58 protein-coding genes and 1 pseudogene (1 of these 59 running past the window's edge) are annotated in these 57,671 nt (G+C 41.2%); 24 read left to right on the top strand and 35 right to left on the bottom strand.

Features of this window, described 5'->3' with window-relative positions:
* The 3 genes in view from G327_RS0113760 to G327_RS0113750 are tightly spaced (at most 56 nt apart) and all read left to right on the top strand, a layout consistent with a single transcriptional unit that may run on beyond the window.
* Window positions 1–35: the 3' end of a vWA domain-containing protein gene (locus G327_RS0113760; protein WP_019615372.1), read on the top strand. 1,852 nt of this gene lie to the left of the window's left edge; only the last 35 of its 1,887 coding nucleotides appear in the window; its start codon lies beyond the left edge, outside the window; it ends in the stop codon at window positions 33–35.
* 56 nt (window positions 36–91) lie between these two features.
* On the top strand, window positions 92–700 hold the full coding sequence (locus G327_RS0113755; protein WP_019615371.1) for a sigma-70 family RNA polymerase sigma factor: 609 nt from the start codon (window positions 92–94) through the stop codon (window positions 698–700).
* The gene (locus G327_RS0113750) at window positions 690–1,781 is read left to right on the top strand and encodes a hypothetical protein (protein ID WP_019615370.1); all 1,092 of its coding nucleotides are present in this window, start codon (window positions 690–692) and stop codon (window positions 1,779–1,781) included. The genes G327_RS0113755 and G327_RS0113750 overlap by 11 nt, the downstream gene beginning before the upstream one ends.
* Before the next feature lie 4 nt (window positions 1,782–1,785).
* Here the strand turns inward: G327_RS0113750 and G327_RS0113745 are convergent, their stop codons facing one another.
* From G327_RS0113745 to G327_RS24730, 8 genes are all read right to left on the bottom strand, one after another.
* Complete coding sequence (locus G327_RS0113745; RefSeq protein ID WP_033298311.1) at window positions 1,786–2,409, bottom strand: DsbA family protein; 624 nt, start codon at window positions 2,407–2,409, stop codon at window positions 1,786–1,788.
* 146 nt (window positions 2,410–2,555) lie between these two features.
* Entirely contained in the window at window positions 2,556–3,098 is a 543-nt protein-coding gene (locus G327_RS0113740; RefSeq protein WP_019615368.1) for a protein N-terminal glutamine amidohydrolase, read from the bottom strand.
* Window positions 3,099–3,306: 208 nt separating this feature from the next.
* Window positions 3,307–3,891 (bottom strand): class I SAM-dependent DNA methyltransferase, encoded by a 585-nt coding sequence (locus tag G327_RS0113735; protein ID WP_019615367.1) that lies wholly within the window; start codon window positions 3,889–3,891, stop codon window positions 3,307–3,309.
* 297 nt (window positions 3,892–4,188) lie between these two features.
* Window positions 4,189–4,989, bottom strand: a complete 801-nt coding sequence (locus G327_RS0113730; protein ID WP_019615366.1) for a PhzF family phenazine biosynthesis protein — start codon at window positions 4,987–4,989, stop codon at window positions 4,189–4,191.
* 76 nt (window positions 4,990–5,065) lie between these two features.
* The gene (locus G327_RS0113725; protein WP_019615365.1) at window positions 5,066–5,278 is read right to left on the bottom strand and encodes a hypothetical protein; all 213 of its coding nucleotides are present in this window, start codon (window positions 5,276–5,278) and stop codon (window positions 5,066–5,068) included.
* Window positions 5,279–5,381: 103 nt separating this feature from the next.
* Complete coding sequence (locus tag G327_RS0113720; RefSeq protein ID WP_019615364.1) at window positions 5,382–5,984, bottom strand: class I SAM-dependent DNA methyltransferase; 603 nt, start codon at window positions 5,982–5,984, stop codon at window positions 5,382–5,384.
* 54 nt (window positions 5,985–6,038) lie between these two features.
* Entirely contained in the window at window positions 6,039–6,569 is a 531-nt protein-coding gene (locus G327_RS0113715) for a GNAT family N-acetyltransferase (protein ID WP_019615363.1), read from the bottom strand.
* A 200-nt stretch (window positions 6,570–6,769) separates the two neighbouring features.
* Window positions 6,770–7,018, bottom strand: a complete 249-nt coding sequence (locus G327_RS24730; protein WP_019615362.1) for an EthD domain-containing protein — start codon at window positions 7,016–7,018, stop codon at window positions 6,770–6,772.
* Here G327_RS24730 and G327_RS0113705 point away from each other — a divergent pair.
* Window positions 7,002–7,199, top strand: coding sequence for a LysR substrate-binding domain-containing protein (locus tag G327_RS0113705; RefSeq protein WP_019615361.1), 198 nt, complete (start codon window positions 7,002–7,004; stop codon window positions 7,197–7,199). The two genes, G327_RS24730 and G327_RS0113705, sit on opposite strands and share 17 nt — an antisense overlap.
* Window positions 7,200–7,242: 43 nt before the next feature.
* Here G327_RS0113705 and G327_RS26560 read toward each other — a convergent pair whose 3' ends face one another.
* Together G327_RS26560 and G327_RS0113695 are read right to left on the bottom strand one after the other, a co-directional pair.
* Window positions 7,243–7,401 carry a YqaE/Pmp3 family membrane protein gene (locus tag G327_RS26560; protein ID WP_019615360.1) on the bottom strand — a complete coding sequence of 53 codons (159 nt, stop codon included), beginning with the start codon at window positions 7,399–7,401 and terminating at the stop codon, window positions 7,243–7,245.
* A gap of 111 nt (window positions 7,402–7,512) precedes the next feature.
* Window positions 7,513–7,881 carry a hypothetical protein gene (locus G327_RS0113695; RefSeq protein ID WP_019615359.1) on the bottom strand — a complete coding sequence of 123 codons (369 nt, stop codon included), beginning with the start codon at window positions 7,879–7,881 and terminating at the stop codon, window positions 7,513–7,515.
* A 736-nt stretch (window positions 7,882–8,617) separates the two neighbouring features.
* Between G327_RS0113695 and G327_RS0113685 the strand changes: the two genes are divergently transcribed.
* Window positions 8,618–8,956, top strand: a complete 339-nt coding sequence (locus G327_RS0113685; RefSeq protein WP_019615357.1) for a helix-turn-helix transcriptional regulator — start codon at window positions 8,618–8,620, stop codon at window positions 8,954–8,956.
* Window positions 8,950–10,266 (top strand): type II toxin-antitoxin system HipA family toxin, encoded by a 1,317-nt coding sequence (locus G327_RS0113680; RefSeq protein WP_019615356.1) that lies wholly within the window; start codon window positions 8,950–8,952, stop codon window positions 10,264–10,266. The genes G327_RS0113685 and G327_RS0113680 overlap by 7 nt, the downstream gene beginning before the upstream one ends.
* A 46-nt stretch (window positions 10,267–10,312) precedes the next feature.
* On the opposite strand, the gene G327_RS0113675 is transcribed toward G327_RS0113680, so the two are convergent.
* Window positions 10,313–12,058: a choline/carnitine O-acyltransferase gene (locus tag G327_RS0113675; protein WP_019615355.1), complete on the bottom strand. Its 1,746-nt coding sequence runs from the start codon at window positions 12,056–12,058 to the stop codon at window positions 10,313–10,315.
* A gap of 582 nt (window positions 12,059–12,640) precedes the next feature.
* On the opposite strand from G327_RS0113675, the gene betI reads away from it, so the two are divergent.
* The 5 genes from betI to G327_RS0113650 all read left to right on the top strand — a co-directional run bounded on the left by betI (window position 12,641) and on the right by G327_RS0113650 (window position 18,508).
* The gene (gene betI / locus G327_RS0113670; RefSeq protein WP_019615354.1) at window positions 12,641–13,249 is read left to right on the top strand and encodes a transcriptional regulator BetI; all 609 of its coding nucleotides are present in this window, start codon (window positions 12,641–12,643) and stop codon (window positions 13,247–13,249) included.
* Window positions 13,237–14,703: a betaine-aldehyde dehydrogenase gene (gene betB, locus G327_RS0113665; protein WP_019615353.1), complete on the top strand. Its 1,467-nt coding sequence runs from the start codon at window positions 13,237–13,239 to the stop codon at window positions 14,701–14,703. Before betI ends, betB begins: the two co-directional genes overlap by 13 nt.
* A gap of 9 nt (window positions 14,704–14,712) precedes the next feature.
* Window positions 14,713–16,398 carry a choline dehydrogenase gene (betA, locus tag G327_RS0113660; protein WP_019615352.1) on the top strand — a complete coding sequence of 562 codons (1,686 nt, stop codon included), beginning with the start codon at window positions 14,713–14,715 and terminating at the stop codon, window positions 16,396–16,398.
* 237 nt (window positions 16,399–16,635) lie between these two features.
* Window positions 16,636–17,853: a choline transporter gene (locus G327_RS0113655; RefSeq protein WP_019615351.1), complete on the top strand. Its 1,218-nt coding sequence runs from the start codon at window positions 16,636–16,638 to the stop codon at window positions 17,851–17,853.
* 172 nt (window positions 17,854–18,025) lie between these two features.
* A complete protein-coding gene (locus G327_RS0113650) occupies window positions 18,026–18,508 on the top strand; it encodes a MarR family winged helix-turn-helix transcriptional regulator (RefSeq protein ID WP_019615350.1) in 483 nt (160 codons plus the stop codon).
* A 93-nt stretch (window positions 18,509–18,601) separates the two neighbouring features.
* On the opposite strand, the gene G327_RS0113645 is transcribed toward G327_RS0113650, so the two are convergent.
* From G327_RS0113645 to G327_RS0113635, 3 genes are all read right to left on the bottom strand, one after another.
* Complete coding sequence (locus G327_RS0113645; protein ID WP_019615349.1) at window positions 18,602–19,306, bottom strand: class I SAM-dependent DNA methyltransferase; 705 nt, start codon at window positions 19,304–19,306, stop codon at window positions 18,602–18,604.
* Between the two features lie 106 nt (window positions 19,307–19,412).
* Window positions 19,413–25,151 (bottom strand): condensation domain-containing protein, encoded by a 5,739-nt coding sequence (locus G327_RS24725; RefSeq protein WP_019615348.1) that lies wholly within the window; start codon window positions 25,149–25,151, stop codon window positions 19,413–19,415.
* Window positions 25,152–25,160: 9 nt separating this feature from the next.
* Entirely contained in the window at window positions 25,161–25,982 is an 822-nt protein-coding gene (locus G327_RS0113635) for a Cof-type HAD-IIB family hydrolase (RefSeq protein WP_019615347.1), read from the bottom strand.
* 587 nt (window positions 25,983–26,569) lie between these two features.
* Between G327_RS0113635 and G327_RS26110 the strand changes: the two genes are divergently transcribed.
* The 5 genes from G327_RS26110 to G327_RS0113600 all read left to right on the top strand — a co-directional run bounded on the left by G327_RS26110 (window position 26,570) and on the right by G327_RS0113600 (window position 30,408).
* The gene (locus G327_RS26110) at window positions 26,570–26,968 is read left to right on the top strand and encodes a hypothetical protein (RefSeq protein ID WP_019615346.1); all 399 of its coding nucleotides are present in this window, start codon (window positions 26,570–26,572) and stop codon (window positions 26,966–26,968) included.
* A gap of 9 nt (window positions 26,969–26,977) precedes the next feature.
* A complete protein-coding gene (locus G327_RS26105) occupies window positions 26,978–27,409 on the top strand; it encodes a formyltransferase family protein (protein WP_083938520.1) in 432 nt (143 codons plus the stop codon).
* Between the two features lie 346 nt (window positions 27,410–27,755).
* Complete coding sequence (locus G327_RS0113615) at window positions 27,756–28,166, top strand: LexA family protein (RefSeq protein ID WP_019615343.1); 411 nt, start codon at window positions 27,756–27,758, stop codon at window positions 28,164–28,166.
* Window positions 28,167–28,308: 142 nt separating this feature from the next.
* Complete coding sequence (locus G327_RS0113605; protein ID WP_019615341.1) at window positions 28,309–29,565, top strand: Y-family DNA polymerase; 1,257 nt, start codon at window positions 28,309–28,311, stop codon at window positions 29,563–29,565.
* Window positions 29,566–29,673: 108 nt separating this feature from the next.
* Complete coding sequence (locus G327_RS0113600; protein ID WP_019615340.1) at window positions 29,674–30,408, top strand: substrate-binding periplasmic protein; 735 nt, start codon at window positions 29,674–29,676, stop codon at window positions 30,406–30,408.
* Between the two features lie 56 nt (window positions 30,409–30,464).
* On the opposite strand, the gene G327_RS0113595 is transcribed toward G327_RS0113600, so the two are convergent.
* The 8 genes from G327_RS0113595 to G327_RS0113555 all read right to left on the bottom strand — a co-directional run bounded on the left by G327_RS0113595 (window position 30,465) and on the right by G327_RS0113555 (window position 37,478).
* Window positions 30,465–30,788 carry a hypothetical protein gene (locus tag G327_RS0113595; protein ID WP_019615339.1) on the bottom strand — a complete coding sequence of 108 codons (324 nt, stop codon included), beginning with the start codon at window positions 30,786–30,788 and terminating at the stop codon, window positions 30,465–30,467.
* 27 nt (window positions 30,789–30,815) lie between these two features.
* Window positions 30,816–31,247 (bottom strand): DUF3859 domain-containing protein, encoded by a 432-nt coding sequence (locus tag G327_RS0113590; protein ID WP_019615338.1) that lies wholly within the window; start codon window positions 31,245–31,247, stop codon window positions 30,816–30,818.
* Window positions 31,248–31,328: 81 nt separating this feature from the next.
* Entirely contained in the window at window positions 31,329–32,213 is an 885-nt protein-coding gene (locus G327_RS0113585) for a DMT family transporter (protein WP_019615337.1), read from the bottom strand.
* Between the two features lie 194 nt (window positions 32,214–32,407).
* A complete protein-coding gene (locus G327_RS0113580; protein ID WP_019615336.1) occupies window positions 32,408–32,854 on the bottom strand; it encodes a GNAT family N-acetyltransferase in 447 nt (148 codons plus the stop codon).
* Window positions 32,855–32,887: 33 nt separating this feature from the next.
* Window positions 32,888–33,265, bottom strand: coding sequence for a hypothetical protein (locus tag G327_RS0113575; RefSeq protein ID WP_019615335.1), 378 nt, complete (start codon window positions 33,263–33,265; stop codon window positions 32,888–32,890).
* A 564-nt stretch (window positions 33,266–33,829) separates the two neighbouring features.
* Window positions 33,830–35,398, bottom strand: a complete 1,569-nt coding sequence (locus G327_RS0113570) for an Hsp70 family protein (RefSeq protein ID WP_019615334.1) — start codon at window positions 35,396–35,398, stop codon at window positions 33,830–33,832.
* 318 nt (window positions 35,399–35,716) lie between these two features.
* Entirely contained in the window at window positions 35,717–36,448 is a 732-nt protein-coding gene (locus G327_RS0113560; RefSeq protein ID WP_019615332.1) for a DNA replication terminus site-binding protein, read from the bottom strand.
* A gap of 220 nt (window positions 36,449–36,668) precedes the next feature.
* Complete coding sequence (locus G327_RS0113555) at window positions 36,669–37,478, bottom strand: substrate-binding periplasmic protein (protein WP_019615331.1); 810 nt, start codon at window positions 37,476–37,478, stop codon at window positions 36,669–36,671.
* 246 nt (window positions 37,479–37,724) lie between these two features.
* Between G327_RS0113555 and lpdA the strand changes: the two genes are divergently transcribed.
* From lpdA to G327_RS0113530, 5 genes are read left to right on the top strand one after another with little or no spacing between them, the layout of a single operon-like run.
* Window positions 37,725–39,854, top strand: a complete 2,130-nt coding sequence (gene lpdA / locus G327_RS0113550; RefSeq protein WP_019615330.1) for a dihydrolipoyl dehydrogenase — start codon at window positions 37,725–37,727, stop codon at window positions 39,852–39,854.
* A gap of 8 nt (window positions 39,855–39,862) precedes the next feature.
* A complete protein-coding gene (locus tag G327_RS0113545) occupies window positions 39,863–41,005 on the top strand; it encodes an ABC transporter substrate-binding protein (protein WP_019615329.1) in 1,143 nt (380 codons plus the stop codon).
* 8 nt (window positions 41,006–41,013) lie between these two features.
* Window positions 41,014–42,738 carry an ABC transporter permease gene (locus G327_RS0113540; RefSeq protein WP_033298318.1) on the top strand — a complete coding sequence of 575 codons (1,725 nt, stop codon included), beginning with the start codon at window positions 41,014–41,016 and terminating at the stop codon, window positions 42,736–42,738.
* Entirely contained in the window at window positions 42,704–43,372 is a 669-nt protein-coding gene (locus G327_RS0113535; protein ID WP_019615327.1) for an ATP-binding cassette domain-containing protein, read from the top strand. The genes G327_RS0113540 and G327_RS0113535 overlap by 35 nt, the downstream gene beginning before the upstream one ends.
* Window positions 43,365–43,979, top strand: coding sequence for a CDP-alcohol phosphatidyltransferase family protein (locus G327_RS0113530; protein WP_019615326.1), 615 nt, complete (start codon window positions 43,365–43,367; stop codon window positions 43,977–43,979). The genes G327_RS0113535 and G327_RS0113530 overlap by 8 nt, the downstream gene beginning before the upstream one ends.
* Before the next feature lie 237 nt (window positions 43,980–44,216).
* Here G327_RS0113530 and G327_RS0113525 read toward each other — a convergent pair whose 3' ends face one another.
* On the bottom strand, window positions 44,217–45,743 hold the full coding sequence (locus G327_RS0113525; RefSeq protein ID WP_157601126.1) for a hypothetical protein: 1,527 nt from the start codon (window positions 45,741–45,743) through the stop codon (window positions 44,217–44,219).
* 268 nt (window positions 45,744–46,011) lie between these two features.
* Here G327_RS0113525 and G327_RS0113520 point away from each other — a divergent pair, with 268 nt between their 5' ends.
* Both G327_RS0113520 and G327_RS0113515 read left to right on the top strand, forming a co-directional pair.
* Window positions 46,012–47,115 (top strand): phosphoribosylaminoimidazolesuccinocarboxamide synthase, encoded by a 1,104-nt coding sequence (locus G327_RS0113520; protein WP_019615324.1) that lies wholly within the window; start codon window positions 46,012–46,014, stop codon window positions 47,113–47,115.
* A 179-nt stretch (window positions 47,116–47,294) separates the two neighbouring features.
* Window positions 47,295–47,489: a DUF2897 family protein gene (locus G327_RS0113515; protein ID WP_019615323.1), complete on the top strand. Its 195-nt coding sequence runs from the start codon at window positions 47,295–47,297 to the stop codon at window positions 47,487–47,489.
* Window positions 47,490–47,662: 173 nt separating this feature from the next.
* Here the strand turns inward: G327_RS0113515 and G327_RS0113510 are convergent, their stop codons facing one another.
* Window positions 47,663–48,499, bottom strand: coding sequence for an SDR family NAD(P)-dependent oxidoreductase (locus tag G327_RS0113510; protein WP_019615322.1), 837 nt, complete (start codon window positions 48,497–48,499; stop codon window positions 47,663–47,665).
* Window positions 48,500–49,164: 665 nt separating this feature from the next.
* Between G327_RS0113510 and G327_RS0113505 the strand changes: the two genes are divergently transcribed.
* Window positions 49,165–49,725, top strand: coding sequence for a hypothetical protein (locus G327_RS0113505; RefSeq protein ID WP_245542694.1), 561 nt, complete (start codon window positions 49,165–49,167; stop codon window positions 49,723–49,725).
* 404 nt (window positions 49,726–50,129) lie between these two features.
* Here G327_RS0113505 and yfcE read toward each other — a convergent pair whose 3' ends face one another.
* From yfcE to G327_RS27195, 11 genes and pseudogenes are all read right to left on the bottom strand, one after another.
* On the bottom strand, window positions 50,130–50,675 hold the full coding sequence (yfcE, locus tag G327_RS0113495) for a phosphodiesterase (protein WP_019615319.1): 546 nt from the start codon (window positions 50,673–50,675) through the stop codon (window positions 50,130–50,132).
* A 40-nt stretch (window positions 50,676–50,715) separates the two neighbouring features.
* On the bottom strand, window positions 50,716–51,120 hold the full coding sequence (locus tag G327_RS0113490) for a CBS domain-containing protein (protein ID WP_019615318.1): 405 nt from the start codon (window positions 51,118–51,120) through the stop codon (window positions 50,716–50,718).
* Window positions 51,117–51,467, bottom strand: coding sequence for a P-II family nitrogen regulator (locus G327_RS0113485; RefSeq protein ID WP_019615317.1), 351 nt, complete (start codon window positions 51,465–51,467; stop codon window positions 51,117–51,119). Before G327_RS0113485 ends, G327_RS0113490 begins: the two co-directional genes overlap by 4 nt.
* Window positions 51,457–52,251, bottom strand: a complete 795-nt coding sequence (locus tag G327_RS0113480; protein ID WP_019615316.1) for a DUF1538 domain-containing protein — start codon at window positions 52,249–52,251, stop codon at window positions 51,457–51,459. The genes G327_RS0113485 and G327_RS0113480 overlap by 11 nt, the downstream gene beginning before the upstream one ends.
* The gene (locus G327_RS0113475; protein WP_019615315.1) at window positions 52,248–52,982 is read right to left on the bottom strand and encodes a DUF1538 domain-containing protein; all 735 of its coding nucleotides are present in this window, start codon (window positions 52,980–52,982) and stop codon (window positions 52,248–52,250) included. The genes G327_RS0113480 and G327_RS0113475 overlap by 4 nt, the downstream gene beginning before the upstream one ends.
* A 714-nt stretch (window positions 52,983–53,696) precedes the next feature.
* Window positions 53,697–54,257, bottom strand: coding sequence for an extracellular solute-binding protein (locus G327_RS24715; protein ID WP_019615314.1), 561 nt, complete (start codon window positions 54,255–54,257; stop codon window positions 53,697–53,699).
* A gap of 239 nt (window positions 54,258–54,496) precedes the next feature.
* Complete coding sequence (locus G327_RS0113465; RefSeq protein WP_026339356.1) at window positions 54,497–54,922, bottom strand: GNAT family N-acetyltransferase; 426 nt, start codon at window positions 54,920–54,922, stop codon at window positions 54,497–54,499.
* Between the two features lie 25 nt (window positions 54,923–54,947).
* Entirely contained in the window at window positions 54,948–55,454 is a 507-nt protein-coding gene (locus G327_RS0113460) for a GNAT family N-acetyltransferase (RefSeq protein WP_019615311.1), read from the bottom strand.
* 40 nt (window positions 55,455–55,494) lie between these two features.
* The gene (locus tag G327_RS0113455) at window positions 55,495–55,896 is read right to left on the bottom strand and encodes an ACT domain-containing protein (protein ID WP_019615310.1); all 402 of its coding nucleotides are present in this window, start codon (window positions 55,894–55,896) and stop codon (window positions 55,495–55,497) included.
* A gap of 766 nt (window positions 55,897–56,662) precedes the next feature.
* Entirely contained in the window at window positions 56,663–57,355 is a 693-nt protein-coding gene (locus G327_RS25680) for a DUF3626 domain-containing protein (protein WP_019615307.1), read from the bottom strand.
* A gap of 128 nt (window positions 57,356–57,483) precedes the next feature.
* Window positions 57,484–57,671, bottom strand: a pseudogene (locus tag G327_RS27195) (group II intron reverse transcriptase/maturase); the annotation flags it as partial.

The following is a 57,671-nucleotide window of genomic DNA, read 5'->3' as shown; positions in this document are numbered from 1 at the left end:
CGCAGCTTGCTGAAAAACCGAGTTTAAAACAGTAAGTTTAGTGATAGAGTGAGCAGTAACAGAGAGTAGTTATCAATATAAGGGTAAGGGATTGGACGCGAAGGCTCAGGGAAATAAAAGCCGCCAACAACTCGATCAAACACTGATGCTTGCCTATGCAGAGGGAGATGCGGCGGCGTTTGATCGGCTTTATAGCAGGCATAAAACGGCTGTTTACCGCTTTTTTATCCGGCAGAATTTGACCACTGCCGTGGCCGAAGATCTGTGCCACGATACCTGGCTTAAACTTATTAATAACCGGGCAGGTTATCAGGCTAATGCATTATTCACTACTTACCTATTTACCATTGCCCGGCGTATCGCGATTGATCACGCACAAAAGAAAAGTGTGTTACTTGAACAACAGCAGAACGAAGAAAACTTAGAAAATCAAGAGAGCAATATAACGCAGCAAGTAACGGAAAGTAATCATGACTCGCAGCTTGATGTGGCGGACAATCAAACATTAGCAGCCGCGTTAAAGCAGCAGATAGCGGCTTTACCTTATGAGCAGCGGGAAGTCTTTTTATTAAAACAAGAAGCGGGGTTCAGCATTGATGATATTGCCGAGATAACCTTTCAGAACAAAGAAAAAGTGAAAAGCTGCTGGCGCTATGCGTTACAGAAAATGCGTAAGGGGTTAAGTTTTTATGGCAACTAACAAGCAGGATGATAAAGCACTGGCAGAAGACCAGGCCTTTATACAGTCACTTTATGATGATTTGTCTGATCATAATGGAGATTATACAGCCGAGCAGCCTAGTGAACAGCTAGACCAGTCTATTCTCGCTGCGGCACATAAAGCGGTGAAGGCTAAACCGACACTGCATAGTGAAAAAACAGCAGACGGACAAACTGACGATAAAAAACAAGCGCTGAACCGCCCTGCTGAAAAACGTAAAAAAATGGCCTGGTACTACCCGGCGGCAACGGCGGCTTCTTTTCTGTTAGTCGGGCTAATTGTTAACCATCAGCTAAACGGCCCGATTAACCCTGAATATAAAGCCCCGTTAGTATCGATGGAGCATGTCACTAAAGCTAAGCAAAGTGAGTCGTTAGCTGCTCCAGCAGAAATGGGGGTACGCACTCTCAGTGATGAAACAGTTCGCCCTTTAGTTGCAAAACAAGCATTTAAAGAAGAAATGCTTGTTGAAGAGTTTGATGATGTTTTTGTAGAAAATGAACCGTCGCTGACTGCATCCGTAGAAGTGCCTGCTTCCCCCCATAAAAAAGGTATTAAAAGCAGTGCTGTTCAGCAGTCTAAAGATGAAATAGCCAGTGAACCTTCAGCAGGAGCTTCGCCACAGAGCGCAGAAGCCGAGTTTGTTATAGCAGCTGAAAAAGAAACAAAAGCAGACATGCTGGCCAGTAATGATTTAACAACAGCTGCGCAGGAACAAATGTTTGCTGAACAAGCTCAGCAAAAGCACCGTCTGGCGGCTAAGGCTAAACAAAAGGCTTCGGTTAAAGACAGACAACTAAGTAAACAAACGTTAAATACGCCTTTACCCCCGATTGTTTTGTCGCATGAAAAATATAAAGCACTGCAGGTGCAGTCTAAGCAAAATACTTTATATTGGCGGCTGCTGCAGGAAAACCACAGCAGTTATGTGATTGAACTGTTCAGCAACGAGCAAATACCGGTTTTATATCGTTTAAATAAAAACAGTTTCGAGCTCAACAAAAGCCGCCAAGATAAAAGACAGCCCTTTGCAGAGATAACTTATATTGCAGAAAAATGAAAAGTTAATCTGCGATCAATAAACGGCTGGTAATAGCCTCATAACTGCTTTGCCAATGCTTGTAATCTACCGGAATAGGAAAAAGCTGATTGTTAACGGCTAAAACCAATGATGGAAAACCTTGAATGGGCAACTTTCTGGCCTGTTCAATTTCAGTCAACAGCTGCTGATTTATTTCAACACTGTTAAGTTTCTGCTCAAACAGCTGACCATTGATCCCCACAGAAACGGCGAGCTCCACTAACAAATCGCTGTCTGAAGGATTCTTTGCGTGCAGATAATAGGCTTGCTGCACTGCACAATACATGGCTTGTTCTAATCCGGCCTCACGCGCAATCAAAACGGCGCGACATGCCGGATAGGTTGAACGTCTCGGCTGGCACTGCCGCCAGAAATCAAAGTTAAACTGTGTGCCTAACTCGGATGAAATTTTCTGCCATGTCTGCTGTAAGAAGGTCTGCATCTCAACCGGCATCAATTCGTCTGAATCGGGTGCCAACCCACCAACACGGTATCGTATTTCCAGTGTCGTTTTCAGTTGTTCTTGTAGTGCTAGCCAGGTTGGTCGATACCCCCAGCACCAGCTGCACATAGGATCATAAACGTAATATAAAATAGGTCTTGTCATATGAACTGTGGATCCCATGGTTTATGTAATAACTACAGCTTAATGTTTTTATTTAGTAAGTCTACATTCGTACTTTATGTACATTAGATTTGGCACTAACGCTAACTGTATCTACTCCTCTGCACGATAATAGAAGATAAGTACTGCTATGAAAAACGCTCTAACACATCATCATAAGTAAGCACTTCTCCTATTTCATTGTTGGTCATATCAATGAAATCAGATAAGTTAGTTTCATTTTCTCTAATGAGCGGCCAATCTGGTGGTGGTGCGTACCAGCCAGAGTCTGTTTTCATATGGCTGCGATCTGATGAAAATACTGTAATGAATTCACTGGCAGGGACAACTCTAAACAATGGCATTTCTTTAATGCTAAGTAACTTATTATCTAAAAAGGAACGACTAAAATAAGTGTCTACATCAATACTAAACGGCAGGCTTGTGTCAAAGTCTAGAACTGTATTCTTTTCAGATAAAACCAGTAAAATAACATGATAATCCCAATAAACAGGCATTGACGGGTTGTCCATAGCGCGCTGATTCAGCATCGGAAAAGAGCCCCCTTTGCTGGCGATAAATATGATACAGCTATTTTTAAACTGCTTATGTTGACAAAGGTGCCAGATATTTTCCTCGCAATAACAAGGCTGATAAAGGAAGTCTTCTCGTTTTAATACCGCTAATGACATATCGTCCTGCTTCTGAAAATGGGGAATATCTCGTCCCTACGGCCCTACGGGAATGCCTATTGCCTTTTGGAGTAAGCTGTATCAACATACTGAAAGAAATACGCTTCCCGGCCTTCCGTTTTCTAAGCCACATGTCTCAACGTACATTCCGTTCGGCGTTTATTTAACTAATGAAAGCATGCAGCTAAAGACGCAATGTTCAGAATCTTTAGCTATTTTTTCCAATCGCCATCAATACCGTCATTGTGCCTTTTGAATTACTCATTTCGAATGCTTTATTCATTCGAATATCAATGAATCCATTTGCGTTGAGAGTATCTAACACCCTATCTTCAGATAACCCTGTTCCAGAGGACTCATCTTTTGACAGCCAGTCCCACTGCACAAATACACCGCCGGTTTTTAAAAGGCCCTTTAACAGGCCAAGTGTCATTTCATAATCAGGTAAAAAACCACAAACCGATGAAGCCACTATTAAATCAAACTGATTGCTCAGTTGCGGATCACTGTCAATCACACCTTGAGTCAAAAAGCCTGAGATAGTTGAAACATTACTCAGATTTTTTTTATCCAGACGTTTGATCATTTCAGATGAACCATCAAGGGCAACAATTTCTTTTACATTGGGGCTAAGGAGCTGAGTAAGGCTGCCGGTACCACAACCAAAGTCAAAGACAGATAGACCATCAAGAGCGATGACATCTGTTAGCTTTTCGAATGCCTTAACAGCATACTCTTGTACTGAGGCATCGATATCCCATCCTTCAGCAAATTCGTCCCATTCATTGTTCAATACTATTACTCCTGTAAGAAGCGTTAAGTTCTGACACTTGTGTTAAGTTCTGACACTGTTACATGCCCGCTATTTAATTTGAATTTTACACCAGCAATGAATTAGTCTCTAAATTCATCCATTTCAGAACTTGTAAGTGCAGTACATCATGTACTTTTGCTTATGCAGAAAACCAGCTTAGCTCGTGTCGATGACCACTAATCATTATAAGTCACCAACAGAAATATTATTAGCTGCTTCATTTTCCGTGCCGATGGAGCACGGAATCTATTTGCTGTAATAACCCGTCATTATAAATCAAACGTATAATGTTCCTCGCAGTGTGGTTACTGCAGTCCCGGTTATTTGCACTCGATTATCTGGTAACAACTCAACATCGACGAAACCACCTCGTTCCGATGCTTGGTAACCTTTAAGTTTAGATTTTTGAAGCTTTTCCTCCCAGTAAACGGCTAAAGCGCAATGCGCAGAACCAGTAACTGGATCTTCATTTACACCAACCCAGGGAGCAAAGTATCGAGAAATAAAGTCTAATTCACTTGCAGCCGATTTTACAGTAACAACGACCCCACGGCCGTTTAATTCCTTTAAAGCAGCAAAGTTAGGGGTTAAATCCAACAATGCTTGTTCAGAGTCAATTTCAATTAAATTCTTCGAATCAAACTCAGCAAAGGAAATCACTCGCTCTGAATCAATCCCTAGGAAATTTAATAGCTTCTTATTGGGAGGCGTACAAATATTGAGAATCGGTGATGGAAAATCCATTTCGATAGTCTGCTCTTGTATCGTGACCAATAAAGCCCCCGACACCGTATTGAAAACTAATGTATCACCGGCTGAAGTCATCCCCTTTTCCTTTAACACATGTGCCATCGCCAATGTGCCATGGCCACACAGACAGACTTCTACCTTGGGGGTAAACCATCTTAACCTCATATCACTTAATGATAAGAAGGCCGTTTCCGAAACCGCCATTTCTTCAGCGATAGAAAACATAATATCCTGATCAAGAGCTTGTTCTGTTATGCAAACCCCAGCAGGATTACCTTTAAAGGGCTCTGTGGTAAATGAATCGACCTGATATATCTCTAATTCCAAAAGACTCTCTTTTTTAATGCTGAAATAGTAAATGCAGTATTAATATCGACTTAATTAGCATGGGCTCTATTAGCTTTTATTTTATGGCTGCAGGCTGAGAGTAGAGTATGAATCCTTTATTCTCTAGCTTTCGATAAAGCTCCATTAGCTCCTCTTCTATTAAATTATCTTTTAACTGTTTAAGAGTTTCCATATCAGCACTTTTTTCGTTTTGTAAAATTAACTCTTCATTTATCAGATTTACTTGTTCATTAATAGACTCAATTTGCTTGTTTATATCATTATGCATCTTGCTACTTGCGACAAATGCATGCGAAAAGTTGACATCTTATATATTTTAAACTCATTGATATATAACCCCAAAAGACTGCTGTCTCGTTGTTACAGCGATATCACTTATTCCCGGTAAGTATGAATATGTTATATTCACCATTCGGCCTTACCGCAGATGCTGCAGATACTATATTAAGGTTCTTAAATCCGGCTTGCTTTGCTGCGTTTAAAAATGTTTCGCGATCAAACCCAAAATGGTAAACCCCTGTATTTTGTGTATGAAAGCTTCCATCCTCGATATCTAAATCGGCAATTGCTATAACACCATTATCACTCAACATAGAATAAAAGTTCTTAAACATTTTTTGTATGTCTTCAATATGATGCATTGTCATTGATGAGATGATTCTATCAAATTTCTTATCAAGGCTGCTTTTCGATAAATCAATTTCTAGTATTTCAAGCTCACAGCCTAAATTATCGCTTTTGTCCTCCAGTATTTTGTTCATGGAGCTCGATATATCTACGGCTGTGATTCTACCTACGAACGGGGCTATCTTTTCTAACAACAAGCCTGTACCAGATCCAAAATCCATTATCTGCATCGTTTTATCAAGTTTAAGGTATTTCAAAACCGCGTTGGCAATATGCCCTACTGTATTAACTTTATTCCTATCTTGCTCATAATTTTCTGCTTTATGCTGGAAGTGATCAATTGTCATATACTGTTCCTTTGTATTACGGCGTTAACAACCGTTGTTATGCTGTCACTGAGTTTATGTGCGATGAAGACCATAAACCGCATGATCAACAATACGTCCATTGAGGTTTTCTGAATTTGTGACAATACCCTCCAGCGTCATTCCTAAGCGTTCACAGACAGCTCGGCTAGCCAGGTTTCCGCTAGCCGCTGATATTTCAATCTTATGCATATTTAATTCACTGAACGCAATGTTTATGAGTTTTTTACATACCCGAGTCATGATACCTTTTCCTTGAGCTGACTCAGCCAGCCAATAACCAATATCGACTTTTTTCAAGTCATGATTAATTGTATTAAAACTTACATTCCCAACGAGTTTTTCATTGAACCATACTGCACAGACCATTGATTTGTTGTCTGCATAATCATGAAGCGATTTTTGAATAAACGAAACAAAGTCCTGCTCACTTTTACAGTGAGGCGGCCATGCCAGCCACCGTTCAAGGGCGGTGTAATTTTCTTTAGCCAGTTCGACATACAGCGGCGCAAAAGACTTTTCAATCAGTGCCAGTTTGATTTCGTTATCAACTGTTGAACTAAACAATGATTTCTCCTTGAAAAAAGTGAACCCAAATAGTAAAGTTCCTTTTACTCTTATAACCAGGTTTTGTAAAGTCACTGTGATACAGCCTTTATTAATAAGTTAGAAAACTAATTAGTACGTTTCAAGGTAATGCTTAAACAGTGACAATAATGGATTAGGTGTTGGATACCTCTGACTGGTGAGCATGATTTGTCACAGCTTTACAGAGCATACTCCTGAGCAATAAATGCCGTTGATTTAACATGATCGATGAAATTACCTTCATTTTTCAGCAATATTGCACTTATTTCCAGCCCTTCCGAAGAGCTCATTGCTTCCATGAGATTTTGTTCCGATTCAAACCAGGCTTCTACAACATCGTCGTATCCCTCCTGCATTCCCCTTGATTCACGAATTCCCTCATTAATCGGAGAAGCAGTTGTGTGAGACTGAATGTACTTAAAAACCATCGTTCATGAAGAGTTACGCACAGGTAAACTTATTCCCGTGCTGCAGGAGTATGAATTAGCGCCGAGAGGTGTCTATGCACTCTACCCTCATCGTGAGCATTTGCCGCCCAAGGTAAGAGTTTTCATGGACTTTTTAGAGAAACATTGTGCAAATGCCGGCTGGGCATTACCCTGGAATTAGGGGATCCCGTTTAAACGCTGAGCAACAATGTACTTTCACTGTCCTATTTTGTGGTAGCCCATAGGGCGTGTATAACGCCAGGCACAAAAAAGAAAATACTAAGAACGATATTAAGAAATAGGTCTTTACCGACACCATTTTTAAGAAATACGGCTAAAGGTGGTAACAAGATACAAATAATGATGTTCAATAGTTTTTTCATGATATTTATCCAAAAGTTAACTTTATGACCAAAGCGGACAAAAGTAGTTGGCTAAAATTGTGCGGCGGAGCAAAACCTAGCTTACTATTTCTGTTTCGTTTAAAGTGATTGTTAGGCGCTACGACTTCCGATCCACCTTTCTGCACTTTCTAATTTATTAAATACTTTACCAAATTTAGGGATGAATTTTTCAGCAAGCGTAGATTGAATAGCATTAGAATGAATAATAGCTAATGATGTACAGCCATTGTCACCTAAAAATGTCCAAACTTTAGTAACTTCTTTCATTGTATTTGGTGAGCCTAAACTCTCATGCGTTAATATTTCAACGACAGAATAGTTAACGCAACTTCGATTACTAATGACATCAATATATGCTTTGGCTGCTTCAATCGAACCTTCATCATTGAAAGGTCCAAAAGCCTTTACATACAAAATATCATTAAACCATTTAAAGTCTAAATATCCGTGACTATCCATAGATTACACCTTCGCTGTAACCAAGTACTTTCATTAATTCATCATAAAAAACTTTAGAACGAACTACGTCATTCGTACCAATCATCATATGGCTAAACATGCACTCGCCTTTTCGTTATTTAAAAGTATAATTTAAAGGCAAATAGTATTGTTGTCTAGGTATTAAGGTGCGCTGTAGTGTCTTGCTCAGATAAATTTTGCTCTACAAACATTATTGCAAAATGCTCAGCTTGTAGAGCAGTGTTATTTTTTTTAGCCGCTTCTTTGTTTCTAAGCCACAGATCACTAATTAGAAATTACATCTTATCAGGGAGCTCCCTGATAATACCAATCTGAATAAGTATCTAATCTTTTATGCTGGTTAAAATCAATCCTATCTTCGTTATTAATTTCGTAATTAGAATAACTAGTCACATCAATTAATGCCTTGCTAGTATCGATTTTTTCTGCGCCTAAAACTGACCATTTACATAATCAGTTTGGTATAACCTTTCAGTTGTAAGGTTTTTAATAGCAACTCAACAACCAAAAAACTGATCATTATAGCACCATAAGTAAGCAACACCCGCTTTAGTGGTGATTATGCTCACACACAACCAAATAAAGAATGGAGGTAACACCCATAAATCAGGTTATTATTGCCATAAAAGACCTCAACAACCACTTTCACGGTCATTGTAGTGCCCCGCTTGAGTTGTTGGGTAATTGTAGTACACTTCAATAAAAGGAGAAGTCTATGGAAATTAACGACAGTCCGAAAATGATAGCGGAAACATTGGGGCTGCGCCTAAAACAGGCGCGATTAAATGCCAACCTTTCTCAGGAAACCCTTGCATTAAAGGTAGGTCTATCCAAGAACACCATAGTTAATGTTGAGGCAGGAAGGACAAAGTTAGAAACTATGATTGCGGTAATGCAGGGACTCGACCTGTTGGATCAGCTTTCCCTTTTCTTAGCTGAACAGCCTATTTCTCCTATACAGCTGGCCAAGCTGAAAGGCGCACAGCGTAAGCGAGCATCTAAGAGCAAAGCTGTTCAAAACAATAATAATGATGAGAGTACACCCGAATGGTAGAAGCTGTTAGTGTAAAATATAAAGATCATGATGTTGGTGCAGTAAGCTTTAATGCGGATACCGGTATCGGTGCATTTGAGTACGAACCAAGCTTCATCAATAAAGGTATAGAGCTGTCACCCTTGAAAATGCCGGCATCAAAGAAAATTTTCACCTTTCCTGGAATCGATAAACAAACCTTTAAAGGACTGCCCGGCCTAATTGCAGACTCATTGCCGGATGATTTCGGTAATGCGGTGTTAAATGCCTGGGTTGCAGGTCAAGGTCGGTCTCCAGGGAGCATATCACCACTTGAGAGGCTGCAGTATATCGGTAAACGCGGTATGGGAGCGTTAAACTACGCACCAGCAACAAGAGTCAAACAGTTCAATTCTTCAAAGAATATTGAAGTTCAGTCATTAGTTTCTGTCGCTCAAGAGATATTAAATGAAAGAGACAGCTTTAATGTCGAGCTGAACGATAACGGACAGCAGGACAAACAGGCGATGTTAGCTCTGATGTCCGTAGGAATGAGTGCTGGTGGAGCGAGGCCTAAAGCGGTACTGGCATTCAACGAGGATTTCACTCAGGTAAAATCTGGACAAACAAACGTTCCTGCAGGGTATAAACACTACTTAATGAAATTTGACGGGGTAAGCGAGCACAGCAAAAGCCAGGAAACTTTCGGCGATCCCATGGGGTTCGGTGCCATGGAGTATACTTATCACCTAATGGCTCAAAGCTGCGGTGTGACCATGACTGACTGCCGCCTGCTTGAAGAAGGCTCAAGAAGACATTTCATTACTCAGCGGTTTGACAGAATAGGAAATCACAAGGTACATGTTCAGACGCTCAACGGTATCGCGCACATCAGCTACAAACAACCCGGATCATTTTCCTATGAAGAACTGATAAGTGTTGCACGGCAGTTAAAATTAAGCCCGGCGGAAGCAATGCAGATATTTAAACGCATGGTGTTTAACGTTATAGCCAGAAACCACGATGATCACTCCAAGAACTTTGCCTTCATGTTAAACAGTGAGGAAAAATGGCAGTTATCTCCAGCCTATGATCTCGCCTATAGCTATAAAGCCGGCAGCAAGTGGGTAAATAGTCATTGGATGACGCTGGCAGGAAAAAGAGACAGCTTTGTCCGTAAAGACTTCTACGGTTTCGAAAGACTAAGTCCCATTTTCAGCAGATCAAAAATAAACGAGATCATTGATCAAACCATCGAGATGGTTTCTAAATGGAAAGCACTGGCAATAGAAAATGAAGTGCCGAAATCGCTAATAGATGAAGTGCATAACAACTTAAGACTGGATATATAAATAAAACAGCACACCCTTGTTCTAGTAGAGTGTGCTGGTAGTTGCGTTATTTACGCAGGCGCATCAAATCTGCCATTTCCAGCAGCGACTGTTCGATATAACTGTGCATCTGCTCAAGTTTGTCCTGCATAATACTTCGGCTGGTCATATTAAAACAGATCGAGTCATTACGTACAAAGTAGCGGATCCCGTAGCCGTCATCAACAATCGGCCCGTAACCTGCCAGCTCTACGCCGTAGTCTGACGTGGTACTGGTACAAACAACACTGTGACTGAGAGCCTGGTATCCTTTATCTGTAAATATTTCAGGGAGCGTACTAATGCCTATCTTATCTCCCGCAACCTGATGACGATATTTCAGTGCAAGAAAATGCGCATAAATACCTGCTCCAGACCTGCACTCCCCGGCCCTTTCGACATGTTTTTGAGAGGCACTAATAAGTGAATCAATTTTAGCCTGAGTACTGCAGCTTGCGTCGCCTATATTCTCAATAAAACGGATCGACTCGGGGGAAACGGTATGTAATGCATCGATACGCCCGTCAACAAACGTTCGGGTCATCACTGCTTCATAGGCACTGTAGCACTTTCCATAAAGCTTATGCTCAGCCAGCTGCAGGGCTAACTGAACAAAGGCATCAGGGCTGACCCCAAACTGCTTGATCTGGTTTTTACCAAAGGCGGTGAAATTTAAAACCCTGGTCTGGGTATTTTCAGTATGCTGCTTAAACGAATCTTTTGCTGTATGAACTGTCTGCTTCAGCGTTTCATCTAAGTCAAATTCAATTTCTTCGAGACTTAGGGAAAGTCCCTGCTTTGTCTCAGTAGAAACGTTCCTTTCAGCAAAAGAAACTTGATCAATGGTGTCATATATATGACCAACCATGCGCAGCATAACTGAGCCGTCTACGCCGGTATGCTCAAAATTGATGCCGGTCTTGCCGTTTTTAAAAACGATAAACTGCAGCGACTTATCAAAAAATCGATCCTGACCCGACCCGTGAAGTAGCTGTTTTGAGACATCGGTAATTTCTACAGGGCTTTTTTCGTCGAGGCATAACACAAAAGATGCATCTTCCAGCGTGCGAATTGCCTGTATATTATTTGTCGAGATCTCAAGCAGATCAGCCCGACTCTTTGCCCATTGGTCTCGAGGCATAGTACTAAGCAGGCCTAAATTCTGTCCTTTTTCTGAGGGAGAAAGAATACAATTTAACTCAAATTCAATGGCAGAATAAGAGCGAATAGCGCCATTTTCATCAATAATAGTGAGTTTGTAGATACGTTGATTATGCATAACCACTATATGCTTTCTGTTTGATGAAACTTTGAAGTCATCTGTCCCTTGGCGCGGTATTCTTGTTGAGGAAAAAAGGCTCCGATACTGATTCATACATAGCGGTACGTCTTTCTGCATATCAGGCGTCAGTTCTTTTGTATCAATCAAAGCAATAAAATCATAAACACTACTGATAAGTGCAGCTGCGATACTTGCCTGTGAGCGGGTATTTTCATCAAGCTTGCTTTTTAGGTAATAAAATACGTTACTGTTAATCACCAGTGATTTGGGGCATGACAAATAGAAATCGCGCCAAACGGGCGCAAACCAGTTCAAAACTGCGGGAGGCTGAGCCCATTCAATCAGCTCGTTTTGTAATTTTTCTCCTTCACCACCAGGCTGCAAAAACAGCTCAATTACTTCTCTGGTCTTAATTGACTCTTCTTCCGTTAATAGTGGCTCTGCCCATTCAATAAGTTTACCGCATGTTATATTCAAGTCTGGTACCGGCATTATCGGTAACTCTTTTTGACAACTAAATGTGTTCCCTATCAATCCTAACTCCTTCGTACATAATAAATATTTTCTTGCGCTGTTTCACAGTTAAGCCTAATAAATTCACAGTAGTTTATGCTGCTGTGATAGTCGAATTACTGGAAGTGATTCATTGAATTTAAGGCACTGCCATTGGTTCAATGCGGTGTCGAATCTGTATGGCCTGCCTCCGAGGATAAGGTGAGTTTTTCTGCCTTTCTTCTCTCTTTTCCAAAGCGCCCTCAAGCAGTTTTCCTGAAACAAAGGCTATTGTTGATATCGTATGCTTACCTACCAGTGAGAAGATAGTTACAGCTAAAATAATTTTAGCTGTAACTGTTACGTTATTCCCACTTCTACAGAAACCACCCAAACCCTATGAATCAGTGCGTTTTCAGCAGTATATTACTCTTTATTTACTCCACTTCCAAGCAAGTTGATTACTACTCAATATTGAGAGCAATATAATTAACACTTGATAGTTAGAGCACTAATCATTAGGATTGTTATTAATTGAGCGTTCAATTAATAACGTTATTCAAGAATAAAAGGAAGTTATTTATGCCTAGACCGGCGATGAAACATGTCCGACAACAGCAGCTCATTGATGCCACGCTGATATCAGTCGAACGCCATGGATTACAGCACACCACAATTAATACGATTAGTGGTATGGCGGGTATGTCATCGGGGATCATCAGCCACTACTTTGGCGGCAAACAAGGCTTAATTGAAGCTACACTTAAATATCTTCTTGATGAATTAAAGCAGGCCTTATTAATAAGGACGTCAGGTAAAACACTGTCTCCTATTGCAAGGCTGTCTATGATTGTTGAAGCAAATTTTACCGAACTGCAGCGTTCAAATGCAGTCACTAAGACATGGTTAAGTTTCTGGTCCCAGGCGATGCATGATCCGGGACTGGCAAGACTTCAATATATCAATAGTCAACGCTTGTACAGCAACCTGCTTTTTTCTTTTAAACAGCTGCTGCCGGATACTGAAGCGGTTAATGCAGCTAAACAAACCGCCGCTGTGATTGACGGTTTCTGGCTTCGCAGTGCGCTTAGTTCAACACCAGAGCAGGATTTTAAACAGGCACAAATGTTGTCTAAAGCCTTTATTGAAACAGTTATTCTGCAGTATGGAGAAAATCAATGCCGACATTAGTCGTTTATCAAAATTATGTTCACGGTCAATATATGCCTAACGGCACGGGCGAAACATTTGAAGTCATTAACCCGGCAACAGGTCAAGTCAGCTACTTAGTTGAAAGAGCAGATGAAGCAGTTCAGCAGGCTGCGATCAACAGTGCAAAATCTGGTTTTGCCACATGGTCAAAAATGACTGCCATTGAACGCAGCCGCATTCTGCTCAAGGCTGCTTCATTACTGCGTGAGCACAATGATGAACTTGCCGCTGGCGAAGTGCTTGATACCGGTAAACCATGGCAGGAAGCATCAGTGGTTGATGTTGTAACGGGCGCCGATTCAATTGAGTTTTTTGCAGGACTTGCCCCGAGTATTGAAGGTAATCAGCAGCAGGTCGGTGATGATTTTTATTACACCCGCCGCGAACCATTAGGTATTTGTGCAGGCATTGGAGCATGGAATTATCCACTACAGATTGCCTGCTGGAAAGCGGCCCCGGCTCTTGCCTGCGGCAATGTGATGATTTTTAAGCCGTCAGAGGAAACGCCGAGCGGCGCAATGCGTTTAGCAGAAATTTTCACTCTGGCTGGTGTGCCAAACGGTGTGTTTAACGTGGTCCAAGGCGACGGCAGAGTCGGCGCCTGGTTAACCGGCCATGAAGATATTGCCAAAATCTCTTTTACCGGTGAAGTAACAACCGGCCAAAAAGTGATGGCGGCGGCTGCCGGTTCATTAAAAGAAGTCACCATGGAACTAGGCGGTAAGTCACCGTTGATTATTTTTAATGATGCCGATATAGAAAATGCGGTATCTGCGGCCATGTTAGGTAATTTCTATACCCAGGGCGAAGTCTGTACAAACGGTACTCGTGTGTTTGTTCAGAAGGATATTTATCCTCGTTTTATTAAACGTCTAGTTGAGCGTACCGAGCAGAATATTATCTGCGGCGATCCGATGAATACGGACACTAATTTTGGGGCTTTGATTTCAAAGTCTCATCAGCAGAAAGTGCTCGACTACATCGAGATTGGGAAAGCACAAGGCGCAACTCTACTCACAGGCGGTAAAGCACTGCAGCCTGAAAATTCACCACATGGTTTCTTTGTTGCGCCGACTATTTTCACCGGCTGCACTGACCAAATGACCATAGCTAAAGAAGAAATATTCGGCCCGGTTATGTCGGTACTGACTTTCAGCGATGAAGAGGAAGTTATCCGCCGCGCAAATGACAGCCGCTTAGGATTAGCAGCAGCTGTGTTTACTCAAGACATTACCCGTGCTCACCGGGTGATACATCAGCTTCAGGCCGGCATCTGCTGGATTAATGCCTTTGGCGCATCACCTGCTGAAATGCCGGTCGGCGGCTATAAAATGTCCGGTATCGGCCGCGAAAACGGCAGTGAAACATTAAAAGCCTATACCCAGATTAAAGCGGTATATGTCGGCATGATGCCGCTTGAAAGTCCCTTTTAAGGAATGAACATGACTAAAGCACAATATGACTACATCATTGTAGGCGCAGGAAGTGCGGGCTGTGTACTGGCAAACCGCTTGTCAGCTGATTCCGGCAATAAGGTACTGCTGCTGGAAACCGGCGGCAGCGATAAGAGTATTTTTATTCAAATGCCGACCGCATTATCAATACCGATGAATACAAAAAAATACGCCTGGCAGTTTGAAACTGAAGCTGAGCCGTTTTTAGATAACCGCCGTATGCATTGTCCGCGCGGTAAAGTGTTAGGCGGTTCATCATCTATTAACGGTATGGTCTATGTACGAGGCCATGCACGTGATTTTGATGAATGGCAGCAGGCCGGGGCACAAAACTGGGATTATGCACACTGTTTACCCTACTTCAAAAAAGCCGAAACCTGGTCATTTGGCGGTAATGACTACCGCGGAGAGTCTGGTCCTCTTGCTGTCAATAACGGCAACAATATGAAAAACCCGTTATATCAAGCCTTTGTTAATGCCGGTGTTGATGCCGGTTATTTAGCAACAGCAGATTACAATGCCGGGCAGCAGGAAGGTTTCGGCCCGATGCATATGACTGTCAAAAACGGTGTGCGCTGGTCTACTGCGAATGCCTACTTGAGACCGGCCATGAAACGCGACAATCTCACCGTAATCACTCACGCACTGGTTCACAAAGTGCTGCTGGAAGGTAAAACAGCTGTCGGTGTTTCTTACGAGTCTAAAGGTCAGTTAACGGAGCTGCGCTGTAATAAAGAAGTCCTGCTGTCTGCAGGCTCTATCGGCTCCCCGCATATTCTGCAGCTGTCGGGTATCGGCGCTGCAGACACATTAGCACAAGCCGGTATAGAGCAGGTCCATGAATTACCCGGTGTCGGTGAAAACCTGCAGGACCACCTTGAGTTTTACTTTCAGTTTAAATGTTTAAAACCGATATCGCTTAACGGCAAAATTGACCCGTTAAACAAATTATTTATTGGTACACGCTGGATATTAAATAAATCCGGTTTAGGTGCTACTAATCATTTTGAGTCATGCGGCTTTATTCGTTCTAAAGCGGGTTTAGAATGGCCGGATCTTCAGTATCACTTTCTACCTGCGGCCATGCGTTACGATGGTAAAGAAGCATTTGCAGGTCATGGTTTCCAAGTTCATATTGGTCATAACAAACCTAAAAGCCGCGGCAGGGTTAAAGTTGTATCAAGCAATGCCCGTACGGCACCGCAAATTCAATTTAACTATTTATCACACCAGGATGACATTGAAGGTTTTCGTGCCTGTGTGCGATTAACCCGGGAAATTATCAACCAGCCCGGCTTAGATGAATATCGCGGCGAAGAGATTCAGCCGGGACTCGCGGTACAAACTGATCAGGAAATCGACAGCTTTGTCAGAAGTTCCGTTGAAAGTGCCTATCACCCTTCATGCTCATGCAGAATGGGCGAAGACGCAATGTCGGTAGTGAACTCTGAAACTAAAGTTCATGGTATCGAAGGTCTTCGAGTTGTTGATTCATCAATATTCCCGACAATTCCTAACGGCAATCTGAATTCACCGACCATTATGACAGCAGAGCGTGCCGCCGATATTATTTTAGGTAAAACACCTCTTGCACCCAGCACGGCTGAAGTGACTGTGGCGGATGACTGGCAGACCAGTCAACGCTTACAAGCCCCTAAACGCCAAGCCGGCTAGTTTATACAGGGCATCAATTTACTGTTATTGACTGTAAATCTGTCAATAACAGCAAAGAGGTCAGGGCCAGCCTAAGCGGAATACGCAAATGGCCTATATTGCTGCGTTCATTTTTTCAGGGTTTAACTATCGTCAGCACGATACTTAAGCCTTTAAAAACTGCCCAGCAGCGTTTTATAAAACAACACAAGGAATTTTAATTATGTGTGTCAACAATATCCACCTGGAGGCCAAATAATGACTATTTGGCTGTCAATCGGCATTTTATTTACTTTTGCCGCAATTGCGTTTGTTATTTATCGTTGGGGTAACATGAAGTGTATTGGTGTCACGCCTGTACGTAACTTTACCTTTATCGCTATTCTCTTTACCTCAGGTTTAGATGTCGGTTTAATCATGTTCCCGCTAACCGAATTTGCCGGTTACGCTGATATTGCCAGCAGCCCTGAATATGGTTTTAGTAATCCTTTAGCCATTGAGTTTGGTTTCTGGGCTTTCTTTATCTGGGCATTTTACTTTTTAACCTGTTTCTACTTTTGTGTTATTGAACCAAGAGTTAAGTTTTTTGAAATTTCAATAATTAAGTTTATTAATAACTTAGTTATTATCGGTACCTGTGCCTTTACTGCCTACCTGCTGCTAACTAACCTGCCCTGGTATTTACCCGGCTTAGGTGACGGTGAAACCCTGGTCGGCAGTTTTTACTTAATTGTATTTCTGGTTATTGCCACCGCCGTGTATTCAAGTACCAATATCCGTTACGTCAAAATTTTAAGCCTGGGCAGCAGCTGGTTATTTTTAGCCTTAATAGCAATAATGTGGGCAGGTGCATTTTTAACTGATAACTCAAGTGTTGGAGAGTTCTTTACGACTTTCGCTTTATTAGGTGATTACTTCACCAATCTGCACCGCTTTGTATTACCGCTTAATGACTACCATGAGTTTTACCTGTTCTGGTGGTTTGCCTGGAGCATTATGATAGGTCAATTTACCGCACGTTTTGTAGGCGGCATGAGAACCTATCAAGTATTAGCGGCAATGATGGTATTCCCGTCTATTCCGATCGCAGTCTGGTTCAGCGTACTTTATTACTACAGCGCTAATGCCATCCCGACAGCAGGATTTTATAACCTGGCGATGGTGATCGTTGGTGTTACATTTGTTATCAATTCACTTGATTCACTGGTTCGCCTGTATACCGATAATTTAAATCTGACGGTGCAGCGTTTCGGCAAAGCACGTTATGTTATCGGTAATATTGTTCTGTTAAGCGGACTAACACTGCTGTTCAAATTAGACTTTTTACAAATTCAGTGGGTTGGCGCATTAGCGATAGGATTAATTTTAGGATGCTTTGCTTACATTCTACTGACTCATTATCGTAAAGTAGCTGATATTGAACGTTCACCAAAAGCGAACAAAATCGACTTCACTAAGATTGAATTAGCAAACTGATATTCAATTAACAAAGGAACAGTGAGCAGTACTTTCTGTCTCACAAACCTTTAATTTTGCACATAAACCAGAAAACAGAATATCGCCCGGCGTTATTCTGTTTTTTTTTTATTTTGCGCATGAGTCTTATGAATATTTCTGTTATGGTACGCAAAAAAATAATGAGGGAATTATGGAAAAGTACGAACAACTATTAATTTCACTGCGCCGTGTGATCCGAGCTATCAGTATACATTCTCGACAGCTAAATAAAGACTCGGGATTAACCGGGCCGCAGCTGATGGTAATGCGCAAAATAGCGCAGCTTGATGCACCGCTGGCAAAACAGATTGCGCAAGAAATTACTTTAAGCGCGGCAACCGTAACAACGATTCTCGATAGACTTGAAAGCCGTAATTTAGTCATTAGAACGCGCAGTAAAACTGACAAACGCAAAGTGCATTTATCATTAAGTGAAGCAGGCCAAACCTTATTAAGCGACTCGCCGAAACCACTTCAAGAGCATTTTATCAAGCGCTATCAAAATCTTGAAGAGTGGGAACAAAGCCAGCTGCTCTCCGCCGTAGAGCGAATTGCATCCATGATGGATGCCGACGAACTAGATGCTGCACCAGTATTACTGGTAGGACAAATTCAAGCCGATGAGTCTTTGTAATTAAGCCGTCTACTTATGCAGCGGGTAATACACCCGCTGATTTATCAAACCAGTACACTGCCCTAAATATAGCGGCTTTATGCACTCGATTTGTTAACAAAGTTTCTGACATTTTATAAAGATAAAATTCGGGTTCTTAGATAAATAATTGTAGCGTTCCATTGAGATTTCTTTCACTTTATCTGCAACTTTACCTTCAGACAATTGAGTTACCGCCAGCCCATTTTTTGTCACTGCATCCATGATTTCTGTTAAAGAACGGCGGTAAAATACGACTTCAACGGGCTCACCAACCGTATCCCATACATCAGTAATTAATTCACGTTCAAAGTAATTACCTGAACGCGAACATTCAAAATCGGCTAATGGATGATGAGTAGAAAAGACCATGTATCCTCCGGCTTTCAGAACGCGGTTTACTGCTTGGAACAAAACACACAGATCTTCAATGTAATGAATCACCAGCGGGCAAATAATAACGTCTTTACTATTTGGCTCCTCTTGTGGAAGACCAATAGATAAGTCTTGTGAGTAAGATGACACTCTGCTGCCAAATTTACTGTCCACTATCTGAATCATTTTCTCAGAGACATCGATACAGGTTATCTCAGCAGCCCCCTGTTCAATTAATAACTGTGTATAAACGCCGGATCCGCAGCCTAAATCTAATACATTCAATCCGGCAAGATCATTCAGCATAGCCTGTAATGAAGGCCTTTCTAGACAGGCATTATAAATATTATCTTGTACGGCAGAATCATATTTTTCCGCATGCTCTGAATACATAAGTGATTTCATATTTATTTACTTTTCCTAAGGGAGATTATCATAATAATACGAAGGCCAGTTATTGTCTTCTGCTCTAATGGCTGAAGACAAAAACTGGCCCTATTTTACTTACATATTAATTTACTGCAGAACTAAAAGCAGATTGACGTTTTTTTACTAGCGTCGTCTCCTGATCAAGTTCATTATCAGTACACAAAGTCATCAGTGACAATTGAAATTGATTCGCAGTTTCAACTGCTTTGTTCTGGCTAAGCTCAGTACAGTCATAGAAAAGGTTAAAACCCATTTTCTCTCCAGGAAACACACACACAACTATCTGATGGTTAGTACCACTCGTTGTTCCTATGTGATCTATATGTAAACTTCTGTTTTCACTATTTGTTTCCTGCTCTGGATAGTTTTCAAATACAAACAGCGTGCCGAATGGTGCGGTAGGCTGCCATTTATGATCATAATCATTGAGATCATAAAACGCATATTCCATTCTCTCTGAGCTTGAGTCGACAATCTGTGCTAATGCAGATTTTGTACTTCCTGTTACTTTAACCCGTAAAGGCGGTGTTGCCACAAAAAGTCCAACAAGGTCAGTAACTGAGTCGATTTCAGCTGGCCGTTTGGTTAATGTTGTCCCAAAGACCACATCTCTGCTACCTGTCATATTACTTAACGCATGGCCCCAGCAAAGTTGACAATATTGATTAACCGTTACCTCAAGCTCTTTTGCTCTTGCTGAAATTTTCTCAGTTTGTGCCCGGCTAAGGTGAACAGTCTCACCCTGAATACGTAATTTATTATGCTCAATTTTAGGAAAGTCCAGGGGAACACGTAAGTTTTTAGGGGCTCCATAAAGGTAATTCTGCCAGAATACCTCAGCTTGCGGTTCAAGTTGAGATTCTTTAAGGTATTGAGAAAAAGCACTAAAAGTAAATGACTTAACATCCAGCTTATCCTTTCGTATCAAGACCTCGTAATCCCGCATTATCTCCGACAGGAATATCTGCATTGACCAGCCGTCAAATAATATATGGTTGAATGTAAATATCATGTAGTACTGCTGCTCACCAAGTTCGGCTAAACATAACTTCATCAATGGTGGAGACAGCAGATCAAATCCTTTTTTACGCTCAGAGATTAAACGCTCCAATATTTTTTCTGGCCAGTTTGCAGAGCTTGTTTCACGCCAGTCTTCAAGCTGAATAAGCATGCTTACTTGACGAGGTACAACCACTAACGGTTTTCCAAGCCGTCCTTTATCCCAAAATGCAGCTCTTAAAATATCGTGACGATTCAAAGCTGTATCCCATGCCTGCTGAAAGCACTCAATATTTAAATCACCTTCTAATTTGAAGTACAACTGATCTATCTGATAATCACGATTCATACGGTTAAAGTACATGAGCTCGCGCTGAAAGTCTGTTGCAGGATATATTGTATCAAGGACTCCTATTTGACTTTCCAGCTCTTCTATCTGCGGCTGTGTTATCTCTACATTTGCAACATCCGAAGGAGTCAGGGCACTAATAGTATTTGTATTAGTGCAGTGAGATACAACTGCTCGAATTTCATCTGCAAAGTTCTTCAGCAGTTTTTTTGGATCAATATTTTTATTGGTCACTTCGATCTGCACAGTTAAACGCTCATCACTAACCCAGCAGTTTACATCAATCTCCCGCAGTACTTTATTTTCCGCACTCACTAAATGTGCATTGTTATTTTGTACCATGGTCCACAAGTCATCATCACGACCTTTACTTTCAAAACGGCCTAAATAATTAAAACTAACTGGGTACATTAAACGGTTCTGTAACTGCTTTCTTATGTCTGTATCAGAATGGCCGTAAGCTAAATTTAAGTAATTTTCACCTTTCTGAGGCAGCATCCTGATCTGCTCTTTAATACGTTTTATATTTTGATTCATAGACTCCATATTGCTGGCGATACGTAACGGAAATATACTGGTGAACCACCCTACCGTTGAATCAATTACAATTTCCGGGTTAATATTCTGCCGTCCGTGCCCTTCTAACAGGATATTTACAAAGGGATCTATAACAGGAATGACCTTTACTAATGCGGCAACTAACAATTCATTAACCGAAGTTCTATATTTTTCGTTTGCTGAACTTAATAACTGTCTGCTAACTGTTTCATCAAGTGTTACTGATTCCATAGATGCTGGTGCAGACGGCTGATAGCGGTCAACTGCATCTGTCTCTTTTAACCAGTAATTTGTTTCCGATAAGCTCACGTCACTTAAGGTCGTTTTCAACCCTTCAGCATAGACCTTTGTATTCGAAAATTCGCTCAGTCTGGTATCTGGATTATCGTTATACAGTATACGCAGGTCATTGATAATGATCCGCCATGAAACCCCGTCAACAATCAGATGATGGGCGCAAAGGTAAAGATACTGTGACTTATCTTTACCACAGCTATACAGCATCACTTTAAACATTTCGCCTGAATCAAAATTAAAGCTTTGATTGATAGATGCAAGGTGAGTATCTAATTGAGATGTATCATCAAAAGTTTTCTGTTCAAAGGTAAAGTTCTCTGTATTAGAATCACTAAAAACCTGTTTATCTGTTGAGCTGCTGTTGTGATAGCTGACTCGGAATATATCATGGTGATCGGTGAGTTGTTTAAGCGCATTTCTAAGTTTAGCCAGGGACACACTGTGATTAAATTTAAGTGTTACCGCCTGATTGAAGTGATGTGGATGAGCAAATTTCTGCTCAAAGAACCATTTTTGTGCAGGCAGCAGATCAAAGCTTCCCGTGCTCTCTCCGCGAATAATTTCTCTTTGCTTATCCTGCTGTATATATTGTGACATTGTAGAGAAAACTTTATGTTTCATTATATCAGATGTGCTTAAGCGCAGTCCGATAGACTCCATCTCGACTGATAATGATATTGTCGAAATAGAGTCTCCTCCCATTTCCAAAAAGTTATCATTAATCGATAAACTTGGCAGTTCAAGTACAACACATGCTTTAGCAAGCAGCTGTTTCTGAATATCGGTCAACTCCTGATCACAGCTCTGCAGATCTGCGGCCGGCAGCGGCAGTGCGCGCCGATCAATTTTTCCATTGCAGTTTAACGGCATCACTTCCAGTGGAATAATATAAGTTGGAACCATGTATGACGGAAGCTGCTTGATAAGGTGTGCTTTCACGGTCTCCGGACTAATATCTTTCGCAGATACGTAATATCCTATGAGTGCTTTTGTTCCCGATTTTTTATTTAACATCACTGTCGCGATATCAATACCGTCGAGCCGTTCCATAGCATTACGTATATCCCCCAGTTCAATGCGGTATCCTCTTAACTTGATCTGTTCATCTTTTCTGCCGTTAAAATACAAGTTTCTATCGCGCCCCCAGTATGCATAGTCACCAGTCTGATATAGCCGAATATCTTTTAAACCGAGCTCTTTTATAGTGCATCTGATAAACTTTTCTTCAGTTAACTCCTGTTGTCCATAATAACCGTTTGCTAACCCCGGCCCTCCGATCAGTACCTGGCCCGCGGCGCCATGGGGGACAATCTTTCCAGCTTCATCAACAAGATAAATTTGTGCGTTGTCACTAGGAGTGCCGATCGGGATTTGTGCAAGAGTAAGGTGTTCCGGTCGGCATTTTAATGACGCTGCATAAATAGATGTTTCTGTCGGGCCGTAAATATTAATTACATTAGTAATGCCTGTCTTCAGCGCGTTAGCTACTGCCTTATTCGAAACGCTGTCTCCTCCAAAAACTAATGTTTCTACGCCGGTAAATATTTCAGCCTTATTTGAACTAAAGTAAGTTTCAAATAAACCGGTAGTCAAAAACAGATGATCAATATTATACTCTTGAATAATCCCTTTTAACTCATCTGGGTTCGCAATAACGCCGCGCTTCGGTACCACTAATGTTTCGCCATTAACAAAAGCAGTCCACAGCTGCAGACTTGCCGCATCGAATGCTTCGTTGGCAGAATACAGCACTCTCTTACCAGAAGGGATGCGGGTTCCTTTAAAAATAGTGCTGACTAAAGCTCTATGAGAAAGTGCGACCCCTTTAGGTTTTCCCGTTGTACCGGAGGTAAAGATCAATTGACTGATCGTAGTGTCTGTTACCTGACAAGGACAATACAGGTTATCTGTTTTATCCTGCAGTTTCTGCGTATCAAGACTGTTTTCAAGTACCGCAGCGGGAGATACCTGAGCTAATATCTCTTTTTTTCTCTGTAAAGATGCTGCTGTATCGATACAGGTAAATGCGATCCCCATATACTGCGTTGCTAAAACTGCAGTGACCGTTTCTGTCAAACAATCCAGATTAATGGCAACCGTACAGCTTTTATCAGCCTCTGTTATTTTTAATGTTTTAAGATATTCAATATACTGCACCACATTTTGATACAGCTCGTAGTAGGTTAGTTCGCGTTTATTGGCAGCATCAATAAGTGCGGCTGAATCAGGCTTAGTTTCTACCCATTGATGAAAAATCTGAGCAAGTGACAGGTTTGCAGCGGGCAGCTCTGTTTGATTGATGCTGTTGTAAAATGAAAGTTCATTTTCCAGTAAAATAGGGAGCGACTTAAGCGGACAGGAATTAGTGTCAGTACTTGTCAAATGAGTCAGGATCTTCTCAAAGCGCTCGAGAAATGCATCCAGCACACCGCTGGTAAACATTGACTCAACGTAGTCCAGTCTGAAATTAAAACAACGATCCGATGACATACAGAATAAAAGCTGCAGATCTGCATTCAGTTCCATCAGCTCATAGTTAAATTTAAATGTGATATCTTCATCAAGGTTATAGGTATCATTGATACCAATTGTTGAACCAAAGCTTATGTTGGCTACTTGTGACATACTGTCTTCAGCGGTTTTATTTAGTTCATTAATTAAATCTCTATACGCCAGTCCTTTATATGCTTTAGTTTCACTATGAAATGTCCTTATTTTTGAAAAATATTCGTTAATGGAATGCTGGGGAGACAAGTCATAAACATCTAAACAAGTATTAACAAAACAGCCCATCGTATTTCTAGAGTTTTTTTCTCTCATATCCATCGGCGATATAACACCGACTAATACCTGATTTGAAAGACGGCCCGCCAAAAGTGCATAGACGCTTTTAAAAAATATATTTGGGGTTAATTTATGCTTTCTGCAATATTTTTTCACCTCTGCACTTTGCTCTGTTGTCAGAGATAAAAATGAAGTAGAAGTATGTCGTTTTACAGCAGGCTGGGCACTGGAAAAAGTTACCGGAAGCGATTGTTCCGATATATGACTGCGCCAGACTTCAGCTGCCTGTTTAATTTTTTCCAGAGAATAAGAAGGCCAGGATACACAGTGATTACTGCTCGATACTTCATGATCGTATTGATCAGCATATACCAGGCTTTTATATTTAGATTTTATTCGATCCAGCAATATAACAAACCCGCTTCCATCTAATGTTATATGATGTACCATAATAATAACTTTTAAATTTCCGGAACTTAGTTTACAGATGCATAAGCGGAATAAGCGATTTGAATTAATCGTTATTTTTTGCGAATAACACTCTTCTAAAACTTGTGCAGTGTTCTTCTCTTTATCTTTTGATAAGCTAAAATCATGCTGCGTGACATCAACATCCTGCTTATTTAATTCTTTATAGAGAGAGCCATTTTCAAATGTATACTGGTAATGGAAGCAGTCTGAGCTAAACGCCTCCTTTAGCGACTCAGTAAAAGCATTCTCATCAATACTGCCGGAAATATTCAGTGTTACGTATGAATTTGAAATCATATTTGTATTTTCATGAAGTGATTCAACATAAAAATTCATTTCATAAGGTGATGCTGATATTTTCATTTTCTTTCCTCAAAGTGCTAAACCAAAATAACCAATTAAATAATCAGCTACGCCGTCGTCTGCATTACTATTCGTATAAATAGGCTTTGTTAATCTATTTGATAATTCCGGCATCGCATTTTTCATAACAACACCTATCGCAGCCTGCTCCAGCATTGCTTCATCATTCATACCGTCTCCAAAGGCAATGGCTTCTCTCTCAAAGTTAATACCTTGATCTGCAAGACATTCTGCAATTGTGTTTGCTTTAGTGACATTCAAAGGGGAAATTTCAAGGGAATTAACGGATGATCGGCTAATTTCACAGCTTTGTGAAAATAACTTAACTAACGTCTGTTCAATGGAATCGATATTACTTTCTGACCACACTAGAATTTTGTTTGCGCTTAAATCTAAGAGTTCATTTCCAGCAACTACCTGATATGGAAACCTAAACTGCCTTGAGTAAGATGTAACCATGTGATTAACTTCAGTAACATTCCAGCCTGCAGAATCAAAAACACTAATATGTAAATTTAAGCTCGCGGCACACTGAATAAGCTGTTTATATATGCTGCTGTTAAACACTATATTTTTTTTATATTTCCCCTGTACTCTGCACACTTCAAGTGCGCCATTACAGCCGATAATAGTTGGAACAAAGTCTAAGCCGGTAATTAAACTGCTTATATCTTTTGGGTGACGCCCAGAAGCAAAAATAACTTCTACACCGTCACAATTAAGCTGATTCAGTACATTCCGAGTACTTTTGGTTATCTTTCCTTGAGGATTCAGCAGGGTTCCATCCAAATCAGAAATAACTGCTTTTATTTCATTTTTAGTCTCTTGCATCTATAAACCTCCGTCTTTTTATCTACCGCGAATTAACCACAGTATCACATATACATTGATTTATTATTATTTTATTTCAATAAGCAAACCCACAGGTAAAAAATTTAACCCACTGAATTTATTAACAAAAAAGCAACCACAATATTTCGTTGAAATTATACTTACTTTTTATACAAGTGGTTTTTATTCTAGAGAAATCAACTAAAAACATACTCAATGTTTAAGCACAAAAAGGGATGGGACAGGAGGGTTATTGAACTTATGCATCGCTTTATAATGGCTTTTATTATTTCAGATGACTCAGCTAAAACAAATTTTATCAATTAAATAGCAAAAGCTTAATTGATGATTGACTTGTTGCTGCTATTTAACAACAAGACCACCTCTCCATGCGGCTGGATGCAGCTCACAAAACATCAATCTAGTTGACGAACAAAAGCAATGCTTTTCCTAACATCAGTTGATTTTGCCATCCATGTATTATTAGCGATTATCCTCACCGCGCAGGCTGCTGGTTCCTTATATGACGCTTTATAATATATAATTGTCTTTAATTAAGTTCATATAACAACAGGGAATTTTTACAAATGGATGTGATAGTTCTGTACACAGCCGGCCACCTTGGCAGCGCAGTGATCATGAATAAGTTACTTAATATGCCTGAGATTAATATTGTCGGTGTTGTAAAAGCCCAGCCGCTCAAGTTGTCACTTCGCGGGCGCACCCGTATCATCAGTCATCTTAAAAAAGTAGGATGGAAATTCGCCTGGCTGCTGCTTTGGCAGCGCGGCATTCAAGTGCTGGGTTATCTAGTCACACTGACTTTTCCATTTTTACGAAAACGTTTAAAGCCGGCATGGAAGATTGCCGCTGATCATAATATCCCAGTTTTTCATTGTGGAAATATTAATGATGAATCCTGCCGGAAATTTATTAAACAACTGCATCCTGATCTGCTGATTTCAGCCTATTTTTCACAAATATAAAAAAAAGAGATAATCTCTCTTCCTAAAACCGGCGTATTAAATATTCACCCCGGCTGGCTTCCCTCCTATAAAGGGGCGATGGCATATTTTTGGGTTTTAAACAACGGCAGTGACAGAGGCGGTGTGACAGTTCACTGGATAGACGAAGGTCTTGACACTGGTGAAGTATTAGCCCGCAGATCCTTTACATTAAAAGCGAATGCCACCCAGGAGAGTGTATTAATGTACACCGCGGTGATTGGAGCAAAACTGCTTGGACGGGTGGTAAAACGGTTGATCGACGGAAAAGATCCTAAGCTGCATCTAATCCACAGCAGTAATGAGAAAGATATGTACTACCCTATGCCCGGTGATAAAGATTTTGAGTCCTATTTTAAGCAGCGTCGATATTTCAGAATACGTGATGTATTAACTGTGCTGGTGATGAAAAAATACCGCTAAGCCCTGTACAGACGTTTATGAACGGCGTATTTTCAACACGGATTATTCTACTTTTTATGCTTATGCCGCGCATTTAAGTGCGCTTGATATTTCTTAGCAATCCACTGATGTAAGGGAAGCCCTGTGTTCTTCTTTAGCAAATACGCGATGCCTGCCAAGACCAATAACCCTATGACTGCTCCCATAATGCTCACCTCTTTGAAAACAAGAAAATTCCATAAAATCTAAACTGTTTATACGTTTTCGGGAAACGCACACGGATATTTTTATCTTAACAAAAATAGATAACTTGCGTTAATACATTTGCCCTTTATAATTAAAGCTGTGTTTATATACAGTTGTTATTATGAAAATTATCCCTATTACAGCCAGCGCAGGTATCACAGGTTTTGAAAGCCCTGCTGGTGACTACCTGCAGCTTCCATTAAGTCTTGATGCATTATTAATCGAGCACCCCAGCGCTACTTTTATCGGTAAAGCAGACGGCCACTCTATGCAGGATGCTGGTATCTTTAACGGCGATATATTAATTGTCGACCGGCATATACAGGTTAAAGACCGTGATATTATTGTTGCTAACTATAATGGTGAGTTTGTATGTAAAATTATTGATACTCATAGGCGTTTACTTATCTCGGCTAATCCCCGTTATCAAAGTCAAAGCATAGGCCCGCATGATCAATTCACCATTGAAGGCGTGGTTATCCGTTCAATACGCTGTCATCGTGCCAGCCGCCTATTAGAAAGTACTTTCTGATGTTTGCACTCGTTGATGCCAACTCATTTTACTGCAGTACTGAACAGGTCTTTCGGCCTGAGTGGCACAGTAAACCATTCATTGTGCTATCCAATAATGGCGGCTGTCATCATGCCAGCCCTCTATTAGAAAGTACTTTTTAATGTTTGCACTCGTTGATGCCAATTCATTTTACTGCAGTGCTGAACAGGTCTTTCGACCTGAATGGCGCGGTAAACCATTAATTGTATTATCCAATAATGACGGCTGTATTGTAGCAGCTAATAAACAGGCCACAGCACTTGGCATTCAAAAATTTCAGCCTTTTTTCAAAGCACAGGCATTATGTGAAAAAGCAGAAATAATTGTATGCTCATCAAATTATGAACTGTACGCTGACCTCTCTCACAAAATGATGCAGGTGATTGCTGGGTTTGCTCCCGTACAGCATATTTATTCCATCGATGAATGTTTTTTAGACTTTGCAGACTGTCGGAAAAGTATTCCCGATCTTCTTGAGCATGTGCAGCTGTTACGTAAAACAGTCTGGAAAGAAACACGTTTACCGGTATGTGTCGGTTTAGGAAAAACCCTCACCTTAGCTAAAACCGCTAACCATGTCGCTAAAAAGTGGCCTGGTTTTCATGGCACCTGTCTGCTGGAGAGCGGTGCATTTAAAGAGCAGGTATTTGAGAAGCTGGCACCTGTAGATGTTTGGGGGATCGGCCGAAAAACCAGTGCAAAACTGCAGGAGTTCGGCATTGATACCGTGAAAAAACTAACTGCACTGCCAGTTAACCACTTACCGGCCGGCTTTAGTGTTGAACTGCAGCGAACTATTCGTGAATTAAACGGTGAAGCATGTCAAACATGGGATAGCGCCAGGTCAGACAAGCTGCAGATATTTTCCACCCGCAGTATGGGGCAGCGCATAACTAATATCGAGAATCTTAACCAGGCACTTGTAAAACATACCTGTATTGCAGCGGCTAAAGCACGGCAGCAGCAGTCACTGTGTGGAACATTAACAGCATTTGCAGCCGGCAGCCCTTTTGATATTCAACCGCGCAGCTTTAAAATTATTAAGCACTTTAACCCGCCCACCAATAACAGCACACAATTAATAAAAGCAGTTAGTGAGAGTATCGAGCAGTTGTTTCAATCTGGAGCAGCATATTACAAGGTTGGAGTCGGCTTATTAAACCTAAGCAGCGAACAACATCAGCAGTGGGATCTATTTTCAGCAGCACAGGAGAACAGCGCCCTGATGCAGGTAGTCGATAAAATTAACCAGCGCTATGGCAGTGACAAGACATTTTTTGCAGCGCAGGGCATTAATGAAAAATGGGCAATGCGGCGCCGGTTTTTAACTCCGCAGTACACCACAAAGTGGCCGGACATTCCTAATATTTCCTGCTGAATAATGCATAACCTGGCAGCTCTTAAGTCACTCATAGAAAAATCGTTTTTACAGCGTCATTGTATCTTCAAAAGGTTTAGGTATATATTTATATGCAAAGGATTTTATATGAAAATATATGCGGTTTTATTTTTCCTATTCTACAGTACATTATCTGCGGCTTCAGGTGAGCAGGTGGTTGAGATGGCGACAGACACATGGCCGCCCTATTATGGTGCAGCTCTTGAAAAAAATGGACCGCTGGTTGAGATTACCAGGCGAACACTTAAAAACATTGGTTACGAATTATCGGTCGCTTTTATTCCCTGGAAGCGCGCCGTAGAGCATAGCAAAAAAGGGAAATACCAGGCCGTACTTGGCGGTTATTATAATAAGCAGCGTGCTGACTATTTCTGGTATTCAGATCCCATTGCCACAAGTAACCTTGTATTATTTATGCATAAAAATAATAGACATAAATATAAAGAGATAACGGATCTTAATTATCTGGATGTCTGTGTTATCAACGGTTACTTTTACAGCGATCAATTCACTAATAATCCGTTAATTATTAAAATCAAATCAAACAGTTTAAAGCATTGTTTTGAAAGGTTAATTGCACAGAGGGTTGATATGGTTATAGCGAATGAAGTTGTTGGCCTGCAGCTGCTTAATCAGGACTTCCCTCAGGACAAAAAACAGATTGTTACCGCAGAAAATGCGTTAACTTTTAAGAATCTATATATATTGTGGACAAAAAAACAGCCTGAAAACTTTACCCTGAATATAGAATTTAATCGTGAGCTTAGAAAGCTCAAAGCAGCTGGTGAAGTGGATAAAATTTTTCAAGAACTGCTTTATTAAAATAAATTAAGCAAAGAAAACACAGGAACAGGTAGAATTAAAAATTCAGAAGTTTTTTAAAGAAGGTTTTCTTCAAGTAAATTAACTACTTTAGCTGTTGTTAATTGATTAAGCTCATATTGTCCGAGCAGCGACAAATCTTCCCCGCCGTTTATCCCGATGCCGACACCGACAATATCTGGTTGTGAATCTAGAATAATAAAGACAAGTTTTTTATTTAGTGATGCGCTGTCAATTGTTACTGCTTCTGAGTTATTACCAAGGTTTCGTAAAGCCTGATCCATTAAACCTATTGTTGTAGCACTCTCTTTATAACGTTTCATAAACAGGTCATTCGCCTGTACAGCCGTGTTAAGTAATTCCTTTATATTATTTTTCATCTTATTCCTTTTAGTAAACCTTAAAATTTAATAACCAACTCGTTTCCAAAAGTCAGCTTCGTTGTGCTTCGCAGGCTGGGAAATATGGAAGGTTTTGTCAGCAACAATACGATCATTGAGTTCAATGGTCATACGCCACTGTCCGCACTTATCTGTAATTGGCGCCCAGATAGTATCTCCAAGATAAAAGCTCCAGTCATTGTTAGTTACATGCACCACGCCGTCAAACGGGGCACGTAAATTTCCAGCATCATCAAGAATCCCGGGGTGATCAATACAGTAACGAATTTTACAGCCGCGCGCTTTTTTTATATTAACAATAAAGCCGAATTCAATATCGATTTGCGCAGGAATATCCGTAGTAAACTCTTTTACCTGCGGAAGTTCTTTTGATTTTGACTGCCATTGTGAATGAATGCCGTAGGTCAGCATTTTAATAATCGGCTTCTGTTTTGCCATCGGTAGTTCAACTTATTGGTTATTGATCATTAATTAGAACATAGTTCATTATAGTTAAAAATAACTGTTCGAAAAAGAGGTTTACACAAGCGCCCTTTTCCTGCGGGCGGATAAATTCCCGCCGATCCGGTAGAGTAATAATGAAAATACTATCAGAATACAACCGAATACTTTACTGACAGGCATAGCCTCATCGTACCAGAGTATGCTCAACAGCATAATCCATAGCGGCTCTAGAATCATTACAATGGCAGCCATTGCCGGCGAGCTGTGTTTCTGACCTGCGGTCTGCATTACGTAACGCAGGCTGGTGGCAAACAAAACGCTCATTATAAACCAGATCCAAACAGGACTGTCGACTGCTGCCGGAACGGACTCGAAAAACAGTGAAGCCAGCAGCCCCATTAAGCCGGTTACGAACAGCTGAAGACAGGCAAGCAGTAATGTTGGGATACGCTGCGCATATTTCCCGTTAAAATTAAAATGCACAGCTAAAACAACCGCTGCGGCACCAAACCACAACTGGCTTGATGACTGCTGCCACTGTCCCTGCCGCGCTAATAAAAACAAACCGGCAAGGGCAAAGGGAATTGACAACCAGAAGACGGCAGCAGGACGCATCTTAAACAACGGCCATGCTATTAAAGGAGCTAGAAGCATAGATAAACTCATAATAAATGCCCCTTCTGCCAGCGTATCACTGACCGAAACTGCATAAACCCATAATAATAATGCACAGCCGAGCAATATACCGACTCCCATCGCTTTGCCTATATCTGTTGTTTTAGCCTTGCTTAATGCGCCGTAACAAAAGGGTAACAGACATAACGATGCCAAAAAGAAGCGCAGGCCGATAAAGCCGAAAGGCGGTAACCCCTGAATAGATTCTTTAGAAAAAATCCATCCGGCGGCCGCTAATACAGTAGTCAAAACAAGAAGAAGATCAGCTTTACGGTTTGCTATCATGATATTCCGAAAGGTAAACAGGCATTAAATAAGCACTATAACTCCTTTTGTAAGGCTTGTATCTGCTGCTAATGTAAAGAATTAAAAAGAATACTGTTCACTGTATGCTTTTTAATATCTAGCTTTTCATGCGATCAAATAACGCTGATTGTTGATGATTATCTGCCGATATTATTCGCAGCACCATATATCTATTACAGCGCCTCTTTTAAATGTTTAATAAAGCATATTTTACTATTCGCGGCACTGCCGTTATCCTGGTAACCGGAAATTTGATAACCGCTGCCAATCAGCATCTGCAGCATAGCCGGAAAGCGGTTCATTGACTTTACACTGATCGACTCATAGCCCTTATCAGCAGCCCATCTTTCCTGCTTTTTGCGTAACTGCGTTGCAATCCCCTGCTTTCTATGGTCGGAGCTCACGCCGCCTAACCAGCTGTAAAATTCTGTCTGCGAAAGTTCATAACCTATTTTATAAGCAACCGGCTTCTTGTTAAAACTGGCAATAAGCATTAGAGCATTTTTATCAGCTAGTTTTTTCATGATTTTTTCTGCCGTATTTCTACCGTCAAATTCTGGAATTTGACTATCTACCTTTAATACATCAGCGATTGTGCCGATATGGAAATCGTAATTCATTTATTAGTCTCCTAAGAGAAGGTTAACTGCTGCTTAATAGGGTAAATCATCCGGCTGTACACCGATATAATCGGGTTGAACTGGATGTTCAAACTGCACTGCATTGATATAATCCTGACCATTCTTCAGCGCTTTACAAACCCTGTGCATACCATCCATCACGCGTCCTTCAAAACAGAGTATGATTGGATAAGCTAAATCTGCCTTCTCAATCAATAATGCATGTTGTGCAATACTGCGGCATGTAGGAAGATCGCCGTCGAGTCCGTACCAGAAAGTTTCATTAAGTTCTTTTATCTCCTGCAGAGGTACTTTTTTTACTGCCAGGCTGTGCGACAGTTCCAGCAGGCGAAATACATCCCATGCCTGTAGACCTTGTTCAGACTGACGAAAATGATATTGTTGACGCATGGTATCTCCTTCCTGCTGTGAGTTTCAGATCGTTCAAAGGCAAACAGTTTATAATAAAGACTGCTTCTGAAAAATCCTCTTTACACAAAGGAAGTTTAACTGGGCGAATAATCACTCTCTTATTTATTACAGTACAAGCCGCCGGGGAGTTGTCGGGGCAAGAAACCAACAGCTTTCATTGAAATAGTATGACTGCCTTTAAGTGGCGATGATTGCCATACTTGCCGCACTATTTCTATGGACGTGCAGACATTTCTAATGAGTTGTGGGCCAGAACTCTAATAATGGACAACACGAACGTTTGTAATAGATTGAGTTTATCACCGGCGCCAGTGGCTAAAGGGCGTCATCTCAATTAATGCACAGTTGTTAGCAGCCGCATATCCAGAAAGTAGTTATCCCTTAAGAACTAAAACCCGGCTGAGTTATACAAGCTCAGCCGGAGTAATTCGCTTAATATTATGATCAGTTTAGGAAGTAAGGCTTTAGCCTCGCCTATTCTATTGCGCGGTTTAAACCGTATTTCCAAATATAAATTAGACCAATTCGTTTGGCGAAATAGTACTACAACGACGCAAACACCCTTCTGGCTTTAATCGCAGCGCCCATAACAACCGAACTAAATGCATCTGCAACTTCAATGCTAATCTTTGGGTATTCAGCTTTAATGGCTTTCTGAACGATGGGAGACAATCCCATGCCGCCGGTTAAGTAGATTATCTCAGGTGCATAACCAACTTCCTTTATCGAAGTTTCTATAATTGCAAAAAGCTTGTCCAGCCATATCTTCATGGTGTCCGAAGTGTCCGAGCGGGTGATCTTGACGTCAAGTTTATTCTCGACAAAATCAAGCGGTAAGCGGATCTTTTCACTGTCACTAAGTTTAATTTTCGCTCTTTCAACTGAATGCATCAGTTGATGGGTTAAACGGTTTTTTTGTACCCGCTGCAGACGTAACAGTTTTAACGGTTCTTCAGAGTCAATAATATACTGGCGAATCGATGCCGCACGGTTATTCGAATAAAAATCGGTGATTTCCGGCATATTATCAATAGAAAATGTGCCGGAAAAAAGAACATTTGGGATTGCCCGTCCGTCTGCGGTCCTGCCGCCGCGGCCGAATAACGGCGAGATGACACCGTTTGCCAGGTGTTTATCACAGGCGATACCGCCTTGTCTGATTCCCTGAGTAGAAAGAATATCGTCATCACGGTTTAACTTATCGGCATTTTCAGCACTGAGACGGCAGAAAGTAATATCAGATGTACCGCCGCCTAAATCGACCACCATGGCTTCGGCTTCTGTATTTATTTTCTGTTCAAAATGATAAGCAGCCGCCAGCGGTTCATGAATAAAGTGGACTTCATCAAAGCCCGCTTTCGCAGACGCCCTCGCCATTAACGCTTCCGCCTGTTTATTACCTAACTCTCCCATTGTGGAATGGTAATTTACCGGACGCGCAATCACCGCTCTTTTTATCTGCCTGTCTAAATGTTTTTCTGCACGAATACGCAGATAGGAAAGAAACCTTGCAACTATGGTTTCAAAATCATCCAGCAGTACTTTAGGTATTTTAGCGCCGAGAAAGTTTTTCGGACTGTTGATATACCGGCCTTCATCGGGACTGAGTAAAAACTCGTTAAAACCAGCCTCTCCAAATAGAATACTACCGGAAACAAGCATATCGTTCAGGCTGTCTTCCTTGGAAACACTGTCAGCCATTGCCAGACGAGCAGCTTTAGCTTTGATAAAAGCACTTTTACTTAATTCATCAATAAACCTCTGCTCTTTTCGCCGGGTGCTTTGTAAAAGAAACTGCAGCCCGTCGACTTTGCTCTGCGGCTGACCTTCAGCTGCCGCCTGGATTTGAGCGTTGAGCCTGGTTATCTCATTCCGGGTTTCCTTCAGCTGTCTGTTTAAGTCTTTAGTTATCTCGCTTTCATACTTGCTTATGCTGTGCATATTAGGCTTAGGCAAAGGCCTGTCACCAGCTTTAAGGTAGATTGAAGAGCGGATTTTAAAAGGCATATCACTATTGTTATCAACAGGGATCAGTTCTGCCTGGTTATTTACCCATGCTGCAACGGAACAGTTACAAGTTCCAAAATCAATGCCGATATAATCAGGTGCCACATAAACTCCAATATTTTGTCTATTTATTCTTTGTTCTAAACCCAAGGTCTCTGTGAGACTGTGGCGCAGATAATAATACTTAACAGGCCCAATGTTCAATCATTACTATGCCCAGAAAAGCTGATTATGGTACAGGTGAAGATTATCTGTTCATTTTGCACAGCAGACTGGGCTGGCTATCCATGCCGGCGGTGATTTTTATTAAGTTTTTTGTTTAATGAGGAACGTTGCTAAAAATTGTTATTTAATTTGGAGGTTGGGTCTGTTTGTTGAATAATAAAGACAGAAAACTCTAGTATTGAAAATGCTCAGTGCCGGTTAAACTGGTTTATAACTATATCTTATCGCATTTTTTTTGCCGTTCTTATTTAAAGCAAGTAACTCACTATTCTCTGCCAAGAAGACGGGTAATGAATTATGTTTTTTTCTTACCGTTACTTTTGCGGATTCGTCGCTATTACGCAGTGTGGCTTTTGCTTTAGGGAATAAAATATCACTGTCTTTGTTATGTTTTTCTAAACCAAAATAGATAGAATCGACCGGTTCGCTTATCTGCACTAAATTTCGATACAGCTCGTTGGTTACCAGATAGGTCAGCCCGCAGATATTATGCACAAAGTAGAAACGCAGGTCGGCCTGTTTCCTCGGGTCTGCATCTTTAATAGAAGTGATTATTTTTTTGCAGCGGTTTTTGGCACTGTTAATACGAGTAATATGCAGATCAAGAAGCTCGCTAGGTAACCCTGTCTGCACAAAACCAGCTAACTTTTTAGTATCTTGAATGGAGTTTGTCTGCAGCTCAAAACTGAAAATAAACCTTAATGCTTCCTGCACCGCTGCATCATTAAAAAAAATAACAGCCTGCCGCTCTACTTTATCTTCTTCAATATCAATCAATGAAAAAACCACCGACTGCTTCTGTTTGTATTTATCCTGCAGCAGAACGGTTTGTGAAAAATCAGATAAAGCCTGCCTTACCTCTGCTACCGACTGAAGTAAGTCACTTTTTAACTGTCCACTGTGTTTAATATAATAATATTCAGAATTCATTAAATCCCCCTCCCAATTTCACATGTATATATATACATATAATTGTAGTTTGAGGAAGATCAACTGTCCATTACATTTCCTTTAAAAATAGTACGTTACATGCTTAACGATTATTTATGCAACAGTGTGAATTGGATTTTAAATATGCTTGGGATGTAAAAATGGGTTATATGGCTTTCCAGTAGAATGCGGGCAAATTGAAAATTTGTACAATATCCGCTTATCTTCTCATAAAAGCGTCAACGATTTCCTGCATCTCACCTGTTTTACGCATCTCATAAATAATGATATCAAGTTTCATTTTGAAATCATTTTTATATGAGAATTTACCGTTATCGCGGTTGGTATAACCTAAAAACCCCTGCTCAATAGTAATAGTCGTCCCCTGCAGCAGACTACTGTGTACACGGCCTTCATCATAGCGTTTCTGTTTTTTTAGTTTTTTAAGGCCCCATAATATCGACAAGCGGTCGTTCATATAGCAATCCGTCCGCCCAAGTGCGAGCATAAGAATATTTTCTCGATTGCCTTTAGCTTCGTAGACATTAATCTTTTTATCTGCAACAGCCTGCCAGAACTTATCACCGCCAAGATGAAAGCCTGCATTGTTGCCGATAGTCAATCCATAGTAATCTTCAGGCCATTTATTACGTATAGAATGGGTCAGTACCTCTTCCGAGCAAAATACAACTACCCTTTCATCTAAAACCGGCAGCGAGTAAGGCCAGATGTAAGGGCGTTTTAATGCATAAAAATAAGGCGGATAAAGCGCAAAGCCTTTGCCATTTTCAAGAAGCTTCAAGCCGCGTTTCCAAGGCACTGCTTCAATATTCACCTGGTATCCCTGCATTTTGGCAAAAGCAGCTCTAAAAATATCACTATAAATACCCTTAAGCTTGCCTTCTTCCATATACGAATAAGGCGGGTAATTATCATCGGCATAGACAGTAACTTCAATGTTCTCGGCTGACAGACTTACAGCAGTAAATAGATTCACAAATAAAACAGCAGTAATTAGTTTTCTTATCATACACCCTCCTGTTTTTTTATTTAGTGCCCCTTTTAAACAATAGTTTGCACCTGTTTAAAGTAAAGAGTCGGAGAGAAATAATCATCACAGCTCAAACTGTTCCCACTTAGTAAAAAACAGACTGCAACTCTAAACGTCAGGATATTACGTTGTCCGCTTCTAAATAATTGATTAAAAATGAAATTTTTCTATGGATATGAAGGTCTGTTAACTATTATTAATTAAAAATCCTATCGGGAGTATTTTATGGACAAAAAAAAACTGGCACTGCTGATAGTCGCGGCGTTAGCACTGTGGTTTATTTTTGATTTGAACCACCTGTTGACACTCGAAAATGCCAAAAGCCAGCAGGCACAACTGGATCAGTATATTACTCAAAACTTCCTGCAGGCTAGTATTGTGTATTTCTCTTTGTACATTATAGCTACTGCCCTTTCTGTTCCCGGCGCAGCTGTTTTTACTCTGCTGGGGGCAGCATTATTCGGATTCTGGTGGAGCGTACTACTGGTATCATTCGCCAGTTCAATCGGTGCGACGTTAGCCTTTTTGGTCAGTCGTTATCTGCTTAGAGACTGGGTGCAGAACCGGTTCGGTAATAAACTCTCTGCTGTTAATAAAGGTATAGACAAAGACGGTAATCTTTATCTGCTTACGCTGCGTTTAATACCTATTTTCCCGTTTTTTCTGATTAATCTGTTAATGGGTTTATCAACTATGTCTGTCAAAAGGTTTTACCTTTACAGTCAGATTGGTATGTTCCCTGCGACTCTGGTTTACCTTAATGCCGGTACGCAGCTGGCACAAATTGATTCTTTATCCGGTCTGCTTTCGCCTTCAGTGTTAATTTCCTTAGTTATTCTCGGCATGTTCCCGTTAACAGCGAAATTTGTTATCAACCGCGTAAAACAAAAAAAAGTCTATGCACCTTGGAGTAAACCTGATTCTTTTGATCGTAATATGGTCGTAATAGGTGCAGGCTCCGGCGGACTGGTTAGTGCTTATATTGCAGCGGCAGTAAAAGCTAAGGTCACTCTAATCGAAAAACATAAAATGGGCGGAGATTGTTTAAATACCGGATGCGTTCCCTCTAAAGCCTTAATCCGCACCAGTCATAATATTAAAGAGATCCTGCAGGCAGAGGATTTCGGCGTAGATGCTCAAATTAACAGTATTGATTTCAAAAAAGTGATGAACCGCATTCAAACAGTTATCCGCAAAATTGAGCCCCATGACTCTGTTGAGCGTTACTCAGAACTCGGTGTTGAATGCCTGCAGGGGCATGCAAAAATCATTTCCCCCTGGCAGGTTGAGTTAAACGGTCAGGTAATTACTACACAAAATATTGTTATTGCAACCGGGGCAAAACCCTTTATTCCAGCTATTCCCGGTTTACAGGAGGTTAACTACGTTACCTCAGATACAGTCTGGTCGTTGTCTGAATTACCAAAACGTTTTTTAGTGCTTGGCGGCGGGCCTATCGGCTGCGAACTCGCACAATGTTTTAAGCACCTGGGTAGTGAAGTTACCATTGTTGAACGTCTGCCGCAGATTATGATGCGAGAAGATCCGGACGCAGCGGATCTGCTCAGTCAGCAGCTTATCAACGATGGTGTAGAACTGCTGCTTAACCACAATGTCAGCGCTTTCACCTGTACAGGGCAACAACAAAAGGTTGAGTTACAGCATAAAGGTGAATTAATCAGCCGAGAGTTTGACGTTGTACTGGTAGCCATTGGACGACAGGCAAATGTAAGCGGCTTTGGTTTAGAAGAGCTGGGTATAGAGCTGACCGATAGAAAAACTATTGCGGTGAATGATTATCTGCAGACAAAATATACTAATATTTATGCGGTAGGTGATGTGACCGGCCCTTTCCAGCTAACCCATGCAGCCGCTCATCAAGCCTGGTATGCGGCAGTAAACGGATTATTCGGCTCCTTTAAAAAATTCAAAACTGAATATTCAGTTTTGCCGGCAGCTACCTACACCTATCCAGAACTTGCACGTGTAGGAATTAATGAGAAAGAAGCTGCTGAGCTGCATATCAGCTATGAAATCAGTAAATATGAACTGAACGATTTAGACCGGGCGATTGCTGACGGACATGACAGCGGCTTTGTAAAAGTGTTAACCGCTAAAGGCAGTGACAGAATATTAGGTGTCACAATTGTAGGATCTCACGCAGGTGATCTGTTAGCTGAGTTTACTTTAGCAATGCGCTATAATCTTGGTTTAAATAAGATACTTAGCACCATTCACCCTTATCCGACAATGAGCGAAGCCGCTAAATATACAGCCGGCATCTGGAAAAAAAATCATGCCCCGCAGACGCTGTTAAATTTTGTTGAAAAATACCATAACTGGACTCGAAAATAGGAAGTTTTATGAGCAAATTAGTTTTCTTAAGCAGTTTATTACTGTGCAGTCTGTTTTCTCAGGCAGCGGTTGACTGGCAGGAAGTAGAAAAAAAAGCCGCCGGCCAAACCGTTTACTTTAATGCCTGGGGCGGCAGCCAGGAGATAAACAACTACCTGCGCTGGGCTGGAAAGCGTCTGCAGTCGGAATATGGGGTCACATTAAAACATGTCAAAGTTACGGATATTTCCGAAGCCGTATCCCGTCTGGCAGTTGAAAAAACGGCACAAAAAAACAGCGCGGGCAGTATTGATATGGTGTGGATCAACGGTGAAAATTTCAAATCCATGAAACAGCATCAGCTGCTTAGCGAGGCGTTTACCACGCGGCTGCCTAACTGGAAATTCGTCGATCAGAGTCTTCCGGTCAGCAGTGATTTTGCAGAGCCGACATTAGGTCTAGAAGCCCCCTGGGGAGTTGGTCAGCTGGTATTTATATATGATACAAAACGTCTAAGCACACCGCCGGACAGTTTTAACGCCATGCTTAATTACGCAAAAGCGAATCCGCAGCGTTTAAGTTATCCAAAACCGCCGTCATTTCACGGCACAAGTTTTCTTAAAGCAGCACTACTCGAGTTAAGCGCAGACAGTAATCTGTTATACAGCCCGGTTAATGAAAACAACTTTCAGGAAATCAGCGCACCTTTATGGGATTACTTAGATGAATTTCATAAGTCTGCATGGCGTCAGGGCAAGCTGTTTCCGGCAAGCAGCAGCGAAACACTGCAGTTACTTGATGATGGTCAGCTAGACCTTGCTGTTACATTTAATCCTAATGAGGTTCTCAGCGCGCAGGAAAACGGCACACTGTCTGAATCAACCAAGGCGTATGCGCTTAAAGCCGGTGCGCTGTCAAATATTCATTTTCTAGCAATTCCATGGAATGCCGCAGCTAAAGAAGGCGCCCTGGTAGCGATTAATTTCCTGCTTAGTCCAGAAGCGCAGTCGCATAAAGGAGATCTGCAGGTATGGGGGGATCCAGCTGTTCTGTACCCTCACTATATCCGCGGCTCAGCTAAAGATACAACACTGTTTAAATCTCTTCCGGAGCCTCATCCAAGCTGGCAGACTGCGCTGGAAACAGAGTGGCAGAAACGGTACGGACACTAAACGTTATTATGAAAAGTTCTACAGCAAGGCGTTTATTTCAAGGAGCTCTTCTGTGCAGCCTGGTGATCTGCTTTATACCGCTGCTGCCGGGATTAGCCGGCTTGATATTCACAGCTTTCGGTTATATTCCAGCAGTTAACCAGTATCAGTTTTCACTAGCCGGTTTTGTTCAGCTGGCCGCATGGCCGGGATTAACTGCATCGCTGCTGCTCACTGTGTTTATCAGTCTAAGCAGTACTTTTCTTTCAGCACTCCTGGCTTTTGCCATTTTACAATCCTGCTGGAATAAACCCTGGTGGTGCAAACTGGAAAATCTGCTCGCCCCGGTATTAGCACTTCCGCATGTGGCGTTTGCAGTCGGGCTGGCATTTTTATTTACCTCAAGCGGTTTTATCGCTCGTATCAGCAATCTGTTTATAAACGACAGCTATATAACTAACTGGAATTTAATCAACAATCAGTACGGCCTGGGATTGATCTTCGGCTTAACCTTAAAAGAGATCCCGTTTATTGTTTTTATGAGCCTGGCATTACTAAAACAACTGAATGTCAGTACTACCTTAAAAACAGCACAGAGTTTAGGTTACTCCAGCAGGCAAGCCTGGCAGAAAATCATCTTTCCGCAATGGCTTGCTAAAATTCGTTTCCCGCTGTTTGTTGTTTTAGCTTACAGTTTATCGGTTGTGGATGTGGCACTGGTAATCGGACCAACCAGACCGGCAACACTGCCAATACTTGTCTGGCAGTGGTTAAACGATGCCGATCTGTTTACCCTGCAGAAAGCTTCGGCAGGCGCAGCACTGCTGCTGCTCTTATGTATCGCGTTAATCTATCTACTGCGTTTAAGCGAGTGGTTAATGCTGCAGAAGTGGCGCACCTGGCAGTACAGTGGCCGATGTTCACTGCCGCTGCCAGGCTTAACTATTCTGCTGCTCACCTATTTAATAACCTTAGCAACGGTGCCGATACTTGTTTTATGGTCTTTTGCTAAGCGCTGGTCATTTCCAGATATTTTACCTTCCAGCTGGACACTGCGTTTCTGGCATCAGGAATGGAGTTATCTGCTGGAAATCACCATCAGCAGTATTAGTATTGCGCTGCTCAGTGCAACCGCGGCACTGGTACTGGTATTTTTCATTCATGAACATAACAGTAGAACAACAAGCACAAAGCGCTTGATACCGCATCTGCTGATTGCAGTGCCGATATTAGCACCGCAGCTATCTATTTTATCCGGCATGCAGGTTGCAGTGCATTTACTACCCGGACAAAGTTATTACCTGTGGGTTATATGGGCGCATATCTTCTTTGTTTTTCCCTATATTTATTTAGCGCTGGACGGTCCGTGGCGTAGTTACGACAGCAGACTGGATAAAGCAGCCCTCAGCCTGGGTTTGTCTCCCTTACAAGTGTGGTGGAAAATAAAGCTGCCTGTGTTGATGCCGGCAGTGTGTATCGCCTGGGCAGTTGGTATCAGTGTCAGCCTGGCTCAATATCTACCTACTTTGATGCTGGGAGGCGGACGAATAGTGACCTTAACAACAGAAGCTGTCGCATTATCAAGCGGACAGGATCGCCGGATCAGTGCTATTTATGCACTGCTGCAGTCATTAGTCCCTTTTTTCTTTTATATTACTGCTATTATCGTCAGCCGCAGAACAGGCCCGCTGGATAACCAAATTAAGAGTACTACTAGAAATGTCATTAGTTGTAAAAAACCTATCCGTTATTAACAAGCAGAAGCTTGTTCTTTTCCCCCCGGTTTCATTCTCTATTAATCCGGGAGAGATATTAACTTTGATGGGCCCCAGCGGCTGTGGTAAGTCAACACTGTTAAGTGTTATCGCAGGCCATCTGAGTGCTGATTTCAACTACAGCGGTCAGTGCTATCTGCATGAACAAACGCTTAATCACCTGTCACCTGAAAAGAGAAGAATCGGTATATTATTTCAGGACGATCTGCTTTTCCCGCACCTCAACATATGGGAGAACCTCGCACTGGCAATACCGGATACGGTAAAAAAACAGCAGCGTAAAGAGCTGGCAATGTCTACCTTGGCGAACTTAAACCTTGAATTTCTAGCCTGCAGTTCGCCTGCTCAGATATCCGGCGGACAACGGGCAAGAGTCAGCATGATGCGGTTGTTACTCGCTGAACCCGACGCGGTATTACTCGATGAACCATTTAATAAATTAGATAAATCCCTACGTGCTGAATTTCGCAGCTGGGTCTTTGCACTGCTTAGCGACAGAAAACTCCCTGCTTTGATGGTCACTCATGATCAGGATGATCTTCCCGAAAATGGTCGCAGCCTGCTATGGCCTTGGCATGAAAATAACAACTGTAAGGAAAGTGAACATGCTTGACAGATTTAGTATTAAGGTAATCAGTACTCCGCTTAATATCCTGGCGGCAGGTGTACATAAAGCGGGAATAAAAGCAGATCAGGTAACGTTGACCGGTTTTATTCTCGGCCTGCTGGCTTTTCCTGCACTGATCTTTGCACAATATCAGCTCGCACTGTTGTTTATCCTGATAAACAGAGTGTTTGACGGCCTTGATGGTGCAGTTGCCCGGATTCAGGGAATTACCGACAGCGGCGGCTTTCTCGATATCACCCTGGATTTTTTGTTTTACTCATTAATACCATTCGGGTTTATATTAGCAGCGCCGGATATGAATGCAGTTGCCGGTGCATTTCTTATTTTTTCCTTCTTAGGAACCGGCTCCAGCTTTCTCGCCTTTGCGGTAATGGCAGGTAAAAGAAATATAGAAAACCCGGTCTATAAACATAAGTCACTGTATTATATAGGAGGCTTAACTGAAGGTACGGAAACGATCGCCTGTTTTATACTGTTATGCCTGTTGCCGGAGCACTTTTCGATCATCGCTTATAGTTTTGCACTACTCTGCTGGATCACTACATTTACACGCATCTGGGCTGGCTATCAAACTTTAAAAGTACGTATTTAACACTGTGACTCTTCCTTCTGTACGTTATTCAGCACAGAAGGAATATGTTTATAGCAATTCCATTAATTAGATGCTCTGTTTAGGCGTAGAAAAAATGGACGAAAGCAAGGCGTTGATTACAGTAATTAGTTATTTTAATTACAAAATAAATAACCAAAACACAAATCTTATTTGTGTTTAACTAGCGTCCATTTTAACAAGCTTAAATGAATAGAAAATTAGTGGATTTAGTATTCATTAATCGTAAGTAGTGAAATCAAATTTCAAACCGAGTCCGACCATAGGCCCGTTTAAACCGCCTTTCACCGCTTTTATCCAGCCGGCATTTGTCGATAAACTTAAATTATCAGTTAAACGATAATCCAGATCCATTTGTCCTGAAACAACCAGCCCGCCTTCTACATCAACAGCTCCACCAGCAGCCGCTCCGGCTAAACCTTCTGCAGAGAGGCGCCAGTTCTTGTTAAGATCAACAGCAGCACCTAAACCTAGTAAGCCCATAGCAAAACCACCTGCACCTCCAGAGGTAACCGTATACGCCTGACCAGTCACATAATAATTTTCACTGAACATTATATCTGCCTTAACATCAACCATACCGATGTTTCCAGTGCCGGTTTCAGAGGCATAACGCAGCGTATCGTGATCCGCAATCACACTGTATCCCGTTGAAACTGTCCAATGAGTCGGGTTTAAATCTGCTGTTCGTGAATAATTTATGTTCATTTCAGAGTGAGAATACCCCAGATCCATTCCCAGTTTCATAGACGGTACCCATGCATGGTAGCCGCCTTCCAGCGCACCAACATAGCCAATACCGGTATCTAGTGTCAGGCCGTTGAACAGCCCCCATTGAATTCCGGTGTGTGCGGCAGCCATTGAGCCGCCGCCGGTATCAACATCACCGCCACCGGCAAAACCTAAACCGGCTTCAGCAAACAGCCGGACATTCTTGCTGGGCAAAAGGTTTTCAGCGGTTAAATATTTACCTCCGGCGAAAAACTCTGCATAACCTTCACCGTCTCCCCCCATAGAGCCAGCTGCTGCCAGATAGCTGTACCAGCCCTCTCCCCATACTGCTTTCATATCAAATTCAAACTGCGCACCAGCAAGCTGCATGGTCTGAATAACTGAACCGTCCCTATTACCAGGCGCCTTGTCGGTCAGCGGAATATAGTTTTTATAAACCGCTTTAACTGCATGCAGCGAAACATAATCGGAAGACATAGTTTTTATACAGCCTGCACAACTTGACGAATGTCCCTGATTAAATAAAAGATCCAGAGGATGACTGACAGCAAACTCAATAACCGGCGATGCGATATCAGAACCGGTAACGTGCATATAGGAAGCACCCAGTGACAACTCATAAAGCCCTACTTTTTTGCCGAACATAAGACGTGGTCGAATTAACATTCCATCACCGGGAACAATCGTCGCACCGCCGCCGCCGCCGAAAAATACAGAGCCTTCAATAAACAGATCATCTGCAAATTCAAACTGCTGTCCGACTTCATAGCCGCCGATGAATAAGCCGCCTGCATCTCCAAATGCCGCCGAGTAGATAGTGCCGCCGAATGACAAACCGCTGTCAAAACGGTAAAGCAGTGACGTACCTACATTGCCGTGTAAGGTAGTTGTCTGATCAGTCAGGTAATCGCCGGAAAAACGAAAAAGTAGTTGATCGGCATTTGCCGCGCTGCTCACCGCCAGGACCAGGACCATGGCACTGCTGAGTTTTCTGACTGTATTAGGTAGATGCAAAGTAAACCCGTCCATTGGTTAAGTTGAATATAGAAACTGAAGCAGTACAAGCCATATTTTTCGTCACTACTTAGTATTAACAAGATACACAATAATTATAATATAATTGTATAACATATTGTTATTTAATTCTTTTATATAACTCTATGGATTATCAACTGTAAATTGCACCAGCTATACGTTATATATTCTGCTATTATCGCCATCCCAAGTATTTCATTACAGATATTGTCTGTTTTATGTGATTTTATTTATAGGATATTGTTTTATGAGTCTTGCCGACAAAGTATTAGCTGTTAATAATGATCTTCCAATTCGTTCTGACAAACCAGTCCACAGCGGTAAAGTGCGTTCAGTCTACTGGCTGACCGAAGAAGACAGCAAACGTTTAATCATAGAGAAAGGTTATGATGTTGCTCCCGATGCACCACTGGCAATTATGGTTATCAGTGACCGCATCTCAGCATTCGACTGCATCTGGCATGGTGAAGACGGTATGAACGGTGTTCCTGGTAAAGGTGCCGCACTTAACGCGATTTCGAACCATTGGTTTAAACTGTTTAAAGAACAAGGTCTTGCTGACAGTCATATTCTCGATATCCCTCATCCCTTTGTATGGATCGTTCAGAAAGCTAAGCCTGTTATGATTGAAGCTATCTGCCGTCAATACATTACCGGCTCTATGTGGCGTTCATATGAAAAAGGTGAACGTGAATTCTGCGGTATCAATATTGCTGAAGGCTTAAGTAAAGATCAAAAACTGCCTGAATTATTAATTACTCCTTCAACTAAAGGTATACTTGAGGGTATTCCAGGTGTTCCTGCTGTTGATGATGTTAATATCACCCGCAAAAACATCGAAGATAATTTCGAAGCATTTAACTTTACAACTGCTGATGACATCTGCTTTTATGAAAAACTGCTAAAAGAAGGTTTTGATGTTATCAGTGATGAACTTGCTAATATTAATCAAATTTTTGTTGATACTAAGTTTGAGTTTGGTTATGTAAACGACAAAGCAGGTAATGAAAAACTTATCTATATGGATGAAGTAGGCACGCCGGATTCATCTCGTATCTGGGATGGTGCAGCTTATGCTGAAGGTAAAATTGTTGAAAACTCGAAAGAAGATTTCCGCCAGTTATTATTAAATCATTTCCCGGATCCCGATATTCTGCTTAACAAAGACCGTATGGATGAACGCTCTGCTTTAGCACGAGACAATGCCCTGCCGGCCGAAGTGTTAATGAAAATATCAGCAACCTATACGGGTATCGCAGAGAGAATAATTGGTAAAAAAATCGAACTTTCTGCTAATCCGAAAGCCGAAATAATTGAAATTCTGCGTAATGAATATAACCTGATAGATTAATATCAATTAGCCAAATTAATTGGTCTGTTTTTAACTGGATGTGAGATTTTAGCCGCGCAATACAAGCGGTAAAGCTGAAGGCACACTTCCAAAAAAAACGTAAAATTAAGCGGATTGCTATATTTAAACAGCAGCTAAGCAGGAGTTATCTCCTGCTTTTTTATTCTAAGGGGCATTATATGAGCGGATGGACAGTCATTTTAATAATCAGTGTAGTGTTAGGCGTTATATTCAGTAATCTGATGGTGCTGAAATACACTGCAAAAATGAAAATGTCCCGAGATGTTAAAAGCGATACTGAAAAAAAGAATAATCAGCAGGCGCATGAAACTGAACACCAGAAAACCGCAGATAAAAATAACCGCTCTAATTAAAAACTACCACTTATTGAATTCAGCAGTATCAGTGTTTTACTCCCGATTTTAGGTAAAACAAATGCACACTGTAATCAAAAAACCACGATTTATTGCCAGCTATCCTTTGGCAAGAGCTTCGCGTATTTGTAGATGTTTGGCTATGGCTTTGCAGTCACCTCAATGAAATATACCTACAACGTGTGCCCTCCTGATACCTTGATAACTTCTCCTGTGATCCACCGAGCCTGATCGGAGGCAAAAAATACCGCTGCATCTGCAATATCTTCCGGTTCCCCAATCCGCTGCAATGGTATTCTCTCACTAAGTTCCTGCTCTGATTCTGCCGAAATATATCCCGACTGTGTTGGTCCAGGAGCAATTGCGTTCACTCTAATACCCAACGGCCCAGTCTCAATGGCTACACTGCGCGTAAATGCTTCAATAGCAGCCTTACTTGCTCCGTAGTTGATTTGGCCTGAAAAAGCCTGGGCCGAATCCGTACTCAAATTAATAATGCAGCCTCCTTTGCGCCCTTGTTCTTCGAAACGCCGTACAAATTCAACCATCATTGACAACGTACCACCGACATTAACATCAAACGTCTTGCGATAGGTCGATAAAGAAGCGGTGAAGATAGTATCCAGCTCCTGGTATGCTGCAGCATTGTTGATCAAAATATCGATGGGGCCGGCATTTCTTTCACCCCAATCGAACAGTTGCAATAATTGCTCCGGATCAGTTAAGTCAGCTTCAAATGCTTCCACCCAACCTCCTTCGTCTTTGATACTATTCACTATATCTGCCCCCCCCTCAGCGCGTCTGGCATGATAAAAGTGCAGACCTGCTTCAGCAGCCTGCGCAGCGTCTAGTTGAGCAATACCGAATTCTTCAGGGGAAAGCCGGAGATACGTTAACAGAACCTTTGCCCCCTGACGGGCAAAAGCCTTAGCAACTGCTGCTCCGATGCCATAGAAGTTGTTTGCGCCTGTGATCAGAACAACTTTCCCTTTCAATTTTGGATCAATCATTGATACCTCTCTATTGCATTTCCTTAAACGTAAACACTGGCATACAAACGATGCGTAGAGTGATGCATCGTATTGACTCATTTACTGGACGAAGCAGCTGCGCGACAGAGCGCCCTCTGTATCCAAACTTTTTTCAGTCACAAAAACTGAACATACCCACTGGTTTATTTAAACTAAATCAATAAGTTAAGATTTTAAACCTCTGGGTTATACTGGTCAAGTCTAACCATACACCTGACTTTGTAAATTTTAATAGATATAACCCGCTCTGATTCCTTACTTGAACCTTTGGCTTTTCTCTAATTTATTCAAACTCAAAATTAATACCATTTCGCTTAATAAAGTGATCAGAGTTTGCGTAGGAAAAATGACCAGATACTTAGGCGGATTGGTATAACACCTGCCCCTCCAGATTCTACAAAATTATAGTCAATTTTACTTAGCTACATCAGTTACGCACTGCTTCGATGAACCTATGGTTTTTGTATAGCGGTCGAAGAATTATTTATAGTCAATTTTACTTAGCTACATCAGTTACGCACTGCTTCGATGAACCTATGGTTTTTGTATAGCGGTCGAAGAATTATTTAGTGTTCAGTGATAATGCTTGTTTTCTGAAAGCAGCTAATATATATATCTATCATTTTAATAATTGACGTGTGTAGGTGAAAGGATTGAGTGAAAACAAAGAGTCACATTTAGTACCCGGACGAGAATGTGGAGAATGTACAGCCTGCTGTGTTGTGCTTCTAATTGATGATGAACATTTTAAAAAGCCTGCCGATCAAGTTTGTGCAAATTTGATGGAAAAAGGCGGCTGTAAGATCTACTGTAACAGGCCTTCTGTATGTCAAGACTGGTATTGCGCATGGCGTTTCATGGCACAACTAGACGAAAGCTGGAGGCCGGATCGCTCTGGGATCTTGGTACGTTCAGACGAAAACGGCATTATTTTTCAACCAATACGTGACCCTAAAGTCGTCTTAACCAATGAGCGCGCAATCGAGTTAATTGCAGGAGGAGTAGCACAAGGTATTCCAATGTCTATGTCCATTCCTACTCGAAAAGGATTTCGTAGTTATGGTATGTCTATCAATGAACCATTAGAGGATGCTGTGCAGTCTAGAAGCCTTGTTGTGATTCAAGACAAAATGGTTGAGCTGATTGAATTCTCATCAGCGCAAAATACAACGTTAATTCCCATTATTGCGCGTGACTGTAAATAATCAGACATATTTTCTTTGCTGCGCTAATATTAATTTTTATTTCGTCAGTTAGTGCAGCGGTCAGTATGACCTCAGTTAAAAGTTATTATTCAGCAGAAAACGGCATCAGAGTCGATTTAAATATCAGAGCTACGGAAATCATTATATTTTCAAGCTTGTAAATTTTGAGCCGAAATATTAATGTTATGCACAAGGAATGGAGAAGTTTTGCACCCGCTTCAGGATCAAAGCGAGCGTAAATCAGAAACGCCAAAAACATATTGGTATCCATTGGATGCAATTCAAACAGTTCAGATAAAAATCCACCTTCTTAGGAGATGGATTTTTCACTTTCGACTGCTGTACTAACCGCGTAATACAAAGGCGAGGCTGAAGCTTCACTACTTATATTAACCGGATTGCTGTTAGATACTTACTTGCTTCAAAACTTCATCTGAAAATGAGAGCACAGTAAACGTGCCTTCTTCATACAAGCCGTAGCTGGCGGCATAACCTTGTTTAGGAAAAGTAATCGAACCTGGATTGAAGATAAACTGATCTCCGTTGTGCTCCGCCACGGGGATATGCGTATGGCCATGTGCAATCACGTCACCCGCTTTTAGCGGCGGCCGATGTTCACTGTTGTAGATATGGCCATGGGTCAAGAAAATACGAGTACCGCTTTCCAGCAAAATCCATGAGTAGGTTTCAAGCATAGGGAAGTTAAGCAGCATCTGATCAACTTCGCTATCACAATTACCGCGTACAGCCAGTATTTGCTCACTATAATTATTTAGAAGCTCTGCAGCGGCCGCTGGCTGGTATCCTTGCGGAATCGGGTTTCGGGGTCCATGATTTAATAGATCACCTAAAATCACCAGATAGTCAGCACCTGACGCTTTGTACTTTTCCAGCACGAGTTCAGTCGCGGGTAATGAACCATGCAGGTCCGAGGCAAAAAACAGTTTCATATGGGTAGTCTCCTAAAAATTATAGTCCCATTTTACAGTCTTAAGCATCCAGCGCCATACCGTTTAACACGATATTGTTGTAACTCACCATTCCAATAATTTTGCCGTCTTCAATAACTGGGGCACGACTAACCCTAAAGCGTTCAAACAATCGAGCACAATGTTTCACTTTCATATCTGGTGAAACAGACAGAGCGGGTTTAGTCATTATTTCATAGATATTAGTACGCTCAACAGAGCGGTTCTGTGCTAGAACTTTCTTGGCAATATCATTCATCAACACAATACCATATTCATCATCATCATGACGCTTATTCACAATTAATGCTTTAACAGTATTCAACCGTGCTAATCGAATACCTTCTTCAACAGTAGTCACTCCATCTACCATCACATAGGTGTTGGCCATGACATCTTTCACTCTAATAATTTTATGCACCTTCATAGCTCGTCCTCTACTATCTTCGTTAATGTTTCTACCTGATGCGCAACTCCGACCGCATCTTCTATGTCGATTTGAATGGCAATACCTCGCCCGGACTGCTGATCAAACTCACCAACGTTATCGATTCGTTCTAATATGTGCCGGGATAAGTGTTCTTCTACCACAAATAATAAAACGTCTTTTTGAACATCCAAAGTCAGACCAAAAAAGGTCTTTTTTTGATTTAACCCTTCCCCTCTTGCATTATTAATTACAGTTGCGCCGGTCGCTCCTGCTGAGCGCGCAGCATCTAAAACGGCATCTGTCTTTGTATCTTCTACAAAGGCAATGATTAGTTTAAAGCGCATTATCATTCTCCTTAGAACCTGATCTTGAGTTTAGCCATTGCGTAATTTGGGCGTATGCCATTACGGATATGATTGGGAACAGGCTTGCAAATGCGATTAATCCAAAGCCGTCAATAACCGGATTTCGTCCCGGAACGGTGGAGGCTAAGCCTAACCCCAATGCCGTCACTAATGGAACTGTCACCGTAGATGTTGTAACACCACCAGAATCATACGCGAGCGCTATGATCTGTTTTGGCGCAAAGTACGTTTGAATAATAACCACAACATAACCTGCCATAATGTAATAATGAATAGGATCACCAACAACTATCCTGTAACTGCCTAACGAAATTCCAATCGCGACACCTAATGCCACAGCCACCCGCAAACCAGTAACACTAATGGCACCGGCAGAAACCTGATTGGCTTTAATAGCCACAGCAATTAAAGCAGGCTCGGCAATAGTTGTACTAAATCCAATGGCGAATGCGAACAGATAAACCCAATAATAATCAATCCAGTGCAGAGACTCTGTGATGTCATCTTTAAAAGAGTAAAGAAATTCGGGTGCAGTCAGCTGTTCGGCCATGGTTTCACCCAATGGAAAAAGTGCTAGTTCTAATCCTAATAAAAACAGAGACAGCCCTAGGATTACATAGAAAAAACCCAATACAACAGTTGTCAGGTTTGCGATTGGTTTTCTTAACACTACCAGTTGAAATCCGAAAATGATGGTTGCAATAGGAATAACATCGACCACAGTGCTGAGAAACGTATCGATGAACTGCGATGGACTTATCATGATAAAACCATCCCATAAATCATCACAAACATCATCGGCAGCAGCGAGGCAAATGCAATTAAACCAAATCCGTCTAGCATAGGATTTCGGCCTTTAATTGATGATGCCAGCCCAACGCCTAAAGCGGTTACCAGAGGAACGGTAATTGTAGATGTAGTCACTCCACCGGAATCGTAAGCAATACCGATAATGGTTTCAGGAGCAAACCAGGTAAGTATCACGACGCCGACATACCCCCCAATAATCATTACATGAATAGGCCAGCCTTTAAGAATACGAACCACACCTAATACAATCGCAATACCGACAGAAAGTGCTACCGTTACTCTCAATCCATTGGCGTAATCATCCATTTGTTCAAGCGTATGCGGGATCACCCCGCCTTCAGCAGCAACTTCTGCTGCTTCATAAGCCACAGCGGTCAATGCAGGTTCAGCTATAGTGGTTCCAAAACCTAAACAAAATGCGAACAATATTAACCAGGAAATACTGCCTTTGCGGGCGAAAGCTTGTGCCATGCTTTCTCCAATGGGAAATAATCCCATGTTTAAACCGAAAATAAAGAATGTCAGCCCCAGCACGACAAAAAGCAGACCGAAAAGAATGGATAATATATTTGGAAGAGGCTCTTGTAACACAACCAATTGAAAGAAAGCGATTACGCAGACTATAGGTAGAAGATCAACCAAGCTTCCCAGCATTGCTTTAAATAATGCCTTCAGTGCTTTCATGATTCCCTCCTTTAGAATATTCTCCTATTCTTAGGTTGGTCAAATATTATAATCTCGTCCATTAATATCTCATTTTTTTTGCATAAATGAGATATTTAGCTCGATTAATCAGTTAGGTATATCTCCAACAACTTTTTTGAACAGGTGTTAATAAGAATACGGTCGATGCAAAAAACGCAGGTGAAAGAAACTGACAAGATGCTAACGGGGGATCTGGTCGACTGTAGAGCAAGTCTAAAATAGCAACTTCAATTATAACGGCGGGTCTTGTGTAGATAATGCTCCTGCACGTTCAAACCCAGCTCAAGAATCTGGTCATTTCTATTTTAAAAGAGCTGTTGTTCATATCTAAATATAAAGCACCTTCGTTTTTTTAAAATGAAACCTTATCACTTACACCTCTAAATATACTGCTGATAATAGAGTAAATACCAACGCTTGCTTATCAGGGTTTTATAAGTATTTTGTCAGGAACTGACAGTGAATTAAATTCCCATGGCGCTCTTGTATGCCATCATTTAGTTAGATTTCCAGTTGATGCGGCTAAAATTTTCATAACAAAGCTCGATGTTAGGCATCTACAATTGTGATGTTTTCATATTGCCTTATCTGACGCACGTTCATTAGTTTCACCTTTTCCCGATTTAGGGTAATTTCTAGGTTAGTTAATAAAAAATCAGCCTTCCCTGTGCTGATTTCTTATATTCAGCCCTTTTATTGAACTAATAGATGGTTAACTTCTTGAACTGATTTATCTACTGAACTTTTAACTTCTTTGTCAGTAAAGATAATCTGTTCCAACATCTGCGTCATGCTGCGCTGTACTGCAACCGTCTCCGAGGTAACCGCAGAAGGGATCGCGACATCAACATATTCAGCAAACCCTTTTGCTAACGGGTTATTTTCAAAATAGTCACTAAAGATCGGGTTGCTGATCAAATCACCGCGAGCCGGCGGCTGACTAGTTGCTTTTAACCACTCTAAATCGAACTTAGGATTGGAATAAACCCAGTTAATAAACTTCCATGCATCATCCTGCAAGTCTGACGACTTAAACAAAACTAACCCCTTACTGTCTGCAAAAGTGGCGGCTTTCTGATCTGATGTGGCGCTCTTAGTCGGAATCGGACCCAGCTTGATTTTTTTCAATATCTCAGGATACTGTAGCTCATAACGAGAAATGTTCCAAGGCCCTTGTATCGCACCGATTAGCTTCCCCGTCGTCAACGGGTCAGTGGCTCCAAAGTCATAGCTCGCCCATTTATTAGCAAACATATGATCTATAAACTCTAATACTTCTAAACCCGATTCGTTTACGCTTGAGCGATTGAAGGTAACGGAAAGGCCTGTGCTAAAACCGGCTTAATTCTGCCCGCACTATGTAGCACACGATACTTAGAGAAACCATTTCGTCCCATTTGGTTTTCCACATTCGCGGGATGTCTATCGATCATATCAAGGTCAACATCTGCTCCTTGAGTAACGGCAAAGGCCTTATACACCTGGCTGATTTGCTAATTGCCTCCGATGTGTTTTTGATAAAACACTTTATCCACGCCGCTTAATGGGAAGTCCGTGTATCTCCCGACCTCAATATATCCTAACTGTTCATAAAATTTGGGTGCTTGAAAAGTAAAAGTATCAAGATAAACATTTGAAATGCCGCAAATTACAGCCTCTTGTTCTATTCGTTTTATCAGTTCACTTCCGATACCATTTCCGCGAATACTCTCTGAAAGCCAAAGGTACTTGACATGTAATGAAGTGAATAACATTTGCCCTGTAAGTCCGCCTACCGTTTCTCCAGTTTTGTCGCGAACAAATAAGCCAAAATTTTTTTCATCAAGATCAGGGAAGTTAGGCCCATTAAATTCCACTAAACCATTATAAATGGCTGATATCTCTTTTTCGGAAGGTGATGATATAAAATCAATTTTCACTGATACCTCCATACTGTTAGGAAACTCACACCACATTAAGCACTGTTTTCCGTCCGTTTACACTTCTGCATACACGTATTTGATACAAATATCCCGCTTCAAACTCGTTGTAGGTTTTGCATTTTAGTTGCCAGCCTAAACTTTGAGCTACTTTAATACTGACTATGTTATCTGAGGCTATAAATGCTTTAACTTGACTAAAGTCTGTTGTAGGAGACAGCTTTTCAATTGCCATGTTACAAATGACTTTAGCTAAGCCCTTCCCCCAGTATTTGCTACGAATGAGGTATCCAAAATCTAACTCACCATCAATTTCCTTTAATCCGCAAAATCCAACAAACTCTTTCGTTGCTATATGACGGAATGCAAACCTTGAAGGTGTTTCAAGTTCGTGAAAAAACCACTGTTCAAATTCATCATCTGTTAGTGCGCGTCTTGGCCCCAAATATTTCATGGCTTGATCATCTTGGAGCAAGTCGAACACGCAATTTCGATCACTTTCAATCAATTCAGAAACTTCGACTTTGTGCATTCAACTGTTTTCCCGTTTAAAGCTCTTGTAAGCAATACTTTTAATTTTGCACATTAAACTCCTTCAATGCCGAAAGTGCCATTTCAGCTTTAGACGATTGTACAAAAATATGATCGTGATAGTAAGCTGCTATCACGTTAGCACTGATGCCTTTTTCTGATAACTTACTTGAAACTGAAGCAGTTAAGCCAACAGCTTCAAGGCTTGAATAAACAGTTAAAGTAATTTGACGAAATGAACCTTCAAATTGAAGCCCTGCATTTTGAGCTTCACATTTTTCTAAAACTAAAGTTAATCCTTCAGCTTCGAAAAAGGTTGCAACTGGATTAAATGAGGCATAATCAACTAAAGAGCCAGAAACTGTACAAAACACAAATTCTGGTTCTAATAACTCTGGTTCCATCGACTTTAATAATTCATCTAGCTCTGTAATTCCTGACATACTTATCACCTCAATAGTAACGCCCACATTACGTGGACTAAAATAGCGGGTTCGTATCCCACTTTTTCAGTTCCGTTTAAGGCCTGGTATAGATTTTTATGCGTCTTACTTTATTAAAATATTGCTTGGCTTTACGAGGTTTTGCTGAAACGACAGCAATGAACGAGGCCTTTTCAAAATATCCATTATGTGAAAATGGATTAATTTCTATTGCTATGAACGCATGAATGAATTTCGCCATTTCGTTTCATACCTAGCTGTAATTTGTCTGCTTGAAAATTCTTGTTATGTGTACATTGTATAAATTTTCTGGTTTTAGTTATTCAACTGCAACTACCGGCTTCGAAAAGAAAACGAATGGAATAGCTAAAGGCCCCACAATTAATGAAACTAACACCCAAAATAGGATTTTAGCTTTACGATGTTTCGCTACGTAATAACACAAAATAATACTGATTAAATTTATAATTATTAAGACTGCCATTTACATTTCCTTCAATTAATTGGTAATTAATACTTAAATTTAGTATCCGATTATAGGTACCAACGCCGCAATAAACGGCTAATGCAGTTGGCTATAATTTGTGATGAAGAACAAAGCCAGTCGTGCTTCGCTATGCTCACAGGACCTAACCTTATTAGTTATGCTTACACTGACAAGTATCCAAACCTAGCTAAATAATGCCAAACTTTTTTAATATCTTGTTCATCATATCCTCGTTCAGTTACAGCTAAACCCAATAATTTAGCATTAATTTTACCGCCTTCAGCTAAATCCTCGATACTCAGGATGAAGCCTCATTTGCTCGATACTCAATTCATAGCCATTATGCCATTTAATCGGCACATTTAATTTAAGCGCATACGCTTCGACAATACTAGAACGGTAAATAGGATCTAAAACCAAGCATTCGATATCTTCTTTTAAGGATATAACTCCGTGTATATGAGCCTCGATATAATCGTCAAGTAAGTCGTGACTTGACGAAGATGCCTTTTTAATAAGTGCATTCAAACGATCAGATACAGCGAAATCTTCTGGTTCAAAATAACTATCAGGATAACAGAAAGTCGTGCGTTCAGCAGCATGTGGTTTTAGCTGAAAATAAGCGGAACCAAAGCGAGGCGAAGCGCCCATTTCATAGAAACGAAAATTCACAGCACCATATTTAGGTCTGAATTTATTTGGTGCATTGTCATAAGCTCCGTCAAAAACCTTTTGCTCCCATGACCATCGTTCACCACCAATATGAGCCGTTAAACCACCATTACTGGTACCTGTCTCAAACTGAGATTTCAAAAAACCATCGTTAGCGATAGCAAGAAGTAGAGGCTTATTATTAGATGTATAACGATCTGGGTGAAAGTTAATCGTGACCGCATAACTCGTAGACGCAACCTCTCCTTGGGATTTCAATCGTACATTTTCAATTGCTTGTTCTACAAACTTTGTATCCACAATCTCTCCTAGTTCTAGAAAATCGTGGTAGAGTGATCTGTTACCAGACCGACCCCACACAGATCCGGACGTGCGGAACTACCGCATCCGGCTCTTCAGTTATATATTCGCTCGTGTAAAACACGACCCTAGTACCAGTCGACAAGAATATTTCGCTTGTTGACTTTCAGTACCTCAATTTGAAAATACGTTAACATCTTCTTGAAATTACTCCAGTTATAACTTTGCCGGCCACTTCGTCTGTTCAGCCATTTATACAGAGTATGCAGTACATAACTAAACAAATGCGATAAGCTTCGACTGTTATCGGGTAATC

This window comes from Psychromonas ossibalaenae ATCC BAA-1528, assembly GCF_000381745.1.
Classification (GTDB): Bacteria; Pseudomonadota; Gammaproteobacteria; order Enterobacterales; family Psychromonadaceae; genus Psychromonas; species Psychromonas ossibalaenae.
This window is presented reverse-complemented; position numbering and strand designations above follow the sequence as displayed.

What these genes read in the sequence shown, in the direction of transcription:
- G327_RS0113750 (WP_019615370.1), top strand. Translation starts at nt 690, where the DNA reads ATGGCAACTAACAAGCAGGATGATAAAGCACTGGCAGAAGACCAGGCC.
- G327_RS0113745 (WP_033298311.1), bottom strand. Translation starts at nt 2,409, where the DNA reads ATGACAAGACCTATTTTATATTACGTTTATGATCCTATGTGCAGCTGG.
- G327_RS0113740 (WP_019615368.1), bottom strand. Translation starts at nt 3,098, where the DNA reads ATGTCATTAGCGGTATTAAAACGAGAAGACTTCCTTTATCAGCCTTGT.
- G327_RS0113725 (WP_019615365.1), bottom strand. Translation starts at nt 5,278, where the DNA reads ATGCATAATGATATAAACAAGCAAATTGAGTCTATTAATGAACAAGTA.
- G327_RS0113720 (WP_019615364.1), bottom strand. Translation starts at nt 5,984, where the DNA reads ATGACAATTGATCACTTCCAGCATAAAGCAGAAAATTATGAGCAAGAT.
- G327_RS0113705 (WP_019615361.1), top strand. Translation starts at nt 7,002, where the DNA reads ATGTACTTAAAAACCATCGTTCATGAAGAGTTACGCACAGGTAAACTT.
- G327_RS24730 (WP_019615362.1), bottom strand. Translation starts at nt 7,018, where the DNA reads ATGGTTTTTAAGTACATTCAGTCTCACACAACTGCTTCTCCGATTAAT.
- G327_RS26560 (WP_019615360.1), bottom strand. Translation starts at nt 7,401, where the DNA reads ATGAAAAAACTATTGAACATCATTATTTGTATCTTGTTACCACCTTTA.
- G327_RS0113695 (WP_019615359.1), bottom strand. Translation starts at nt 7,881, where the DNA reads ATGGATAGTCACGGATATTTAGACTTTAAATGGTTTAATGATATTTTG.
- G327_RS0113685 (WP_019615357.1), top strand. Translation starts at nt 8,618, where the DNA reads ATGGAAATTAACGACAGTCCGAAAATGATAGCGGAAACATTGGGGCTG.
- G327_RS0113680 (WP_019615356.1), top strand. Translation starts at nt 8,950, where the DNA reads ATGGTAGAAGCTGTTAGTGTAAAATATAAAGATCATGATGTTGGTGCA.
- G327_RS0113675 (WP_019615355.1), bottom strand. Translation starts at nt 12,058, where the DNA reads ATGCCGGTACCAGACTTGAATATAACATGCGGTAAACTTATTGAATGG.
- betI (WP_019615354.1), top strand. Translation starts at nt 12,641, where the DNA reads ATGCCTAGACCGGCGATGAAACATGTCCGACAACAGCAGCTCATTGAT.
- betB (WP_019615353.1), top strand. Translation starts at nt 13,237, where the DNA reads ATGCCGACATTAGTCGTTTATCAAAATTATGTTCACGGTCAATATATG.
- betA (WP_019615352.1), top strand. Translation starts at nt 14,713, where the DNA reads ATGACTAAAGCACAATATGACTACATCATTGTAGGCGCAGGAAGTGCG.
- G327_RS0113655 (WP_019615351.1), top strand. Translation starts at nt 16,636, where the DNA reads ATGACTATTTGGCTGTCAATCGGCATTTTATTTACTTTTGCCGCAATT.
- G327_RS0113650 (WP_019615350.1), top strand. Translation starts at nt 18,026, where the DNA reads ATGGAAAAGTACGAACAACTATTAATTTCACTGCGCCGTGTGATCCGA.
- G327_RS0113645 (WP_019615349.1), bottom strand. Translation starts at nt 19,306, where the DNA reads ATGAAATCACTTATGTATTCAGAGCATGCGGAAAAATATGATTCTGCC.
- G327_RS24725 (WP_019615348.1), bottom strand. Translation starts at nt 25,151, where the DNA reads ATGAAAATATCAGCATCACCTTATGAAATGAATTTTTATGTTGAATCA.
- G327_RS0113635 (WP_019615347.1), bottom strand. Translation starts at nt 25,982, where the DNA reads ATGCAAGAGACTAAAAATGAAATAAAAGCAGTTATTTCTGATTTGGAT.
- G327_RS26110 (WP_019615346.1), top strand. Translation starts at nt 26,570, where the DNA reads ATGGATGTGATAGTTCTGTACACAGCCGGCCACCTTGGCAGCGCAGTG.
- G327_RS0113615 (WP_019615343.1), top strand. Translation starts at nt 27,756, where the DNA reads ATGAAAATTATCCCTATTACAGCCAGCGCAGGTATCACAGGTTTTGAA.
- G327_RS0113605 (WP_019615341.1), top strand. Translation starts at nt 28,309, where the DNA reads ATGTTTGCACTCGTTGATGCCAATTCATTTTACTGCAGTGCTGAACAG.
- G327_RS0113600 (WP_019615340.1), top strand. Translation starts at nt 29,674, where the DNA reads ATGAAAATATATGCGGTTTTATTTTTCCTATTCTACAGTACATTATCT.
- G327_RS0113595 (WP_019615339.1), bottom strand. Translation starts at nt 30,788, where the DNA reads ATGAAAAATAATATAAAGGAATTACTTAACACGGCTGTACAGGCGAAT.
- G327_RS0113590 (WP_019615338.1), bottom strand. Translation starts at nt 31,247, where the DNA reads ATGGCAAAACAGAAGCCGATTATTAAAATGCTGACCTACGGCATTCAT.
- G327_RS0113585 (WP_019615337.1), bottom strand. Translation starts at nt 32,213, where the DNA reads ATGATAGCAAACCGTAAAGCTGATCTTCTTCTTGTTTTGACTACTGTA.
- G327_RS0113580 (WP_019615336.1), bottom strand. Translation starts at nt 32,854, where the DNA reads ATGAATTACGATTTCCATATCGGCACAATCGCTGATGTATTAAAGGTA.
- G327_RS0113575 (WP_019615335.1), bottom strand. Translation starts at nt 33,265, where the DNA reads ATGCGTCAACAATATCATTTTCGTCAGTCTGAACAAGGTCTACAGGCA.
- G327_RS0113560 (WP_019615332.1), bottom strand. Translation starts at nt 36,448, where the DNA reads ATGAATTCTGAATATTATTATATTAAACACAGTGGACAGTTAAAAAGT.
- G327_RS0113555 (WP_019615331.1), bottom strand. Translation starts at nt 37,478, where the DNA reads ATGATAAGAAAACTAATTACTGCTGTTTTATTTGTGAATCTATTTACT.
- lpdA (WP_019615330.1), top strand. Translation starts at nt 37,725, where the DNA reads ATGGACAAAAAAAAACTGGCACTGCTGATAGTCGCGGCGTTAGCACTG.
- G327_RS0113545 (WP_019615329.1), top strand. Translation starts at nt 39,863, where the DNA reads ATGAGCAAATTAGTTTTCTTAAGCAGTTTATTACTGTGCAGTCTGTTT.
- G327_RS0113540 (WP_033298318.1), top strand. Translation starts at nt 41,014, where the DNA reads ATGAAAAGTTCTACAGCAAGGCGTTTATTTCAAGGAGCTCTTCTGTGC.
- G327_RS0113535 (WP_019615327.1), top strand. Translation starts at nt 42,704, where the DNA reads ATGTCATTAGTTGTAAAAAACCTATCCGTTATTAACAAGCAGAAGCTT.
- G327_RS0113530 (WP_019615326.1), top strand. Translation starts at nt 43,365, where the DNA reads ATGCTTGACAGATTTAGTATTAAGGTAATCAGTACTCCGCTTAATATC.
- G327_RS0113520 (WP_019615324.1), top strand. Translation starts at nt 46,012, where the DNA reads ATGAGTCTTGCCGACAAAGTATTAGCTGTTAATAATGATCTTCCAATT.
- G327_RS0113515 (WP_019615323.1), top strand. Translation starts at nt 47,295, where the DNA reads ATGAGCGGATGGACAGTCATTTTAATAATCAGTGTAGTGTTAGGCGTT.
- G327_RS0113510 (WP_019615322.1), bottom strand. Translation starts at nt 48,499, where the DNA reads ATGATTGATCCAAAATTGAAAGGGAAAGTTGTTCTGATCACAGGCGCA.
- yfcE (WP_019615319.1), bottom strand. Translation starts at nt 50,675, where the DNA reads ATGAAACTGTTTTTTGCCTCGGACCTGCATGGTTCATTACCCGCGACT.
- G327_RS0113490 (WP_019615318.1), bottom strand. Translation starts at nt 51,120, where the DNA reads ATGAAGGTGCATAAAATTATTAGAGTGAAAGATGTCATGGCCAACACC.
- G327_RS0113485 (WP_019615317.1), bottom strand. Translation starts at nt 51,467, where the DNA reads ATGCGCTTTAAACTAATCATTGCCTTTGTAGAAGATACAAAGACAGAT.
- G327_RS0113480 (WP_019615316.1), bottom strand. Translation starts at nt 52,251, where the DNA reads ATGATAAGTCCATCGCAGTTCATCGATACGTTTCTCAGCACTGTGGTC.
- G327_RS0113475 (WP_019615315.1), bottom strand. Translation starts at nt 52,982, where the DNA reads ATGAAAGCACTGAAGGCATTATTTAAAGCAATGCTGGGAAGCTTGGTT.
- G327_RS24715 (WP_019615314.1), bottom strand. Translation starts at nt 54,257, where the DNA reads ATGTTTGCTAATAAATGGGCGAGCTATGACTTTGGAGCCACTGACCCG.
- G327_RS0113460 (WP_019615311.1), bottom strand. Translation starts at nt 55,454, where the DNA reads ATGCACAAAGTCGAAGTTTCTGAATTGATTGAAAGTGATCGAAATTGC.
- G327_RS0113455 (WP_019615310.1), bottom strand. Translation starts at nt 55,896, where the DNA reads ATGTCAGGAATTACAGAGCTAGATGAATTATTAAAGTCGATGGAACCA.